This is a genomic window from Rhodoferax sp. LS1R11 (assembly GCF_056521395.1).
The window spans coordinates 115344-173014 of record NZ_JBWMAW010000005.1; the positions used below are offsets into that span (position 1 = coordinate 115344).

General features: G+C 60.3%; 54 protein-coding genes, 1 other RNA gene and 2 pseudogenes (2 of these 57 cut by a window edge). 12 read left to right on the forward strand and 45 right to left on the reverse strand.

What is annotated here, in order from left to right; genetic code table 11:
* The 15 genes from ftsW to AC097N_RS08625 form a co-directional block, all read right to left on the reverse strand.
* Positions 1-919, reverse strand: partial view of a putative lipid II flippase FtsW gene (ftsW, locus tag AC097N_RS08555; RefSeq protein WP_479580482.1) — the 5' portion only. 338 nt of this gene lie to the left of the window's left edge; only the first 919 of its 1257 coding nucleotides appear in the window; it begins with the start codon at positions 917-919; the stop codon falls past the left edge of the window.
* Positions 916-2433: a UDP-N-acetylmuramoyl-L-alanine--D-glutamate ligase gene (gene murD, locus AC097N_RS08560; protein ID WP_479580483.1), complete on the reverse strand. Its 1518-nt coding sequence runs from the start codon at positions 2431-2433 to the stop codon at positions 916-918. The genes ftsW and murD overlap by 4 nt, the downstream gene beginning before the upstream one ends.
* Positions 2434-2435: 2 nt before the next feature.
* Complete coding sequence (mraY, locus tag AC097N_RS08565; protein ID WP_479580485.1) at positions 2436-3614, reverse strand: phospho-N-acetylmuramoyl-pentapeptide-transferase; 1179 nt, start codon at positions 3612-3614, stop codon at positions 2436-2438.
* 21 nt (positions 3615-3635) lie between these two features.
* Positions 3636-5063: a UDP-N-acetylmuramoyl-tripeptide--D-alanyl-D-alanine ligase gene (locus AC097N_RS08570; RefSeq protein WP_479580636.1), complete on the reverse strand. Its 1428-nt coding sequence runs from the start codon at positions 5061-5063 to the stop codon at positions 3636-3638.
* Position 5064: 1 nt separating this feature from the next.
* On the reverse strand, positions 5065-6615 hold the full coding sequence (locus AC097N_RS08575; protein WP_479580486.1) for a UDP-N-acetylmuramoyl-L-alanyl-D-glutamate--2,6-diaminopimelate ligase: 1551 nt from the start codon (positions 6613-6615) through the stop codon (positions 5065-5067).
* Positions 6615-8357 (reverse strand): peptidoglycan D,D-transpeptidase FtsI family protein, encoded by a 1743-nt coding sequence (locus tag AC097N_RS08580; protein ID WP_479580488.1) that lies wholly within the window; start codon positions 8355-8357, stop codon positions 6615-6617. The genes AC097N_RS08575 and AC097N_RS08580 overlap by 1 nt, the downstream gene beginning before the upstream one ends.
* A complete protein-coding gene (ftsL, locus tag AC097N_RS08585; RefSeq protein WP_479580489.1) occupies positions 8354-8695 on the reverse strand; it encodes a cell division protein FtsL in 342 nt (113 codons plus the stop codon). The genes AC097N_RS08580 and ftsL overlap by 4 nt, the downstream gene beginning before the upstream one ends.
* The gene (gene rsmH, locus AC097N_RS08590; protein WP_479580490.1) at positions 8692-9633 is read right to left on the reverse strand and encodes a 16S rRNA (cytosine(1402)-N(4))-methyltransferase RsmH; all 942 of its coding nucleotides are present in this window, start codon (positions 9631-9633) and stop codon (positions 8692-8694) included. The genes ftsL and rsmH overlap by 4 nt, the downstream gene beginning before the upstream one ends.
* A gap of 9 nt (positions 9634-9642) precedes the next feature.
* A complete protein-coding gene (gene mraZ / locus AC097N_RS08595) occupies positions 9643-10071 on the reverse strand; it encodes a division/cell wall cluster transcriptional repressor MraZ (protein WP_479580491.1) in 429 nt (142 codons plus the stop codon).
* A gap of 256 nt (positions 10072-10327) precedes the next feature.
* Entirely contained in the window at positions 10328-11662 is a 1335-nt protein-coding gene (gene hslU / locus AC097N_RS08600; RefSeq protein ID WP_479580492.1) for an ATP-dependent protease ATPase subunit HslU, read from the reverse strand.
* 51 nt (positions 11663-11713) lie between these two features.
* Entirely contained in the window at positions 11714-12259 is a 546-nt protein-coding gene (gene hslV / locus AC097N_RS08605; protein ID WP_479580494.1) for an ATP-dependent protease subunit HslV, read from the reverse strand.
* A 72-nt stretch (positions 12260-12331) separates the two neighbouring features.
* On the reverse strand, positions 12332-14113 hold the full coding sequence (locus tag AC097N_RS08610; RefSeq protein ID WP_479580495.1) for an STAS domain-containing protein: 1782 nt from the start codon (positions 14111-14113) through the stop codon (positions 12332-12334).
* A 41-nt stretch (positions 14114-14154) separates the two neighbouring features.
* Positions 14155-15009: an RNA polymerase-binding protein DksA gene (gene dksA, locus AC097N_RS08615; protein ID WP_479580637.1), complete on the reverse strand. Its 855-nt coding sequence runs from the start codon at positions 15007-15009 to the stop codon at positions 14155-14157.
* 338 nt (positions 15010-15347) lie between these two features.
* On the reverse strand, positions 15348-16406 hold the full coding sequence (locus tag AC097N_RS08620; protein ID WP_479580498.1) for a CobW family GTP-binding protein: 1059 nt from the start codon (positions 16404-16406) through the stop codon (positions 15348-15350).
* Between the two features lie 60 nt (positions 16407-16466).
* A complete protein-coding gene (locus AC097N_RS08625; RefSeq protein ID WP_479580499.1) occupies positions 16467-17648 on the reverse strand; it encodes a class I SAM-dependent rRNA methyltransferase in 1182 nt (393 codons plus the stop codon).
* Between the two features lie 185 nt (positions 17649-17833).
* Here AC097N_RS08625 and AC097N_RS08630 point away from each other — a divergent pair, with 185 nt between their 5' ends.
* Complete coding sequence (locus AC097N_RS08630) at positions 17834-19597, forward strand: methyl-accepting chemotaxis protein (protein ID WP_479580500.1); 1764 nt, start codon at positions 17834-17836, stop codon at positions 19595-19597.
* A gap of 10 nt (positions 19598-19607) precedes the next feature.
* Here AC097N_RS08630 and AC097N_RS08635 read toward each other — a convergent pair whose 3' ends face one another.
* From AC097N_RS08635 to AC097N_RS08675, 9 genes are all read right to left on the reverse strand, one after another.
* Entirely contained in the window at positions 19608-19919 is a 312-nt protein-coding gene (locus tag AC097N_RS08635; RefSeq protein ID WP_479580501.1) for a hypothetical protein, read from the reverse strand.
* A 33-nt stretch (positions 19920-19952) separates the two neighbouring features.
* Positions 19953-20918, reverse strand: coding sequence for a tyrosine recombinase XerC (locus AC097N_RS08640; protein WP_479580502.1), 966 nt, complete (start codon positions 20916-20918; stop codon positions 19953-19955).
* Positions 20919-20920: 2 nt separating this feature from the next.
* Positions 20921-21607 (reverse strand): DUF484 family protein, encoded by a 687-nt coding sequence (locus AC097N_RS08645; protein ID WP_479580504.1) that lies wholly within the window; start codon positions 21605-21607, stop codon positions 20921-20923.
* Complete coding sequence (gene dapF / locus AC097N_RS08650; protein WP_479580507.1) at positions 21604-22479, reverse strand: diaminopimelate epimerase; 876 nt, start codon at positions 22477-22479, stop codon at positions 21604-21606. Before dapF ends, AC097N_RS08645 begins: the two co-directional genes overlap by 4 nt.
* 181 nt (positions 22480-22660) lie before the next feature.
* On the reverse strand, positions 22661-22819 hold the full coding sequence (locus AC097N_RS08655; protein ID WP_479580508.1) for a hypothetical protein: 159 nt from the start codon (positions 22817-22819) through the stop codon (positions 22661-22663).
* Positions 22820-22912: 93 nt separating this feature from the next.
* A complete protein-coding gene (locus AC097N_RS08660) occupies positions 22913-23242 on the reverse strand; it encodes a copper-binding protein (RefSeq protein WP_479580509.1) in 330 nt (109 codons plus the stop codon).
* A 45-nt stretch (positions 23243-23287) separates the two neighbouring features.
* Complete coding sequence (locus tag AC097N_RS08665) at positions 23288-23770, reverse strand: cupredoxin domain-containing protein (protein WP_479580510.1); 483 nt, start codon at positions 23768-23770, stop codon at positions 23288-23290.
* Positions 23771-23809: 39 nt separating this feature from the next.
* The gene (locus tag AC097N_RS08670; protein ID WP_479580638.1) at positions 23810-25213 is read right to left on the reverse strand and encodes a multicopper oxidase family protein; all 1404 of its coding nucleotides are present in this window, start codon (positions 25211-25213) and stop codon (positions 23810-23812) included.
* A 21-nt stretch (positions 25214-25234) separates the two neighbouring features.
* A complete protein-coding gene (locus tag AC097N_RS08675) occupies positions 25235-26356 on the reverse strand; it encodes a hypothetical protein (RefSeq protein ID WP_479580511.1) in 1122 nt (373 codons plus the stop codon).
* Positions 26357-26497: 141 nt separating this feature from the next.
* On the opposite strand from AC097N_RS08675, the gene AC097N_RS08680 reads away from it, so the two are divergent.
* The 3 genes and pseudogenes from AC097N_RS08680 to AC097N_RS08690 all read left to right on the forward strand — a co-directional run.
* Positions 26498-27184, forward strand: coding sequence for a heavy metal response regulator transcription factor (locus AC097N_RS08680; RefSeq protein WP_479580512.1), 687 nt, complete (start codon positions 26498-26500; stop codon positions 27182-27184).
* Positions 27181-28593 carry a heavy metal sensor histidine kinase gene (locus AC097N_RS08685; protein WP_479580513.1) on the forward strand — a complete coding sequence of 471 codons (1413 nt, stop codon included), beginning with the start codon at positions 27181-27183 and terminating at the stop codon, positions 28591-28593. Before AC097N_RS08680 ends, AC097N_RS08685 begins: the two co-directional genes overlap by 4 nt.
* 143 nt (positions 28594-28736) lie before the next feature.
* Positions 28737-29032: pseudogene (locus AC097N_RS08690) on the forward strand (IS4 family transposase); the annotation flags it as partial.
* Between the two features lie 164 nt (positions 29033-29196).
* Here the strand turns inward: AC097N_RS08690 and AC097N_RS08695 are convergent.
* From AC097N_RS08695 to AC097N_RS08715, 5 genes are all read right to left on the reverse strand, one after another.
* The gene (locus tag AC097N_RS08695; protein ID WP_479580514.1) at positions 29197-29550 is read right to left on the reverse strand and encodes a copper-binding protein; all 354 of its coding nucleotides are present in this window, start codon (positions 29548-29550) and stop codon (positions 29197-29199) included.
* Between the two features lie 57 nt (positions 29551-29607).
* Positions 29608-32781 carry an efflux RND transporter permease subunit gene (locus AC097N_RS08700; RefSeq protein ID WP_479580515.1) on the reverse strand — a complete coding sequence of 1058 codons (3174 nt, stop codon included), beginning with the start codon at positions 32779-32781 and terminating at the stop codon, positions 29608-29610.
* Positions 32778-34421, reverse strand: a complete 1644-nt coding sequence (locus AC097N_RS08705) for an efflux RND transporter periplasmic adaptor subunit (protein ID WP_479580516.1) — start codon at positions 34419-34421, stop codon at positions 32778-32780. The genes AC097N_RS08700 and AC097N_RS08705 overlap by 4 nt, the downstream gene beginning before the upstream one ends.
* Positions 34422-34426: 5 nt before the next feature.
* The gene (locus AC097N_RS08710; RefSeq protein WP_479580517.1) at positions 34427-35773 is read right to left on the reverse strand and encodes a TolC family protein; all 1347 of its coding nucleotides are present in this window, start codon (positions 35771-35773) and stop codon (positions 34427-34429) included.
* Between the two features lie 137 nt (positions 35774-35910).
* Positions 35911-36309 carry a hypothetical protein gene (locus tag AC097N_RS08715; protein WP_479580518.1) on the reverse strand — a complete coding sequence of 133 codons (399 nt, stop codon included), beginning with the start codon at positions 36307-36309 and terminating at the stop codon, positions 35911-35913.
* Positions 36310-36763: 454 nt separating this feature from the next.
* Between AC097N_RS08715 and AC097N_RS08720 the strand changes: the two genes are divergently transcribed.
* Complete coding sequence (locus AC097N_RS08720; protein ID WP_479580520.1) at positions 36764-38443, forward strand: MBL fold metallo-hydrolase; 1680 nt, start codon at positions 36764-36766, stop codon at positions 38441-38443.
* Between the two features lie 110 nt (positions 38444-38553).
* Here the strand turns inward: AC097N_RS08720 and AC097N_RS08725 are convergent, their stop codons facing one another.
* The 10 genes from AC097N_RS08725 to AC097N_RS08770 form a co-directional block, all read right to left on the reverse strand.
* Positions 38554-39600 (reverse strand): YVTN family beta-propeller repeat protein, encoded by a 1047-nt coding sequence (locus AC097N_RS08725; protein ID WP_479580522.1) that lies wholly within the window; start codon positions 39598-39600, stop codon positions 38554-38556.
* A gap of 151 nt (positions 39601-39751) precedes the next feature.
* Positions 39752-42088 (reverse strand): heavy metal translocating P-type ATPase, encoded by a 2337-nt coding sequence (locus tag AC097N_RS08730; RefSeq protein ID WP_479580524.1) that lies wholly within the window; start codon positions 42086-42088, stop codon positions 39752-39754.
* 4 nt (positions 42089-42092) lie between these two features.
* Entirely contained in the window at positions 42093-42272 is a 180-nt protein-coding gene (locus AC097N_RS08735) for a DUF2933 domain-containing protein (protein WP_479580525.1), read from the reverse strand.
* 12 nt (positions 42273-42284) lie between these two features.
* Positions 42285-42767 (reverse strand): hypothetical protein, encoded by a 483-nt coding sequence (locus tag AC097N_RS08740; RefSeq protein WP_479580527.1) that lies wholly within the window; start codon positions 42765-42767, stop codon positions 42285-42287.
* A gap of 5 nt (positions 42768-42772) precedes the next feature.
* A complete protein-coding gene (locus AC097N_RS08745; RefSeq protein WP_479580531.1) occupies positions 42773-43066 on the reverse strand; it encodes a heavy-metal-associated domain-containing protein in 294 nt (97 codons plus the stop codon).
* A 51-nt stretch (positions 43067-43117) separates the two neighbouring features.
* Positions 43118-43786, reverse strand: a complete 669-nt coding sequence (locus AC097N_RS08750; protein ID WP_479580534.1) for a methyltransferase family protein — start codon at positions 43784-43786, stop codon at positions 43118-43120.
* Complete coding sequence (locus tag AC097N_RS08755; protein WP_479580537.1) at positions 43783-43896, reverse strand: hypothetical protein; 114 nt, start codon at positions 43894-43896, stop codon at positions 43783-43785. The genes AC097N_RS08750 and AC097N_RS08755 overlap by 4 nt, the downstream gene beginning before the upstream one ends.
* Positions 43897-44007: 111 nt before the next feature.
* Positions 44008-45648 (reverse strand): multicopper oxidase family protein, encoded by a 1641-nt coding sequence (locus AC097N_RS08760; RefSeq protein ID WP_479580540.1) that lies wholly within the window; start codon positions 45646-45648, stop codon positions 44008-44010.
* 233 nt (positions 45649-45881) lie between these two features.
* Positions 45882-46304, reverse strand: coding sequence for a hypothetical protein (locus AC097N_RS08765; RefSeq protein ID WP_479580544.1), 423 nt, complete (start codon positions 46302-46304; stop codon positions 45882-45884).
* Between the two features lie 178 nt (positions 46305-46482).
* The gene (locus AC097N_RS08770; protein ID WP_479580548.1) at positions 46483-46926 is read right to left on the reverse strand and encodes a hypothetical protein; all 444 of its coding nucleotides are present in this window, start codon (positions 46924-46926) and stop codon (positions 46483-46485) included.
* Between the two features lie 95 nt (positions 46927-47021).
* Between AC097N_RS08770 and AC097N_RS08775 the strand changes: the two are divergent.
* From AC097N_RS08775 to AC097N_RS08785, 3 genes and pseudogenes are all read left to right on the forward strand, one after another.
* Positions 47022-47204 (forward strand): annotated as a pseudogene (locus AC097N_RS08775) (IS5/IS1182 family transposase); the annotation flags it as partial.
* A 163-nt stretch (positions 47205-47367) separates the two neighbouring features.
* Positions 47368-48186: a M90 family metallopeptidase gene (locus AC097N_RS08780; RefSeq protein ID WP_479580550.1), complete on the forward strand. Its 819-nt coding sequence runs from the start codon at positions 47368-47370 to the stop codon at positions 48184-48186.
* 27 nt (positions 48187-48213) lie between these two features.
* The gene (locus AC097N_RS08785; protein ID WP_479580552.1) at positions 48214-49002 is read left to right on the forward strand and encodes an RNA pseudouridine synthase; all 789 of its coding nucleotides are present in this window, start codon (positions 48214-48216) and stop codon (positions 49000-49002) included.
* Here AC097N_RS08785 and nhaR read toward each other — a convergent pair.
* Positions 48999-49898, reverse strand: a complete 900-nt coding sequence (gene nhaR, locus AC097N_RS08790; protein WP_479580554.1) for a transcriptional activator NhaR — start codon at positions 49896-49898, stop codon at positions 48999-49001. The two genes, AC097N_RS08785 and nhaR, sit on opposite strands and share 4 nt — an antisense overlap.
* Positions 49899-50016: 118 nt before the next feature.
* Between nhaR and AC097N_RS08795 the strand changes: the two genes are divergently transcribed.
* On the forward strand, positions 50017-50544 hold the full coding sequence (locus AC097N_RS08795; protein ID WP_479580556.1) for an Rrf2 family transcriptional regulator: 528 nt from the start codon (positions 50017-50019) through the stop codon (positions 50542-50544).
* A gap of 18 nt (positions 50545-50562) precedes the next feature.
* Here the strand turns inward: AC097N_RS08795 and rnpB are convergent.
* Positions 50563-50916, reverse strand: an RNA gene (gene rnpB, locus AC097N_RS08800) — RNase P RNA component class A.
* Positions 50917-51025: 109 nt separating this feature from the next.
* Here rnpB and cysK point away from each other — a divergent pair.
* The 3 genes from cysK to AC097N_RS08815 all read left to right on the forward strand — a co-directional run bounded on the left by cysK (position 51026) and on the right by AC097N_RS08815 (position 54668).
* Positions 51026-51943: a cysteine synthase A gene (gene cysK / locus AC097N_RS08805; RefSeq protein ID WP_479580558.1), complete on the forward strand. Its 918-nt coding sequence runs from the start codon at positions 51026-51028 to the stop codon at positions 51941-51943.
* A gap of 77 nt (positions 51944-52020) precedes the next feature.
* Positions 52021-53718: an NAD(P)/FAD-dependent oxidoreductase gene (locus AC097N_RS08810; RefSeq protein WP_479580560.1), complete on the forward strand. Its 1698-nt coding sequence runs from the start codon at positions 52021-52023 to the stop codon at positions 53716-53718.
* A 14-nt stretch (positions 53719-53732) separates the two neighbouring features.
* A complete protein-coding gene (locus AC097N_RS08815; RefSeq protein ID WP_479580562.1) occupies positions 53733-54668 on the forward strand; it encodes a class I SAM-dependent methyltransferase in 936 nt (311 codons plus the stop codon).
* Here the strand turns inward: AC097N_RS08815 and AC097N_RS08820 are convergent.
* The 4 genes from AC097N_RS08820 to AC097N_RS08835 all read right to left on the reverse strand — a co-directional run.
* Positions 54652-55281: a LysE family transporter gene (locus AC097N_RS08820; RefSeq protein ID WP_479580564.1), complete on the reverse strand. Its 630-nt coding sequence runs from the start codon at positions 55279-55281 to the stop codon at positions 54652-54654. The genes AC097N_RS08815 and AC097N_RS08820 overlap by 17 nt on opposite strands.
* A 9-nt stretch (positions 55282-55290) precedes the next feature.
* Complete coding sequence (htpX, locus tag AC097N_RS08825; RefSeq protein WP_479580566.1) at positions 55291-56166, reverse strand: protease HtpX; 876 nt, start codon at positions 56164-56166, stop codon at positions 55291-55293.
* Positions 56167-56290: 124 nt separating this feature from the next.
* Positions 56291-57100, reverse strand: a complete 810-nt coding sequence (locus tag AC097N_RS08830; RefSeq protein ID WP_479580639.1) for a DUF3025 domain-containing protein — start codon at positions 57098-57100, stop codon at positions 56291-56293.
* Positions 57101-57108: 8 nt separating this feature from the next.
* Positions 57109-57671: the 3' portion of an NYN domain-containing protein gene (locus AC097N_RS08835; RefSeq protein ID WP_479580568.1), read on the reverse strand. Its footprint extends 361 nt past the window's final position; only the last 563 of its 924 coding nucleotides appear in the window; the start codon falls outside the window, past its right edge; it ends in the stop codon at positions 57109-57111.

Here is a 57671-nt window from a genome sequence, read left to right on the forward strand (position 1 = left end):
AAAAGTCGGTGTGCGCCTCGGGCAACCAGTGCAGTTTTTCAACGCTGCCACCGAGCCCCACGCCAAAAATCTCACCGCGCCCGATGGCGATCAGGGAGTGGGTGAGCTGGTAGCCTTTGGCCAATGCATTCTTCTCGCTCCAGGGATCGAGGTAGGCAAAAATGCGTTCGCGGCGCCATTCACTGGAAGCGATGATCAAGCTGAAGGCCACCACCAAAATAGTGGCAATCAGAAAGAACATGCGGGCGTTGACGCCGCCCAGAAACAAGATACCCATGGCAATCACGGCAATCACCATGAAGGCCCCCATGTCGGGCTCGGCCAGCAGCAACACCCCGATCACGGCGACAGCCGCCCCCATCGGCAGCACGGCGCGGAAGAAACGCTCCTTGACGTCCATCTTGCGCACCATGTAATCCGCCGCATACAACACCACCGCAAACTTGGCGAGCTCGGAGGGCTGGAAACTCAAAGGCCCCAGGGACACCCAGCGGCGTGCGCCATAGACCACCTTGCCAACATGCGGAATCAACACCGCCGCCAGCATGACCAGTGAGGCCACAAAAATCCAGCGCGCTGATTTCTCCCAGGTTGCCACCGGGATCTGAAACGCGATGAGCGCAGCGACAAACGACATGACCAGCCACATCACATGGCGGTTCAGAAAATAGGTGTGCGTGTATTTGGCGAACCTGGGGTTTTCCGGCATGGCGATCGAGGCCGAATAAACCATCACCAGCCCCCAGGCCAACAGCGCGACGGTGACCCAGACCAGGGCCTGGTCAAAGCCCACTTCACGCGTGGGGGCGCTGCCAGTGGCTGCGCGCCGGGTCGCACCCAGACGCACCGGCAGCACATCACCCGCAGGCGTGGCACGGTTGCCAAACCAGCCGGTGAACAGGGTGCCCAATGAGCTCACGGCGAGCCCTCCATCTGGACGCCTGCGGCACTGGCGATTTCGCCAACCGCCTCGATGAAAACACGCGCGCGGTGTTCATAGTTGTCGAACATGTCAAAGCTCGCGCAGGCGGGCGACATCAGCACCGCATCCCCTGCGTGGGCCAGGCGGTTGGCCTGCACCACGGCCTGCGCCATGGATTCAGCCTCCACCAGCGTGACACCCGTCGCCTCAAGCGCGGCACGAATCAGCGGCGCATCGCGCCCGATCAACACCGCCGCGCGGGCATAGCGGGACACCGGTTCAGCCAGCGGCGCGAAGTCCTGCCCCTTGCCTTCGCCCCCCAGGATGACAATGACCTTGCGGTCCGCACCCAGACCGCAAAGTGCGGCGACCGTGGCGCCCACATTGGTGCCCTTGCTGTCGTCAAAAAATTCCACTTCATTGAAGATGCCAATCGGCTCCACGCGGTGTGGTTCGCCCCGGTATTCACGCAGACCATAGAGCATGGGCCCCAAGGCGCAGTCCGCCGCCGAGGCGAGCGCCAGGGCTGCCAACGCATTGACGGCGTTATGCCGACCCCGGATGCGCAGGGCATCCGCCGGCATCAGACGCTGGATGTGGATTTCTTCCTGTGCTTCATGGCGCTTGCGCCGGGTCTCATCCGCTTCAAGTGCCCGCACCAGCCAGACCATGCCGTTGACCTGCTCAATGCCAAAGTCACCCGGGCGCCGGGGCATGTCGCCACCGAAGGTGACATGGGCACGAACCTGAGGGCGCTGCAACTTGACCCGCGCAGGCTCAGGCAGCATCGCCATCACCAGCGGGTCTTCGCGGTTGAGAATCATCAGGCCCTGCTGGCCAAAGACGTGGGTCTTGGCAGAGGCGTATTGCGCCATGTTGCCGTGCCAGTCCAGGTGGTCCTGCGACATATTCAATACCGTACCGGCCGTGGGTTCAAACGTTTTTTCGCCATCAAGCTGGAAACTCGACAGTTCAATCACCCAGACTTCGGGCAGCGTGTTGGCGTCGATGTGCGCGGATAAGGTGTCCAGCAAAGTGGGGCCGATGTTGCCCGCCACCGCCACTGTTTTGCCCGCGCGGCTGACCAGTTGACCCGTGAGTGAGGTCACCGTGGTCTTGCCATTGGTGCCCGTGATGGCGAGGACCTTGGGCAGGTACGCCGCCGTGGTCTTCAATTTCTCCAGGGCTTCAGAAAATAAGCCTAATTCGCCTGTAGCCCATATATCCATTGCGCTAGCAGCTATTAAAACAATAGCAACTTCCGCAGGCGCCAAACCCGGACTCTTGAACACAGCCCGAATGTCACTGCCTTCCACCAGTGCGGCAGCAAACGGCCCGCCCACAAAACGGGCCGCCGGAACGTCGCGCTGCAGCGCGACCAGTTGAGGCGGGGCAGTTCGGGTGTCCGCCACCGTCACCTGCGCGCCGCAACGCGCGCACCAACGCGCCATGGCCAGACCGGACGCACCAAGGCCCAGAATGAGAACGTGTTGGTCTTTCAGGTAATCCACAATTACCTCAGCTTCAAAGTCGACAAGCCCACCAGGCACAGCAACATGGTGATGATCCAGAAACGAACCACGACCTGGGTTTCTTTCCAGCCGCTTTTCTCAAAATGGTGGTGCAGTGGCGCCATCTTCAGCACGCGACGGCCCTGGCCAAACTTCTTCTTGGTGTATTTGAAGTAGGTGACCTGCAACATGACGGACAAGGCCTCCACCACAAAAATACCGCCCATGATCGACAGCACAATTTCCTGGCGCACGATGACCGCCACGGTGCCCAGGGCCGCGCCCAGGGCAAGCGCCCCGACATCGCCCATGAAGACCTGCGCCGGGTGGGTGTTGAACCACAAAAACGCCAGACCCGCGCCCGCCATGGCTGCGCAGAAAATCAGCAACTCACCCGCACCGGGAATGTGAGGCAGAAAGAGATAGCGGGCATAGACCGAGCTGCCGGTCACGTAGGCAAACAAACCCAGGCACGAACCCACCAGCACCACCGGCATGATGGCCAGGCCATCCAGACCGTCGGTGAGGTTCACCGCATTACTGGAGCCCACGATCACCAGGTAGGTGAGGACGACAAAGCCAAACACACCCAGGGGATAACTGATTTCCTTAAAGAACGGCACCATCAAACCGGCTTTGGGCGGCAGGTTCAAGTCAAAACCCGACTGCACCCATTTGAAAAACAGCTCCAGCACCCGCATGTTGGAACTCTCCGAGATGCTGAACACTAGGTACAAAGCGGCGACCAGGCCGATGACCGATTGCCAGAGGTACTTTTCACCGGAGCGCATGCCTTCGGGATCTTTGTTGACCACTTTGCGCCAGTCATCAGTCCAGCCGATGGCGCCAAAGCCCAGCGTCACCAGCAACACGATCCAGACAAAGCGGTTGCTCAGGTCAAACCACAACAACGTGGAGACCGTGATGCACAGCAGGATCAGCACGCCCCCCATGGTGGGCGTGCCACTTTTGCTCAGGTGGGACTCCATGCCGTAGCCCCGAATGGGCTGACCGATCTTCAATTCAGCGAGACGACGAATGACGTACGGCCCAGCAGCCAGCCCCATCAAGAGCGCGGTCAGCGCCGCCATGACGGCGCGAAACGTCAGGTACTGGAAGACCCGCAGAAACCCGAGTTCAGGCGACAACGACTGCAGCCACTGGGCAAGAATTAGAAGCATTGCATGCTCCGGCAAGACATATCAGGCCACATGGGCTTTTTCCTTTTGTTGTTGTGCATGGGCCGTGATGGCAAGTACCACCCGCTCCATCTTCATGAAACGCGACCCCTTGACCAGCACGCTGCTCAGCATGGGCAAGGCCGCCAGCGTGGCCGCTTGAATCGACTCCATGTCTGCAAAATGCTGACCTGCACCAAAGCTGCTGACCGCAGCCGACGACAGATCACCCAGCGTAAACAAGGTTTCAATACCCAGCTCACGCGCCAGTTGACCGGCCTCTGCGTGAAACTGGGGACCCTGATCACCCACCTCGCCCATGTCTCCCAACACCAGCAGGCGGGGACCGGGGAGCGCGGCCAGCACTTCCATGGCGGCACGCACGGAATCAGGGTTGGCGTTGTAGGTGTCATCCACCAGGGTGATGGGGCGGCCAGCGTGTTCGACCACCAGCGCGCGGGAGCGGCCTTTGACCGGTTCAAACGCGGCGAGACCCTGCGCGATTTGCGCCAGCGGCACACCTGCCGCCAAGGTACAAGCGATGGCTGCCAGCGAATTTTTGACGTTGTGCAGGCCCGCAATGTGCAAGGCATAACTCAACGGGCCCGCAGGCGTCGTGGCGCTCACCTGCCAGGCGTCGCCTGCCCACAGGGCCGCCGTGCATCGAACCTCTGCGGGGCTGGCCACATCGTCCGACACGCAAAACTGGAGCGTCGCACGCTGACCGGCCTTCGCTGCCCAAACACGGCTGTAGAGATCATCCGACGGGAACACCGCGACACCGTTATGGGCCAGCGCATCGATCACCGAGCCGTTTTCCTCGGCGACGGCTTCGACCGTGGACATGAATTCAAGGTGCTCGCGCTGTGCATTGTTGACCAGGGCCACCGCGGGCTGGGCAATGGCGGCCAGTACGGTAATTTCGCCGGGGTGGTTCATGCCCAGCTCCACCACGGCAATTTCGTGATGGCGGCGTAGACCCAGCACGGTGAGCGGCACGCCAATCTCGTTGTTGAGGTTGCCCTGTGTCGCCAGAAATGCCTGCGGTTTGTACGCGCGCAGGATGGCGGCGATCATCTGCGTGACCGTGGTCTTGCCATTGCTGCCGGTCACGGCGATCAGTGGCAAGGCAAATTGCGCCCGCCAGTGAGTCGCCAGCTCCGCCAGCGCCAGCTTGGCATCGGGCACGACCAGACCGGGCAACCCAGCGGCGTGCAGCAGCGCCTGAACCTCGCCCCGGGTATCGTCCTGGCACAGGGCGGCCACGGCGCCCTTGGCTTTGGCTTCAGCCAGAAAATCATTGGCATTGAAGCGCTCACCCCGCAGCGCCACAAACAGGTCGCCGGGTGCCAGGGTACGCGTGTCGGTATGAACGCGGCTGAAAGCAGTCGCACCGTCGCCCACCCGTTGTGCGGCGGCCAGCCACGGCAGGCATTGCTGCAAGGTCATCATTTCATTCATCTTGGCTCCCTGGCGCCTGGGTGGGAGCGGTCCAGTCATTCAAGGCCAGGCGCACCTGCGCCAGATCCGAGAACGGCAAACGCTGGCCGGCCACCTCCTGATAATCTTCGTGACCTTTGCCCGCAATCAACACCACGTCATTGGCGGCCGCGAGCGCCATCGTCTGCGCAATGGCCAGCGCACGGTCAGGTTCAACGGTCACAGGGGCATGGCCCGTCAGGCCCAGCAAAATCTGGCTGATGATGGCTTGGGGTTTTTCGCTACGGGGGTTGTCACTGGTCACCACCACATGGTCAGCGTTACAGCCCGCCATAGCGCCCATGAGTGGACGTTTAACGGCATCACGGTCACCCCCGCAACCAAAGACACACCAGAGTTGGCCGCCGCGCTGATCAGCCAGCGAACGCAGCGCGAGCAAAGCCTTGCCCAAGGCGTCGGGCGTGTGCGCGTAGTCCACCGCGGCCAGCGGCTGGCCTGGCCCGCCAACACACTCCATGCGACCAGGAACGGGCGAGAGGTCGCCGCAGGCCTCAATCACAGCGCCCAGCGGCACCCCAATAGAACGCATGCTGGCCATGACGCACAGCAGGTTGGAAACGTTGTAGGTCCCGATCATCCGGGTGTTCAGCACGTGGCGCTCGTCGCCCTTGGGGCCACGCTCGATCGCGACAAAGCTCAACCCACGTGCGTCATAACTGATGTCTGCGGCACGCAGACGGGCGGGGGAAACGCACGACACGGTCCACAGGTCAAGCGCGCTGCCATCCAGTTCAAGCGCCAGCGCGACGCCTTGCGCGTCGTCAATATTGATCACCGCCGACAGCAGGCCGGGCCACTGAAACAACCGGGCCTTGGACTTCCAGTAGCCGTCCATCGTGCCGTGATAGTCCAAATGGTCCTGCGTGAAATTGGTGAACACCGCGGTACGAATGCAAGTGCCATCCAGACGGTTTTCCTCAATACCAATTGAGGATGCCTCGATGGCGCAAGCCTTGACGCCCACCTCAATAAAATGCCGAAAATTCTGCTGCAACAACACCGGATCAGGCGTGGTCATGCCGGTCGTCACAATGCCACCCGCAACAGGCGAGCCATCCAGCGCTGGCGGTCGACCAATACCCAAAGTACCCACCAGGCCGCACTCAATGGGCGCAACCTGCTTCAAATTTGATAGCGCCTGCGCCAACCACCAGGCAGTGGATGTTTTGCCATTGGTCCCGGTGATGGCGAAGATATCCATCTGCCGTGTGGGGTGGTCGAAATAACTGGCAGCAATCGGCCCGCTGGCCGCCTTGAGCTGACGGTACGCTGCGACCTTGTCGCCCTGGAAGTTGAAAGACGCAACGCCCGCCATTTCCACCAGACAGGCGTTCGCACCACTCGCCAGGGCCGACGCCACGTGATGGCGCGCATCCGTGGCGGCGCCCGGCCAGGCAATAAAGCCGTCACCCGGGCGCACCTGGCGGCTGTCGGTTTGCACGCTGCCGCTCACGCGACTACGCAACCAGTTGGCTGCCTCTTCCGGCGTGAAGAACTCCAGCATCACAGGCTCTCCTCTTCCGCTTGGGCCACAATTTGCGGAACAACAGCCATGTCAGGCTGCACCCCCATCATGCGCAGGGTTTGCTGAGCCACTTCGCTGAACACGGGCGCAGCAACGACACCGCCAAAGTACTGACCGGCGCTGGGTTCATCGAGCATGACCCCGATGATGATGCGCGGTGCATCGATGGGCGCCATGCCAACAAACCAACCCCGGTATTTGCGATTCTTGTCCGTGCCATACCCTTTGCCCACCTGCTTGTAGGCAGTCCCTGATTTACCGCCTACGGAATAACCAATGGTTTGCGCCTTCTGACCGGTACCGCCGGGGCCTGCTGCCATTTGCAACATTTTTCGCACCTGCTGGGCGGTTCGCTCCGAGAGTACCGTCACACCGACAGCCGGCTCGCTGCTTTTGAGCATCGTGGCTGGAATGATCTTCCCGTCGTTGGAAAAAACGGTGTATGAACGAGCCATCTGAAAGAGTGAGGCCGACAGGCCGTAACCGTACGACATGGTTGCCTGCTCAATGGGACGCCAGGTTTTGTAGGGACGCAAGCGCCCGGACACCGCACCGGGGAAGCTGATCTGGGGCTTCTGTCCAAAGCCCGCTTGCGAGAAAAGCTCCCACATCTCGCGCGGCTGCATTTGCATCGCAATCTTGGTCGTGCCGATATTGCTGGACTTTTGAATCACCCCTTCCACCGTCAACAACCCGTTTGCATGCGAATCGGTGATGGTTGAACCTGTCAATGTGTAACGACCAGCGCCTGTGTCAATCAGGGACAGGGGTTTAACACGGCCCGTCTCCAGAGCCAACCCGATCGTGAAGGGTTTCATCACCGATCCTGGCTCAAAAGTATCGGTCAGCGCACGGTTGCGCAACTGTGCACCGCTCAGGTTCTGGCGTTTGCTGGGTGAATAGCTGGGGTAGTTGGCCAAGGCCAGCACTTCGCCGGTCACAGCGTCCAGCACAACTACACTTCCGGCCTTGGCCTTGTGCAGCAACACCGCGTCACGCAGCTTCTGGTAAGCGAAGAATTGCACCTTGCTGTCTACGCTGAGCTGAATATCGCGACCATCTACCGGTGCAATCTGCTCACCAATATCTTCCACCACGCGCCCCATGCGGTCCTTGATGACCCGGCGAGAACCATTGTGACCCGCCAAATCTTTGTTGAACGCCAACTCGATCCCCTCTTGACCCTTGTCTTCGACATTGGTGAAACCGACAACGTGCGCCGCAGCTTCTCCTTCGGGATATTGCCGTTTGTACTCCTTGCGCTGGTAGACGCCTTTGACGCCCAGCGCCATGACCTCTTTGGCCACCGACTCATCGACCTGGCGCTTGAGCCAGACAAAACTCTTGTCTTCGTCCTGCAAGCGCTTGTTCAGATCGGGAAGCGGCATTTCAAGCAACTTGGCCAATTGCTTGAGCTGGGTCGGACTGCCCTCGATGTCCTCAGGAATCGCCCAGATACTGGGCGCCGGCACGCTGGAGGCCAGGATCAGCCCATTGCGGTCCAGAATGCGCCCGCGATTGGAAGGCAACTCCAGCGTACGCGTGAAACGAACAGCGCCCTGCTTCTGAAAAAAGTCATTCGCAATCACCTGGATATAAGCAGCCCGCGCCGCCAGGCCCACGAATCCAAGCGCAATGGCCGCCACAATAAACTTGCTGCGCCAGACCGGCGTCCTGCTGGCCAGCAAGGGGCTGGAGGTGTAGGCAATACTGCGGCTCATTGCACCCGCCCTGCCACCACCGGGCCAGTCGCCGGCAAAGCGTCGTCACCCGACCCCGTCACCACCGGGGCCTCGGCGCGGTAGGTCACATAGTCGGTGATGGCGGGCGTCACCGAGCGCATCTGAAGCTTCTCTTTGGCAATTTTCTCTACGCGAAGTGGCGTTGCCTGGGCCCGCTTCTCGACCTGAAGACGCTCGTTTTCCGCCTCGATCTTTCGAGACTCCGAACGCGCCTTGTCCAGATTGGAAAACAGGCGGCGTGACTCATACTGCACATTCACCAAGTACAACGCACTGGCAAGTACCGCCAGCAACAGGACAAGGTTGAGCCGGATCATGCTGACGTTCGTTGTGCCACACGCATGATCGCGCTGCGCGAGCGGGGATTTGCGGCCACTTCTGCAGCGCCCGGCTTCACGCGGTCAAGTGCCTTGAACTGCATCACCTTGGGTGCCGCAAACGGGTCACGGCGGTCATACGCATCACGCGAGTGCTTGGCGATGAACTGCTTGACGATGCGGTCCTCCAGCGAATGAAAGCTGATGACCACCAGACGTCCACCGGGCTGCAGCACCTCCAGACTGGCTTCTAGCGCCTGTTGCAGCTCTTCAAGCTCGGCGTTGATGAAAATCCGAAAAGCCTGAAATGTGCGCGTTGCAGGATTCTGGCCCGACTCGCGAGTTTTGACCGTGTCAGCCACGAGCTGGGCCAGCTCGGTGGTGGTTGAAATGATGCCCCGTTCCTGTCGGCGAGCAACAATCGCCTTTGCAATGGGCCCAGCAAACCGTTCTTCGCCATAGTCACGTATCACCTCCGCAATTTGAGTTGTTTCTGCTGTTGCCAGCCACTGCGCCACGCTCTCGCCACGCGTGGTGTCCATGCGCATGTCCAGCGGACCTTCAAAACGGAAACTGAATCCCCGCTCCGGATTGTCAATTTGCGGCGAACTGATGCCCAAATCCAGCAGCACACCGGCGGCACTCGCCTTGGGCAATTCACCCAGATGACGAAACCCCTGGTGCCGAATGGAAAATCGCGGATCTTCGATGGTGGCGGCTTCAGCCAGCGCATCAAGGTCCTTGTCAAAAGCAATGAGTCGACCTTCCGGCGCCAACCGGGAAAGAATCAGGCGGCTGTGGCCACCTCGACCGAAAGTGGCGTCGACATAGCTGTGCCGACTGGCCTCTGAGTCGCCCGCTTGCGCGTCCGGATTGTCAAAAAGAGCATCGACTGCTTCGTTCAACAACACGGTGGTGTGTGTCAAGGAGGTATTCACCGACCGCCTTCAGAAAGAAAAGTCCTTGAAGACGTCGGGCATTTCACCCTGCATCGCCTTGGCTTCCTGCGCGTCGTAGGTTGCCTTGTCCCAGAGTTCGAAGTGGTTTCCCATTCCCAACAGCATGGTGTCTTTCGCAATGCCTGCCGCCTCGCGCAGTTCAGGCGAAACGAGTACACGGCCGGTGCCATCCATCTCCACGTCCATCGCATTGCCCAGAAAAATGCGCTTCCACCATTGGGCCGACATGGGCAGGGCGGCAATGCGTTCACGAAACTTCTCCCACTCGGGGCGGGGAAACACCATCAAACAGCCATGCGGGTGCTTGGTGATGGTGAGCTGGCCAGAGGCGGTGGCCGTCAAGACGTCACGATGCCGGGTCGGCACAGACAGCCGACCCTTGGTATCCAGACTCAATGACGAGGCCCCTTGAAACACGACAGTGCACCCTCTTTTGATCGATTTGCAGATAAATGGAAGTGCAAAGACACTTTTCACCACTTAATTGCACTTTTTTGCACTGTACCAGCAAAACAGATCCCTGCAAGCAGGCCTGCAACAATTTTTTTCAATGAAATCAAGGACTTAGGAGTGATTCATGAGACCAAAAAAGCACAAAATCGTTCTAAATTAAGCACTTAGCGCACGTTGTGAAAGTGATGCGTGAAGCCTCCCGCATCACACCGTCAAACCATTACAAGATGTAACGAGACAGATCTTCGTCGCGGCTCAGTTCACCCAGGCGCGCATCCACATAGGCCGCGTCAATTTGAATGGTCTGCCCATCCAGACTGGCGGCCTCGAAGCTCACCTCGTCCAGCAAGCGCTCCATGACGGTTGAGAGCCGTCGGGCGCCGATATTTTCAGTGCGTTCATTCACGTCAAACGCAATGTGGGCCAGGCGGGTGATGCCGGCTTCCTGAAACTCGATCGTGACATTCTCAGTGGCCAGCAAGGCCTGGTACTGCTTGACCAACGAAGCATGGGTTTGCGTCAGGATGGCCACGAAGTCTTGCACCGACAGGGATTGCAACTCGACGCGAATCGGGAACCGGCCTTGCAACTCGGGAATCAGGTCGCTGGGCTTGCTCAGGTGAAAGGCACCGGAGGCGATGAACAATATGTGGTCGGTCTTGACCATACCGTACTTGGTGGACACGGTTGTGCCCTCAACCAGCGGCAACAAATCGCGCTGTACCCCCTGGCGTGACACCTCGGCACCGCTGCCTTCGCTGCGGGAGGTCACCTTGTCAATTTCGTCGATGAACACAATGCCGTTCTGCTCCAGCATGTGCAAGGCTTGCGTCTTGATTTCTTCTTCGTTGACCAGTTTGCCAGCCTCGTCCTCCACCAGAAGCTTCAAGGCTTCTGCGATTTTGAGCTTGCGTGTCTGGCGTTTTTGTTGCCCCATCTGGCCAAACATGCCGCGCAGTTGCTCGGTCATTTCCTCCATGCCCGCCGGGCCCATGATTTCAAGTTGCGGGGCTGACTGCGCCACGTCAATTTCAATTTCGCGATCGGCAAGCTGGCCTTCCCGCAATTTTTTCCGGAACGTCTGGCGCGCCGTGCTCTCCGTGCCCTGCTCGCCGGTAACCACACCAAATTCGCCGCGAGGCGGCGGAATCAGGATGTCCAGCACCCGGTCTTCAGCAGCGTCCTCAGCGCGGGTACGCACCTTCTTCATCTCGGCCACGCGGGTTTGCTTGACCGCAATGTCGGCGAGGTCACGGATGATGGCATCCACATCCTTGCCCACATACCCGACTTCGGTGAATTTGGTGGCTTCTACCTTGATGAACGGCGCATCCGCGAGCCGCGCAAGGCGCCGGGCAATCTCGGTTTTACCGACACCCGTGGGCCCGATCATGAGAATATTCTTGGGCGTGATCTCGGCCCGCAGACCCGGTTCTACCTGCTGACGACGCCAGCGATTGCGCAAGGCAATGGCCACCGCGCGTTTGGCCTGATGCTGGCCAACGATGTGCTTGTCGAGTTCAGAGACAATTTCCTGCGGGGTCATGGATGACATAAATTAAACCAGTTGGGGAAGGAGCTGCGCGTCAAGTTGACACGCACGTTGTCACAAAGTCTCGATGGTGTGGTTCATGTTGGTGTAAATACACAACTCGCCAGCAATCTCCAGAGACCTCTTCACAATATCCTGCGCGGACAACTCGGTATGGTTGAGCAGGGCAATGGCTGCGGCTTGGGCATATGCACCACCGGACCCGATGGTCACAATGCCATTCTCCGGCTCCAGCACATCACCGTTGCCCGTGATGATCAAGGAGGCATCGCTGTCCGCCACCGCCAGCATGGCTTCCAGGCGACGCAACACGCGGTCGGTTCGCCAGTCCTTGGTGAGTTCAATCGCCGCCCGCACCAAATGCCCCTGGTGTTTTTCAAGCTTCGCCTCAAAGCGTTCAAACAAGGTGAATGCATCGGCCGTGGCGCCGGCAAAACCAGCCAGTACTTTCCCGTGATAAAGCTTGCGGACTTTGCGGGCCGTGCCCTTGACAACAATGTTGCCCAAGGTCACCTGCCCGTCTCCGCCAATCGCGACCTGAACGCCGTCGGCCGTCTTGCGCCGCACACTGATGATGGTGGTACCGTGAAATTGTTCCATGTAGGTCTAAGTTAAGGCGCACCGGCACAAAAACAAGCATTCGCCCGGACGCAACTGGCAAAAAATTCGGGCTTAGCTCGTGCGCAGCACGATTTTGGCGTGTTCGTTGATGCCGATCACGTTGAAAAAGGCCGCCACCAGACGGGGAACATCCCGGAACTGCACCTGGCAGCCCTCGGATTCGCGCACGGCGACCCAATTCAGAATGCTGCCCGCCGCCGAAAAGTCGACACGGATGAGCCGTGCACAAGACACCACGAGCCGGTCAGCCCCTGCCAAGCCGATCTGGAAACTGTTCAGGGCTTCGGCGGCATCGCCAAGTACCTCTCCGGCCAACTCCACCACCACGGCAGAAATTGAATCAAGCCCGATGGACGCCGTTGGCGCATGGCTCAAGTCGTCATGCTGGCTTGACGTCAAGTCAGGGTGATGCCCAGAGGCATGCTCCACGACGACACCCCGGTCGTGGATGAATTCACACCGGGCGTCAGCCCAGGCGGGAGGAGAGACTTCAAAAGTCACACAAAAATCGAGTGCCGCCATCTCGAACTCATCCTGTAGCCGCAAGATCCGCAGGGCATCAAGGCGAAGCTGCCACCAAAACAGCTCGACGTGTTTGTCTCCCGATGGCGTGAGCAGACGCAACTTGTTTTCTAGCACCTCGATGCCCCCAAATTGCAGCCTCACATGCTGGCTGCACCACAGGGCAAACAGGTCCGCGAGCTCTTTGCCAGCCTCCGGCGTGATCGTGTCCAGCTGGCGCCAGTTCAAGCGCCAGGGTGCGGGCAACGCGGTCAACCGAAGATGCAAGGCCTGCATGGCGGCCCTATCCAGCACGGCGGGACACTCCCAGGCGCTCTGACCGCTTTGAACGAGGGCTTGCGACGGTGATTTAGGCAATGTCGAGGCAGAATGACCGAGCAGATCCGGCGTTGAAAACCAGGCCGGCGCCGAGCGACCAAATCGCCGGGCATAGTCAATCGCGACGCGGTCAAAGTTGCCTTGCTGCCCCGTGGACCGATAAAAGTCAAACAGCGCCGCAGCCCACCCATCGGCCAATTCAGGGATCACCTTGTCTTGCTGCAGAGCCGCCAACAGACCCGCTTCAGCGCCCTTGTCATCGCCATTGGCGAAACGGATGGCCGCCTCCTCGAGATCGGGGTCGGCCAGGGTACCGCCCAATTCGACAGAGAACAGTCTGAAAGTCGAGAAACCACTCAAGCCCGGCTCGAAGCTCCGGCTGTCGCCGCTTTTCGACTTGAACAAGGATTGCACAGGAGTGGCAAGCACAGCCGCTGCAGAGGGCGTGAAACCCATTTGCGTGACCTGAAATTCGGAACGTTGCGCCAGGTCAGACTCGTGGGCCAAGGCGGAGGATTGCGTCGCCTCAAACGAATCATCAGATTTTTCTGTCGGCCCAGCATCCGCCTGTGTGAGGGGCTTGGCAGGCACTGCCGCAGTGGCGCCCCCCGCAGCCATGTCACCTTGCTTGCTTTTCCACCATTGCTTGGACATCTGGGCTTCGATGTCGTCAATCTTCTTGAGCGTGATGGCCCGCTCATCCGGGTTGGAAGCCGTACTGCTTTGAAAGAAAGATGGACGCCCCGTCAACTCGGGGCTGATCGTGGGCTCATTGCGGCGCAACCGTCGCAATTGGTCAAATTCACGCTTGCGCACAAAGTCGTTTTGGCGCTTGCGTTCGATCATCTCCTTCAGCGCCTGCTTGGTGTACGCGCCATCCTGAACCGGCTCCGGCTCGGGCTTGTCCAGATCAGACCAGTCCTTCGTCGGATGACGGACGAACTTGGCCATCTTGGCCAGCAAACTGGAAGGACTGTTGTCTTTGGTCGCCATGGCGCGGGAACGTCAGGTCAGGAGCTTCGAGCCGCCGGGCATCAATCCCCGAACATCTTCTGTTTGAGTTCCCGGCGCTGCTGGGCTTCGAGCGAGAGGTTGGCGGTCGGGCGAGCCAGCAAACGGCCCACACCAATGGGTTCACCGGTTTCATCGCAATAGCCGTAGTCACCCGAGTCGATGCGTCCGATGGACTGCTCGATTTTCTTCAGCAGCTTGCGCTCCCGGTCACGGGTGCGCAACTCAAGCGCGTGCTCTTCTTCGATGGTGGCGCGATCTGCGGGATCGGGCACCACCACTGTGTCTTCACGCAAATGCTCGGTGGTTTCTCCGGCGTTGTTCAGAATATCCTTCTTGAGGACCAGCAGCTTCAGGCGAAAGAACGCCATCTGCGTGTCGTTCATGTAGTCGTCGTCGGACATGGCGATCACCTCGGCATCCAGGAGCTCGGCAACTGGCTTGGTCTTCCAGTTGTTCGCCAACTTGGGGTCTCTCTTGACCGACGAAGCGAGGGGCGGCACGATCAGCGGTGCTGTCGCCACCTTGGAGTAACTGGCCTTGGCATCGGTTGAAGCCACGGACTGCGCCATGGACGGCACGGTCAACTGGGCCAGACGCGACGAAGGACGACCGGCGCGCGCTGGCACACCGGAGGATGACTCGGCCTGCACCGGCGCCGCCACCACAGGCTTGGATGGAACAGCCGCAGCGGCAATGGAACCCGCCTTCACGGTATGGGTCACTTTGGCTTTCGCAGACACCGCTTCGGGTTTGCTGGTTTTAGCTATCGTCATTTTCACAGGATCCTTTTCTTGAACTTTCGCTGTCGACTTGGCGGCTTTCACCGGCGCGGCCTTGGCCACGGGCTTGGCAGACGCGGTCACCGCAGCTTTCATGACTGATTTCGCCACCGGCTTGACTACGGCTTTGACGGCAGGCTTGGCTTTGGCGGTCGTACCGGTCGTTTTGGCTGCCACTGTCGCTTTCACGGGTTGAGCTTTCACTTCTTGCCTCCTCACAGGATTTGCCTGCGCATGCACATCGCTGACAGACGAGGGCTTTCTGCGTGCCCCCGATCCGAAACCTTTGACCTTATACCCTCATTGCGAGCTTTTAAAGGCTGGCCCTGCTGATTTTCTTCGGCGCGCGAGTGTACCGGTTTACGCAGCGGCACGCCCAAGAGTTGCAAAATAGCGACAAACATGGACTTACGGGGAGTCAAGGCCGTCTGTGGTCAGACCAGCGCCTGCTCCATGCCCTGCAGGAAAATGTCCTTGGGCAGGTCAATACCGATGAAAACCATTTTGCTGGACCGCTGTTCGCCTTCAGCCCACGCGGGACCGAGGTCGCTGCCCATCAACTGGTGCACGCCCTGGAAGATGACCTTGCGGTCCGTGCCCTTCATATAGAGGACGCCCTTGTACCGCAGCATGCGCGGACCATAGATATTGACGATGGCACCCAGAAAGTCCTCCAGCTTGGCCGGATCAAACGGGCGATCCGACTTGAAAACAAAACTCTTGACGTCGTCCTCATGGTGGTGGTGATGGCCGTGGGTGGCGTGGTCATGGACGTGGGACGGGTGGTCGCAGGCCTCGCCTTCGGCATGGTCGTGCCCGGCGTGGTCATGGGCATCGTCCTTGAGGAAGTCGGGATCGATGTCGAGTTTGGCATTGAGGTTGAAGCCGCGCAGGTCAAACACCTCGCTCAAAGCGACTTCACCGAAGTGGACCGCCTTTTGCGGCGCCCGCGGGTTCATGTGTTTGAGGCGGTGCATCAGCGCATCGACTTCCGCTTTGTCCACCAGATCGGTCTTGCTGATGAAGATCTGGTCGGCAAATCCCACTTGACGTCGGGCTTCCTGGCGGTCGTTGAGCTGTGTAGCGGCGTGTTTGGCGTCCACCAGCGTCAGGATCGAGTCCAGCAAAAAGCTCTCGGCAATCTCGTCGTCCATGAAGAAGGTTTGCGCCACGGGGCCGGGGTCGGCCAGGCCAGTCGTCTCAATGACCACGCGGTCAAAGTCCAGCAGGCCCTGGCGCTTCTTGGCAGCCAGCAGTTGCAGCGCTTCGCGCAAGTCTTCGCGAATGGTGCAGCAGATGCAGCCATTGCTCATCTGGATGATCTGCTCTTTGGTCTCGGACACGAGGATGTCGCTGTCGATGTTTTCCTCGCCGAATTCGTTTTCAATCACAGCGATTTTCTGACCGTGCGCTTCCTCCAGAATGCGCTTGAGGAGCGTGGTTTTGCCGGAGCCAAGAAAGCCCGTCAGGATGGTTGCAGGTATGAGACTCATCGTTTTTCTCAGGGTGTTGGGGGGGCAGAAAAGGGAAGTTTAGCGGTCTATCGGGCGGAACTACTTGCGCAGGATCACCAACCCTTTGAGGTACTCGCCTTCAGGGAAGTTGAGGGTCATCGGGTGGTCCGGCGCGCCGCCCAGGCGCTCGGTGATGTAACCATCCACACCCGCATCGGACCCGGCCGAGGCCACAATCTTGTGAAACAGGTCAGGCGGGATTCCGCCCGAGCAGGAGTAGGTGAACAACACGCCGCCCGGGGCCAGCAGCTTGAAGGCCAGCCGGTTGATGTCCTTGTAGGCACGCGCGGCCCGCTCGGCGTGCGTCACGGTGGGCGCGAACTTGGGCGGGTCGAGCACGATGGCGTCGAAGGTTTGGCCCTCGGCACCAAACTTGCGCAAGGACGCGTTCACGTCGGCGTCCATGAAGGTGGCGCGACTCGCGTCAAATCCGTTCAAGGCAACGTTGGCGGCGGCTTGTTCCAGCGCCGGGCCGGACGAATCAATGGACGTCACATGCGAGGCACCGCCCGTCAGGGCCGCCACGGTGAAGCCGCCGGTGTAGCAAAAGCAGTTGAGCACACGCTCAAACTTCAGGCGCGCCGTGTACTCGGCAAATTTCTTGCGGCTGTCGCGCTGGTCCAGGTAGAAGCCGGTTTTGTGGCCTGTGGCGATGTTCACGCCCAACTTCCACTCGTGCTCTTGCAGAATGAGTTCGACCGGTCCGTCTCCCCGCAACCAACCCGTGACTTCGGGCAAGCCCTCCAGCGCGCGGCCACTCGCGTCGGAGCGTTCGTACAGTTTGGTCAGGCCGGTCGCAGCAAGCAAGGCATCAGCCAGCACCTCTTTCCAGCGCTCGGCGCCGCTGGATAGAAACTGGGCGACCAAGGTGTCGCCATACCGGTCCACGATCAGGCCTGGCAACCCGTCGGATTCACCGTGCACCAGTCGCAGGCTGTCACTTTTTATATCAAATCGGGCTCTAGCGCTTACGGAACGTGCGATAGCAGCTATCAAATATGGAGCATCAATGCGCTGAGATTCTTCGAAACTCCAGACCCGCGCCCGAATTTTGGAGGCGGGGCTGAAGGCCGCCCAGCCCAGAAAAGCCCCGTCATGGGACTCGACTCGCACGGTCTCGCCCGCGTCAGCGCTGCCTTTGGCAATGGCGGACTCAAAAATCCATGGATGGCGGCGCAGCAGGGAGCGCTCTTTGCCCGGTCGTAATTGAATCGTTTTCATGGCGCCGATTGTCGGGCATGGACGCAAGGTTCGCCCGGTCTAAGGTCCAAATTGCCGTGGCACTCGGCTAGTCATCTTGAATGGATTCAAGATATATCCACAGCTGCCGATATATAGCCTCATCATTCGCCGTCAAAAAAGGCGATGTCGCAGACCCAGGACAACCAAGCCAACCCGGACACGCCATGTTTAAACTGAACTCCCTCACCATCGCCAAGCGACTCGCGCTGATTATCTGCAGCGCTATTTTTGGGGTAATCGTCATGGCGACGGTCTTCCTGACCTCAGAAAGACAACTGATCATGGAGGAACGGGGGAACGGCGTTCGTCAATCCGTTGAGGTCGCGCATGGCGTGATCTCTTACTTTCATGCCGAGGTGACGCAGGGCAAGATGACCGAGGCCGAAGGCAAGCAACGGGCCTTGGCGTCCATCAAAGCCATGCGCTACTCTGGTTCAGAGTATTTCTGGATCAATGACATGCAGCCCAAAATGGTGATGCATCCGATCAAGCCCGAGCTCGATGGCACAGAGGTCGCTGCCAGCAAAGACGCCGCCGGCAAGCCACTGTTTGTCACGATGGTGGACATGGTCAAGGCCAGCGGTGCGGGCTTTGTCTACTACGCATGGCCCAAACCCGGTAACGACAAGCCAGTGCAAAAGGTCTCCTACGTCAAAGGCTTTGCGCCGTGGGGCTGGGTGATCGGCTCAGGCGTCTACATTGACACGATCGATGCCACCATTGCGGGTCGTGTCCTCTGGTTTTCGCTCGGCACCGCCCTGCTCGCCGCGCTGCTGCTGGTGATTGGCCTGTTGATTGCGCGCAATCTGCTGCGGCAACTCGGCGGGGAGCCGGAATATGCCGTCGGTATCACGCAGCGCATCGCTGGCGGCGACCTGAGCGTTGACGTCGAACTCAAACCCCATGACCAGTCCAGCCTGCTGCATGCCATCAAAACCATGCGGGACAGTTTTGGCAGCATCGTGGGGCATGTACGCCAAGGGTCCGAGTCGGTTGCCACGGCGAGCTCCGAAATTGCCCAAGGCAACCACGATCTGTCGGCCCGCACCGAGAGCCAGGCCAGTGCGCTGGAGGAAACGGCGGCATCCATGGAGGAGCTGAGCTCCACCGTGCGCCAAAACGCCGACAACGCCAAACAGGCCAACCAGTTGGCCCAAAGCGCCTCGACCGTCGCCATTCAGGGCGGTGAAGTGGTCAACCAGGTGGTGACCACCATGAAGGGGATCAATGAGTCGTCCAAGAAAATCTCAGACATCATCAGCGTCATCGACGGCATTGCCTTCCAGACCAACATCCTGGCCCTGAATGCTGCCGTGGAAGCAGCCCGGGCCGGTGAACAGGGTCGTGGTTTCGCCGTCGTTGCCAGCGAAGTGCGAAGCCTGGCAGGCCGCTCGGCCGATGCCGCCAAGGAAATCAAGAGCCTGATTGGCGCCAGTGTGGAACGTGTCGAACACGGCACTGCTCTGGTCGATCAGGCCGGGGCGACGATGACCGAGGTGGTCACCAGCATTCGCCGGGTGACGGACATCATGGCTGAAATCAGCGCCGCCAGCACCGAGCAGAGTCTGGGGGTGTCACAGGTGGGCGAAGCGGTCACGCAAATGGACCAAGTCACGCAGCAGAATGCCGCCTTGGTGGAGCAGATGGCCGCAGCCGCCAGCAGCCTCAAAATGCAGGCTCAGGACCTGGTCAGTACCGTGGCGGTTTTCAAACTGGCGCCCGGCGTTGGTGCCATCCATGCAGCCACGCCCCCCATGCAAACCCGGCGAGTGGCACAAGCGCCGGTCGCGAGCACCCCCGTCCGCAAACCAGTCATCAGCACCGCCCCCACCTACAAATCAGTCGCCCCGCGAAAAATTGCGCAAGTTTCAGCGCCCAAAGCACTGCCAGCAACGAGCGCTGCATCGGACGACTGGGAAACCTTCTGAACCCGTCCGGTCAATAGGTGATGGCCATCGCGGGTACATCCACCCGGATCATGGGTTTGGCCAGTGCAGCCTGCACGGCACTGACGTAGGCGGCGGACCAGTTCTCGTCAGCAAACAGCGCCGGACCGGCGGCCTCGGTGATGCGCAAGATTTTGTCGGCCGTCAGCACCTTGCCGCTGGCGCGCAAGGGCTCGCAATCAAGGTCTGTGAACTGGGTGTCGAGCCATTGGCGAGCATCCTCGCTGGACAGGGGAGCCGCGTCACCTGCGGGAAACCTCAATTCAACGCCCCGATCGAAAACAACCACGATTTGACTGCGCATACACGTCCCTTTCAGTTGAAAAGACAGTGTGCCTTACTTCGGATCGCTTGATTTGATTTTGGCGCGCGGATGGGCCGCGTCATAGGCCTTGGCGAGGTGCTGGAAGTCCAGCCGGGTGTACACCTGCGTGGTGGTGATGTTGGCGTGGCCCAGCAGTTCCTGCACGGCGCGCAGGTCGCTGCTGGACTGCAGCAGGTGGCTGGCAAACGAATGGCGCAGCATGTGCGGGTGCACCGGCGCCGCCAGCCCGGCCTGCAGGCTGCGTTGGCGCAGACGCTGCCAGATGGATTGGGCGGTCAGGCGGGTGCCATTGCGCCCCAAAAACAAGGCCGCCTGCGCGCTGCCGCCCGGCGTGGCCGCTGACGCACTGGCTGGCGCCCGCAGCGCCAGCCAGTGCGTCAGCGCCGCCACGGCCTTGGCGCCGATGGGCACGGTGCGGCGCTTTTCCCCTTTGCCCAGCACGTGCGCCTCGCCCGCCTGCAAGTCCACCCAACCACGCGCGCCTTTGCTGCCCACGGCGTCCAGCCCGGTCAACTCGCCCACACGCAGACCGCCACCGTAGAGCAGCTCGACCATGGCGGCGTCGCGCGCTTCCAGCCAGGGGTCGTTGTCTTCATTCGTAAAACTGGCGAGCTGCACCGAGTCGTCCACGCTCAGGGCCTTGGGCAGGGGCTTGCCCGCCTTGGGCGCGCGCACGCCCTGCACCGGGTTGCAGCCGACCAGGCCTTCACGCCCGAGCCAGACGTAAAACCCGCGCCAGCCCGACAAAATCAGGGCAATGCCGCGGGCACTGCGCCCACCACCGTGCATGTGCGCGACCCAGCGGCGGATGTGGGTGTTTTGAACCTGCAGGAGCTCGACCTGGGCCTCGGCAGCGTACTGCGCCAGTTTTTGCAGGTCCAGTGAATACAGCTCCACCGTGCGCTGGGCCAGGCGTTTTTCAACGCGCACGTGCTCCAGGTAGCGCTCGACCATAGAGGCCCCCACGCTGACCCCCATGTTTACCTCAGGCGTGACAGCGCGGCGCTGGCGAGTTCGGCAATGCGCTCCAGGAAGTCGGTGCCCATGGCGCTGTTAAAGCGCTGCGCGTCAGGCGACGCCAGCACCAGCAACCCAAACGCGGGCGTCGAGCTGCCGACCAGACCGGTGCGCAGGGGCAAAATGGCCAGCGAGATGGCGGCTTGCGGGTCCGGCAGCCAGCTGATTGCCTCAAAGCCGGTGTTCAGGCCGCAGAACGGCTCCATCAGCGAGGACGCAAACAGCTTGGCGTCTTCGCTCACGCCTTGGGTGAAATCTGCGTGCGAGAACTGTGGCGCCACGCCCCACACCTTGATGCCCACCTGCGGCACCATGAACTGCTCCTGGATTTCACCCGCAATCTGGCCCGGCAAGGCCAGCGGGTCGGTCACCAGAAACAGGCTGCGCGCCCATTTCAGGAGCTTGTCTGACAGCAGCACGTTCTCGTTGCCGTTGCGGATCATGTCCATGATGCGGTGCTCCAGCACCTTGATCTTGTCGCGCAGCATGCCCGCCTGGCGCTCCTGCAAACTCACGGCCCGGTTGCTGTGCGGGCTGCTCAGTTGCACGGCCGCCAGCAACTCGGCGTGGCGCTCGAAGAAGTCCGGGGTGTTGGCCAGGTAGTTGGCAATGTCGTCTTCGGTGATGGGATTGGTAAAGGAGGAGGTCATAAGGTGTCGATCAAATCAATTTCGCCGTGGAAAACAGTAGTGGCCGGGCCGGTCATCATCACCGGGGAGGTGCCGCCCGCCCAGGAAATCGTCAGCATGCCGCCGTGGGTCTGCACATCGACCGTCGCGTCCAGCAAGCCCAGCCGGATGCCCGCCACCACGGCTGCACACGCGCCGGAGCCGCAGGCCAGGGTCTCGCCCGCACCGCGCTCGAACACCCGCAGGCGAATCTGGCCGCGGTCGACGACCTGCATGAAGCCCACGTTCACGCCACGCGGGAAGGCTGCGAGACTTTGCACCTGGGGGCCCTGAATCAATACCGGGGCAGTGTCCACATCGTCCACCACCTGCACGGCATGGGGGTTGCCCATGGACACAATTGCTACCAAAATAATAGCTGCATGCGCACGGCTATCAAGGGCTAGAGGCCATTTTTGCCATAAACCCGCGGTTTGCGGCTGCAAGCCGGTGGCATCAAACGGGATGTCGGCCAGCTCGAACACGGGGCTGCCCATGTTCACCGTCACGCGGCCATCAGGCGTGAGTTGCGGCTCGATCACGCCGCCGCGGGTTTGCACCCGGATGGCGTCCTTGGTGGTCAGGCCCTGGTCGCGCACAAAGCGCGCGAAGCAGCGCGCGCCATTGCCGCACTGCTCGACCTCGTTGCCGTCGGCGTTGTGGATCACATACTCGAAGTCGATGCCCGGCGCCGGGGACGGGCGCACCGTCAGGATCTGGTCCGCGCCGACGCCAAAGTGGCGGTCGCCCAGAAAGCGGTACTGCGCTGCGGACAGGCCCAGCGAGCCACGGGTTTCGTCCAGCACAACGAAGTCGTTGCCGGCGCCCTGCATTTTGGTGAATGGAATTCGCATGGGGCTGATTATCGACGCGTCGATACGCCACCGACGCCCACATCTTCACGCGACTTGACTTTGTCGCACCTGATGCGATTCAGGCTTTTTGGCTGCTTTTGCCCTAACACTGGTCATCGGGCGGATGGTCAGTCCAACGCGCATACCGGCTCTGGTTGCCATGTTGACCAGTGCGTCAAGGCTACAGCACACCAGCAGCGATCGGAATCCCCAGCGCGTTGTACAGAAAAGCAAAAATCAGGTTTTGTTTCATGTTGCCTACTGTGGCGTTCGAAAGCGCGAGCGCGATGGAAATGCCACGCACGTCACCTTTCACCAACGTGACCTGAGCGCTGTTCATGGCAACATCCGTGCCCGTGAGCGACCCTGCAGGTTCAGCAATAACACTGATTTCGGGTCATAGGACGCAGTCTCACCTGCGACTCAGGTTGTCTTACCTGACGGTCTGGATATCCGTGACAACCATTTTTCCACTGTCGTTGACGACCGCAAATTTGATCTTGTCACCGGCTTGCACCTTGTCCAACAGCGATTTCTCCTTGGCTGTAAAGACCATGGTCATGCCGGGCATGTCCAGATTCTTGATTTCGCCATGCTTGATGGTGACCTTGCCAGCTTCTTTGTCCACTTTGCGAATTTCACCATCGGTCATCTGGCTCATGTCCATTTTGTTGTCCATCTGTGCGTGGGCAACACCGGGTGCGCTGGCCAAGGTGATCATGGCTGTGGCCATGGCGGCGAGTGTTTTTGTGAATTGGTTCATGCTGAGTTTTCCTGGTTCAATTAAGTTGATGAAATTGAAAGACGCTTATTTTCCTGCGACCTTGACTTGGCCCATCATCCCGGCTTCGTAGTGACCAGGCATGAGGCAAGCAAAGTTGACGGGGCCAGCCTTGGTGAACTGCCAAATGATTTCGCCCTGGGCGCCAGGCGCGACAGTCACTTTACTGGGTTCGTCGTGCTCCATGTCCGGGAACTTCTTCATCTGCTCCAGGTGTTCCAGAAGCTCTTTTGGGGTACCCAGGCTCAATTCGTGTTTCACGTTGCCGGAATTTTTGACCACAAAACGGATGGTCTCACCCTTTTTCACCTGAATGTTGGAGGGCGTGTAACGCATGTTGTCTGCCATATCCACAGCAATCGTGCGATTCACTTTAGCGCTCAGGCCAGCCTTGCCGATAGCCGACTCATCATGACCACCAGCATGACTTCCGTTGGCCAGAGCACCTGTGGAAAGAACCGCAATAGTGAGCGCTGAGAGGATGGTGGTGGCAGTTTTTGTAAATTTCATGGAGGGTTCCTTGATAAAAAATAGAGACGTACGAAAGAATCAGTGCCCGGAATGGGATCTTGGTTTACGTGCATTGAGCACTGTTGCTGGCGGTGTCTTGTCTGCAGCCGACCGCGCAGCGCTGATTTCGGAACGGAAGCGCGCCGGTTCCGAAATCGGGCCCAAGTATTCCTGAGCGACGGTGCCCGGTGGATTTTTAAAGGGACCGGGATCGCTGTAGTCGCCTGGTTTCTGGTCCTTGCGCACTTTGAGCACACTGAACATGCCACCCATCTCGACCGGGCCAAACTGGGCTTGACCCGTCATCATGGGTGCGGTATTTTCCGGAATGGGCATTTCCATCTCGCCCATATCGGCCATACCGCGCTCACCCATCAGCATGTAGTCCGGTGCAATTTTCTGGATTTTCTTGACCAAGCCGCGGTGGTCAACACCAACCATCGTGGGAACCGTGTGGCCCATGGCATTCATGGTGTGGTGACTCTTATGGCAGTGCAGTGCCCAATCACCTTCCTCATCCGCTACAAATTCAATTTGACGCATTTGACCTACGGCGACGTCGGTCGTGACCTCGTACCAACGGGTCGAAGGGGGTGTCGGACCTCCATCGGTACCGGTGACCAGAAACTCATGGCCATGCAAGTGAATCGGATGGTTGGTCATCGTCAAGTTGCCCACGCGAATGCGAACCCGGTCGTTGAGCTTGACGTTCAAAGTGTCGATTCCGGGGAAGACACGGCTGTTCCAACTCCAAATATTGAAATCCAGCATGGTGTTGATCTTGGGGGTCCTGGTTCCGGCCTCCACGTCAAAGGCATTGAGCAGAAAGCAGAAGTCCCGATCAACCTCGCTGATGTGGGGGTGCTTTTCCTTGGGGTGGGTGACCCAGAAGCCCATCATGCCCATGGCCATTTGCGTCATCTCGTCGGCATGCGGGTGGTACATGAAAGTACCTGGGCGGCGGGCCACGAACTCATACATGTAGGTCTTGCCCACAGGAATGGCCTTTTGATTGAGTCCCCCGACGCCGTCCATCCCGTTGGGCAATCGCTGGCCGTGCCAATGAACCGTGGTGTGCTCCGGCAGCTTATTGGTCACAAAGATACGAACACGATCCTCTTCCACCACCTCGATAGTTGGACCCGGACTTTGGCCGTTGTAACCCCACATGTTGACCTTGAAGCCCGGAGACACCTCACGCTCAACAGGCTCGGCCACCAGGTGAAACTCTTTGACACCGTTGTTCATGCGCCAGGGCAAGGTCCAGCCGTTGAGTGTCACCACCGGGTTGTAAGGGCGACCCGTGGTGGGCACCAGCGGCGGCGCCGTGGCTACTGAGGTCTGGATGACCGGCTCAGGCAGAGCCGCCATGGCGGAGCGTGCCAACGCAAAACCGGCAACGGTCGTGGCGGCACCAGCAAAAAATCGGCGACGGGAATTGATGAAGTCCATTGTGTTTCCTGGTTATTTCGCAGTTGCTGCACCGTCGCCACCGGCGCCGCCCAGACTGACAAAGTTGTTGGGTGAGCCGCCTTGCAGCACGAGCTGCAAATCGGTTTCGGCAATCAGCAGGTCACGCCTGGCGTTGATTGCCGTCACATTGGCTTGCAACTGTTCGCTCGTCTGAGCAAGAAGATCCCAAACACTGAGCAGCATGCCGTTGTATCGCAGCACGACTTCATCGTTGATAAGCTGCTGCAACTTCACTTCTTCCTGTGCGTATTGGGCCGCGATATAGCTTGCGTTGTAAATTTCAAACGCCAGTTGTGCTGTTGCTGTGACTTTGCGTCCTTCATAAAGCCCTGGCACTGCCTTTCGAATGGCTGCCAAGCCTTTCTGGAAATTGGCTTCTGTTAGCGCTTTTCCAGGCATGTCGGGCCAAGCATCTGGCAGCCCCACATGGGAAACGGTTCCCCATAAATTAACGGATTTCAACAATGAAATTTGAGATTGCGTGGCCTCCATGCCGGCCTTCAGGGTTTGCACTTTCATTTTCACCAGTTTGGCCTGCCACTGCGCTTGCTCCATCCGACTCCAATTACCGACGCGCGCCATGCGACTGGCAAGTTCGGCGGCAGCGGCTGAGGCTTCTTGCATGTCACGCTGTTGTTTCAATCCGAGGTTCGCCGCCACCGCAGTGAACCAGGCCTTGCGAGCATCCGCAGCAACGTCCATGATGGTGTCAAAGTCATCCACCGTACGACGCTCCATCGGATCGACCTCCAGCCAACGTCCCGTGGCGATACGCTCCTGGTTGTCGTGCCCCAACTTTGACAACGATCTGGAAAGCTCCGGCCGGGCAAGCCAGGAGTTACGCACGGCAGAGTCCGGTGTTTTGATCCAGAGGTCTGACACGACCACTGGCACCGTGTTTTTCATGCTGTCGTTGGCGATTTCCCACTTGAGTACATCGGCATGGCCTCGCTTAAATTGGGAGACATCGTCATTGGCCTTGCGCCAGTCGATAGCGCCTTGCTCAGCCGGGGCTTTTGAGGTTGATTGCGCCAAGGCTGGACCAGCCATTGCAAACAGCACAAACGTCGCCAGCCACAGTGGCGTTTGACGAAGAGTTGGAACACGATGCATGGGTTTTCCCTTTTCGATTACATGAACAGGCTGAACTTTATCGAGACCTCCCCGACATCAACCTGTCATTCAGATTACAAATTTGTTATCTACGTCGCCACACCATGCAATCGATGCACACTTGCGTAAAGGAAATAATTTGTGAAAATATTGATTGTTGAAGATGAGCCCAAAACGGGTGAGTACCTCCGACAGGGACTCAAGGAGGCAAGCTTTGTTGTGGATTTGGCCCACAACGGCACGGATGGGCTCCACGCGGCAATGGAGGACGAGTACGACCTTATCCTTCTGGATGTGATGCTGCCGGGCATCGATGGCTGGGACGTGATGCGGAGTTTGCGTCGCCAGGGTAACAAGGTACCGGTATTGTTTCTGACCGCCAAAGATCAAGTTGAAGATCGGATCAAGGGATTGGAGTTGGGAGCAGATGATTACCTGGTCAAACCGTTTTCTTTTGCCGAACTGCTGGCTCGGGTCCGAACCATATTGCGCCGGGGGAAGTCCGGTGTCGAGGCAACTTCCCTCAAAGTTGCTGATCTGGAACTTGATTTGCTACGCAGGCGTGTGAGCCGTGGAGGCAAAAGGATTGACCTCACGTCCAAAGAGTTTGGATTGCTGGAATTGTTGATGCGGCGTCAGGGCGAGGTTCTGCCTCGGTCGCTGATCGCTTCTCAAGTGTGGGATATGAATTTTGACAGCGATACCAACGTGATTGAAGTCGCCGTTCGTCGACTACGCAGCAAGATCGATGATCCGTATGAACCCAAGTTGCTTCAAACGGTACGGGGTATGGGATATGTGCTGGAAACACCGCTAACATCATCATGAAGCAGCGTTTCTCCCTGACGACAAGACTCACCATTTTCTATACCCTGGCGTCTGCAACGGTCTTGCTGGGCCTTGGATGGGTCACCGCGGCGAGCATGAACCAGCACTTCGAAGATCTGGATCGTGCAACCTTGCAGGACAAAATTCACCTGATTCAGGAAGTTGGTGGCAAGGCTGCTTCCAAGTTGGATTTGCAGGCGCGCCTGAACGATGTATTGCACAGCCATGACGGCTTGTTTATCAGCGTTCAGTCTGCTGGAGCGCCGTTATACGCCACTTCAAACTTGAAGATTCCCACCGAATCTGCTCAGATCATGGGGATGGATCCGCAGGGCCAAGCGATGTTGACCTGGGACGACCAAGGCCAACAATATCGTGCTTTGGGTGCTTTGATGCACACGGGGGATTCCGGCACTTCGCCCTGGACGGTATGGGTGGCCTTAGACACAAAGCACCATGCTCATTTCCTGCGGCACTTCCAGATCACCCTGACGAGTTATGTGATTCTCGCTACCTTGTTCAGCGGTTTTTTCGGCTGGGTCGCCGCTGACCGAGGGCTTGCACCTCTGCGAATTATGAAGAACCGGGCCCAGGCGGTCAGTTCCAACATGATGGGGGCGCGTATGCCGGTTGATGCGGTCCCCATAGAAATGGCCGATCTGGCGAGCACATTGAACGACATGCTTGACCGTTTGCAGGATGACTTCCGTCGTCTATCGGAATTTTCTTCAGATCTGGCACATGAACTCAGAACCCCGATCAGCAACCTCTTGACTGAGACCCAGGTCACGCTGTCTTTGTCACGAACCAATGCTGACTACCAAGATGTATTGGCCTCCAATTCTGAAGAATTGCAACGATTGTCTAGGATGGTCTCTGACATGCTGTTCCTGGCAAAAACTGAACATGGTTTGTCACTCCCCAACCGGGAAAGCGTATTCGTGGCGGATGAGGTTCGGGCACTGTTCGATTTTTATGAAGCTTTGGCATCGGATAAAGGCCTTCGCCTCGAATTGCTCGGTGACGGTGCCATTTGCGGTGATCGATTGATGTTGCGTCGAGCGTTGAGCAACCTGTTGTCCAATGCGCTCCGATATGCGGCCCCGCATTCGGCGGTGTCGATTCAAATCCAGGCCACTTCTGAGATCACCACGGTGCGTGTGATCAACCAAGGGGGCGATATCAGTCCGGAAATGTTGCCACGCTTGTTCGACCGATTTTTCCGCGTGGATAAGTCCAGAGCACATCCTGAAAGCGACGGAGCCGGTTTGGGACTGGCCATTACCCGTGCCATTATGGCGGCCCACAGTGGCAACATTGCTGTGACATCCGAGTGCGGAGTGACGTGCTTTTCATTGGTATTTCCCGCAGCAGAAGCGGCAGGACATGGCACCAACATGGTCTTATAACGAATAGCACTTACTTTGGCCCCACGACGTTGAAGCGACGGGCGTAAGTGATTGAATTTGAAGAAGAAAGAGCTGGGTGCACCAAGGGTTGATGGGATGGTTGTTACGAAGCACCCAAACCATCTCTCCAAAGGCCAGCCACCATGGAACGTAACGCCCGAAACGTTTTGCATCAACGTCAAACCCGCATCGGCCGTCAGGCCAGGGCAACCCAGGCTGTGGAGTTCTTCAACGTGCTGACGAGTCCGGAAATTGCTTGCCACGACAGAAGCGCTGCCGTCCGAGCACCGTGAGCGGCTGTATCCGCCCACGGTGACGCTGTCGATGTTCATGCGCCAAGTGCTGGAGGCCGATGGTTCGTACCGGCGGGTTCTGCCGGGCTCGCCAGCGTCTGCTGCTGGCGATGGTCAGTATGCTTACGTGCGAAACAGGCCGCCTGCAACGCCGGTGTGGATTTCCCTGACACCTGCACCCACCGTTTCCACGGGCTTCCAGTCAGAAGGTTCATGACCTTCCTGCACGCTTCCCAACTGGTGACCCGCTTCTTTTTTGCCTCGCCGGAGAAGTTCTTGACTGCATCAAGACTGTCCTTTGGATTTACGCCTACTTGACTTCTGTTATGACATACCCATTCGCGTCCTGCACGAAATCAAAGTTCACCTTCTTGCCCACGGCCAGTTTGGCTAACAGCATTTTGTCCTTGACCATGAAGCCCATGGTCATCGGAGGCCAGTTCATGCTATTGACCGCTTCATGGGCCAGTGTGACGACACCAGACTTAAGGTCGAGTTTCTTGACAACCCCAACGGCCTTGTGGGTCATCTGGGCCATTTGAGCCTCCGCAGCTGGCTTCTTGGCCGTCTCCATAGGTTTCATGGTGTCCATCTTCTGCTGCGCGAAAGCAGCAGATGCCGACAGCGTGGCGGCCAGGATCAGGGTGGTAGCGATTTTCTTCATGGGATTCTCCGTTTCAGAGTGGTTAAGGGAAATGGTTTCAAGGAAACTTGGCATGGATCACTTGGTCCAGAACGCGAGTCGCCAAGTTTTTGTCTCGCTGCTGGCCTTGGGTTCTCGCGGACGGCGCATCAACAGGTAGGCCGCCGGAATCACGAACATCGACAACAGGGGGGCGGTAATCATTCCGCCGACCATCGGCGCGGCAATGCGCTGCATGACTTCAGAGCCGGTACCGGTGCCCCACATGATCGGAAACAGCCCAGCAAGAATGACCGCCACGGTCATGGCTTTCGGGCGCACCCGCAGTACCGCGCCTTCGCGTATTGCATCGAGCAAGTCGGCTTCGCTGGTCTTACCCTGGTCTAGGCGTTCATGCCAGGCGTTCTTCAGGTACAGCAGCATGATCACGCCGAATTCGGCGGACACGCCGGCCAGGGCGATGAAGCCCACCGCACCGGCAATCGACAAGTTGTAGTTCAGCAGATAGAGCAGCCAAATTCCGCCAACCAGCGCAAATGGCAAAGCCGCCATGATGAGCACCGCTTCGCCAAAGCTGGCAAACGTCAGATACAGCAACACGAAGATGATGAGCAGCGTGAATGGCACCACCACCTTGAGCTTGGCCGTGGCGCGCTCCAGATACTCGAACTGGCCCGACCACGAGACGGAGTAGCCTGGCGGCAGCTTGACCTGCTGCGCCACCGCCTTCTGCATGTCCTGCACCGCCGAGCGCAGGTCGCGTCCGCGTATATCCACATAGACCCAGCCGGACAGGCGGGCGTTCTCGCTGCGCAGCATGGGCGGGCCATCGGTGATGCGGATATCCGCAACGTCCGACAGAACCAGGCGCTGGCCGCGTTCCGTAACGATGGGCAGTACACGCAGCTTTTCCAACGAATCCCGGATTTCACGGGGGTAGCGCAGGTTGATGGGGAAGCGTTGCAAGCCTTCAACGGTCTCTCCGATGTTTTCGCCACCCACTGCAGAAGAGATCACCGACTGCACGTCGGCAATATTCAAGCCGAAGCGCGCAGCGTTCTCCCGGCGGATGTTGATGTCCACATAGCGGCCACCGGTCAAGCGCTCAGCCAAGGCGCTACTCACGCCCGGCAGGTCTTTCACTGCCCGCTCAATCTCGCCAGCGATGCGATCAATCTCGACCAGGTCGGTCCCTGCTACCTTGACCCCCACCGGGCTCTTAATACCGGTGGCCAGCATGTCGATGCGATTGCGAATTGGTGGCACCCAGATATTGGCCAGGCCGGGTACTTTGACGATCCTGTCCAATTCCTCCACCAACTTGTCTTGTGTCATGCCGGGTCGCCACTGCTCTTTCGGCTTGAACTGGATCGTGGTCTCGAACATCTCCATGGGTGCGGAGTCGGTCGCAGTCTCGGCCCGTCCGGCTTTGCCGTAGACACTGGCCACCTCGGGCACGGTCTTGATCAAGCGGTCGGTCTGCTGCAACAGCTCGCTGGCTTTGCCCGTTGATAGCCCCGGCAGAGCGGATGGCATGTAGAGCAAATCGCCTTCATCCAGACGCGGCATGAATTCGCCACCGATGTGCTGTAGGGGCCACAGGCTCAATACCAGCAGCACAGTGGCGACCACCAGGGTCATCTTGGGTGCCCGCAAAACTGCATTGAGCAAGGGGCGGTACACCGCGATCAGGAAACGATTCAGCGGGTTGTTGTTTTCATCGGGGATACGGCCACGAATGAGGTAGCCCATCAGTACCGGGATCAAGGTTACCGACAAGCCTGCCGCTGCCGCCATCGAATAGGTCTTGGTAAACGCCAGGGGCGAGAACAGACGCCCCTCCTGTGCTTCCAGCGTGAACACCGGGATAAACGACAGGGTAATAATCAGCAGCGAGAAGAACAGGGCCGGTCCCACTTCTGCGGCTGAATCGCCGATCACACGCCAGCGGGCTTCTCCGTGCAGTGTTTCCCCTGGATGTGCATGGCCCCATTGCTCCAGATGCTTGTGCGCGTTCTCGATCATCACCACCGCCGCATCCACCATGGCTCCGATGGCGATGGCAATCCCTCCCAGAGACATGATGTTGGCATTCACCCCTTGGTAGTGCATGACGATGAACGCCGCCAGAATGCCCAGTGGCAGTGAAACGATGGCGACCAGGGCTGAGCGCAGGTGGAACAGGAAGACAAAACACACCACCGCAACGACGATGAATTCCTCCAGCAGCTTGTGCGTCAGGTTGTCCACGGCTCGCTCAATCAGATTGGAGCGGTCGTAGACGGGCACGATCTCCACCCCTTTGGGCAGACTGGACTGCAAGGTTTTGAGCTTTTCCTTCACCGCAGCGATGGTCTCCAGCGCATTCTTGCCGGAGCGCATCACAATCACGCCGCCTGCGGCTTCGCCGTCGCCATCCAATTCACCGATGCCACGGCGCATTTCTGGACCAAGCTGGATGCGGGCCACGCCGCCCAGGCGTACCGACACACCGGCAGCGGTGGTCATCAAGGGCACTTTTCGGAAATCGTCCAGGCCTTGTAGATAGCCCGAGGCGCGCACCATGTACTCAGCCTCGCCCAACTCCAGTACCGAGCCACCGGTTTCCTGGTTCGCCTTCTGTATGGCTTCGACCACCCTGGTATGCGGGATGCCATAGGCCGCCAGCTTGTTCGGATCGAGCACGATCTGGTACTGGCGCACCATGCCACCAATAGAAGCCACCTCGGCCACGTTGGGGATGGTTTTCAGCTCAAACTTGAGAAACCAGTCTTGCAGGGCACGCAATTGCGAAGCGTCCTGCGTGCCACTGCGGTCTACCAGTGCGTACTGGTAAATCCAGCCGACACCGGTCGCGTCTGGCCCAATAGACGCTTTGGCGGCAGCAGGTAGGCGTGACTGCACCTGGTTTAGATACTCCAGCACGCGAGAACGTGCCCAGTACAGGTCGGTGCCGTCCTCAAACAGCACGTAGACGAAGCTGTCACCAAAGAACGAGTAGCCACGTACCGTCTTCGCCCCCGGCACCGACAGCATGGTGGTCGTCAGCGGATAGGTAATCTGGTTCTCCACGATGCGTGGAGCCTGGCCAGGATAGGTGGTGCGGATGATGACCTGTACATCGGACAGGTCTGGCAGTGCATCCAACGGCGTGCGAGCGACTGAATAGACACCCCAGGCGCACAACATCACCGTTGCCAGGAGCACCAGAAACCGGTTGGCAATAGACCAGCGGATGAACTTGGCGATCATGGCTTGTTTCCTGTCGCTTTGGCTGGTGCCGCCTGTAAGTCGGGTGCAACAGAGGTGATGCGGGTGAGTTGCGGCAAACCCTCCACGTCCATGTAGAACTCAAAACTCACTTTATCGCCCGGCTCCAGATTGCGTGGCTTGCCGCTGGCAGGCAACTTGAAGTCCATGGTCATGGCACCCCATTTGAGTGATGCAATCGGTTTGTGCGACAGCGTTATGGCATCTTTTCCAATCGCCTCAATCTTGGCTTCACCCTCATGGCGAGGGGCCGTGTTGGCAGCACTGGGTTGGGGTGCATCGTTCAGGCGTGCCTCGATGCCTTTGAGGCTGGCTTCCGAGTCGATCAGGAACTGGGACGACACCACCACGCGCTGCCCGACTTGCAGTCCACGCTTGATCTCGGTCTGTCCATTGCTCTCGATACCGGTTTCCACCTCCACCGGGCGGAACTTGCCCTTGTCTTCGGCCAACATGACCACGACACGCTTGCCGGTCTGGATCACCGCTTCCGTCGGAATCAGCAGCGATTTCTCGGCCCGCATGTCCATGAACTGCATGTTGACGAACATGCCAGGTACCAGCAAGTTGCCGGGGTTGGCCAGCTCCACCCGGGCTTTGAGGGTGCGGGTCGCCATATTCACTTCCGGCAGGAGTGCCTGCACCGTGCCATGCAGGGCGGTGCCGGGTGCGGCGGCACTGTTGGACTGGACCTTGGTGCCAGGGCGGATCAACGCAATTTGGCCTTCCGGTACTTCGGCGTTGACCCAGACAGACGACAAACCATTGATACGAAACAGTGTTGCACCGGGCATAACGGTCATGCCTTCGCGGGCCATCAGTTCCACTACCACCCCTGCGATTGGGGCGACGAGGGTAGTGCGTGGCTGGGTCTTGCCACTGCTTTCCACCAAACGGATCAGCTCGTCGCTCATGCCCACCTGGCGCATGCGCTGGCGCGCACCATCGATCAGGCTTGCCAGATCCGTTCCTTGCATACGGCGCACGGAAAGGAACTCTTCCTGTGCAGCAATCCAGTCCGGCACATAGAGTTCGGCCAGCGGCTGACCCTTGCTGACACGGTCCAGCGTAGCGCGCACGTACAGGCGCTCGATGTAACCCGTGGCACGGGCTTGCACAAAAGCTTGGTCGCGCTCGTTGAAGGAGATATTGCCTACAGCGGATAGTTGGGGTGACAACGCGCCTTGTGTCACTTCCGCAGTCCTTACGCCCAGGTTCTGTTGAATACGTGAACTTACGGTGACTTTGCTGCCGTCACCGTCGCTGTCGGCATAGACGGGCACCAGCATCATGTCCATGAAGGGAGATTTGGCGGGCTTGTCGAACTTGTTCCCCGGCACCATGGGGTCGTGGTAGTAAAGGATTTTATTGCCGGTGGTGGGATCGACATCCCCGGCCTTGATACCCGCTGCGATGTGCCGACGGGTGGCGTCTTCTCCTTGGGCTTCGCTTTGTGGACCAGCATCCGGTGCCGCCTTCGGTACAGCCGCAGCAGGGCCTGAAGACGTGGGCATGGCTGCCGCGCCCATGCCACGGTGCATGCCCATGGCGTAGAGGCCATAGCCTGCGGCCCCGAGTACACCGGCACAGACTAGGCTAATCAGCAAGGGTTTAAGTTTCATCATGGTTATTTCTCCGTTGCTGTCGTGGTGGCTGTTTGCGAGGGCACCTGGCCCTCGGCTGTGGCTGCGTGGTCTGCGGGTAGCAGGTACTCCAGCTGCGCCCATAGACTGGCGGCCTCCATTTCCAGGCGCAGGCGGTCCATGCGGGTGTCAATCTCCATGCGCCGAGCTTCGAGTACGGCTGTGAGCTGGCCGCTTCCGCCCCGGTAGGCTGCAATGGCGGCCCGGGTGCGTTCAGAAGCCAACGGCACCAGCGTGCTGTCGAAGTGGGCGACTCGGTCACGGTCGCTCTGCCATTGCTGGAGCCACATGCGGGTGTCGGCAACATGTTCCCGGGAGGCTTCTTCGCGCTGGGCGCGCATCTGCTCGGCGATGGCCAGCTTGGCGGCCACTTCACGGTCTTGCCGGTTCTTTTGGTTCCATTGCAGTGGGATTGAGACGTTGACCGACACCATGTTGGAGTAAGCAGGTCCACGCTGGCTGAACATCAGCTCCACACTCCAATCGGAGCGTTTGTTGCTTTGTGCGATATCCACGTCCGCCTGTGCAACCGCTTCCTGCTTGGCCATCAGCGCTATCTCTGGATGGTGTGCCAACTGGGAGTTCAGGCTGGTCGGATCGAGATGCACTTGTGCCAAGTTGGGTGGCGGGGCCAGAGATTGACCGGCAGGCTCCCCGATCCAGCGTGCCAGCTTGATCTTGGCACTACCGATCTGGCGCTCGGTTTGCTGAATACGGTCGTCTATCTGGGCCACGCCCGAGCGCGCGGCAAACACATCGGTCTGCGTGCCGCGCCCACCCCGGTAAGCGGCGTCGGAGGCTTCTATCTGCAAACCCGCCTCGGCACGCTGTGTGCGTAAGATGTCCAGCATGCGCTCCTGGTAGTAGCGGTCCAGCCAGGCCATCGCGGTATCCCGTCGCAGATTGGTCAGCGCCACGGCTCGGCTACTTTCTGCGACTTCTGCTTCCCGGTTGAAGCGGACTGAACGGGCTTTGAGCTTGTCGCTGCGGGTGAATTCCTGCATCACGCCGACCGAACGCATGGTCATGAAGTCCTGCGTTAGGCTTAAGCGGTCTTCGCCATTGATAGGTAGGTTGTTGACTCCCGCTTTGAGGAGCGGGTCGGGCAGTTGCCCGGCAGCGACTGCCATGTCGCGGGAAGACCTGGCGACAGCATCTTGGGCGACCAGTTGGCGCGACCGGTCTTGCGCGAGTTGTAGGGCTTGGTCGAGGCTGAGTGCCTGCTGGGCGTGTACTCCTGCACCCAGCATGGACGAACCTAGAAGCAGTATGCAAGCCCAATGGCGTTGCCGCAGGCGTGGGGGCACGCCCTTCAATAGAACAGAAAACATGGAATCTCCAGACAACGAAACGGTGGTTTCATGTCGGCCCGGTACGCTGACGCAGGGGAATCCTGACAGGCGCAGACGAGCACAACAAAAGCACTGCGCCAGCCCGAGAGGCTGTCAGTGCGGTTTCGTCTGGAGGGTCAAATTCGGAAGCAGCAGTGCCGAATGGCTAAGGGCGGTGCCGTGGTGCGCTTCAAGTGGGGCGGTTGCAATGGTGCGCCCAAAAATACTGGAGCAATATTTGGCAGCAAGAAGCTGGCCGGTACTGCGCCTATATCCAACGGTGCGGGCAGTTCGTACTTATCTGCCGTTTGATGCCCCGCCTGACAATGTGCCTGGCACAAATTGGGCTGTGCATCGTCCATGTTAATCGCCATGGATTCCGCGCACGGCATCTTGGCCTCGGCCATGGCGGCAACTTCTGCAACCTTTTGCTGGACACCGGGGCACGCGTAGCCCGCCACTGCCAGCTGCATAAACAGCAGGCTTACCAGTGCGATGAACACTGTGATGCAGCGGGACTGGCGACGGGACGGCATGGAGTGTCTAAAAATATGGTTACGCGAATCGAGATTGGGGATGCTGTGTATCCGACAGATGGCCAGATGGAAAAGTTCCTGCAAACTACAAGCGATATGGTGAGTGTAGTTCCCCTCCGACTACCAAGTAGTTCTTGGCCTTGCCTACATCCCGGCTGAACTGGCGGTTTTAAAGCGTCTGACAGTCAGGTGCAATAGTGACCCGTACGCTTAGGTCACGCTGAATCGCGCGCAAACTGACCCCAAACTCCTCAGTAAGGGCTTGGGGATCAAGCGAATCTCCCTGATTCAGTTTGACCAACATCTTCCACAGCCTGTACACAAGGGTATCGTGGGCGCCAGCAGAACGACTCATGGTTTTTCAATTGTTGAGGTAAGAGTTTCGATTTTGACCACGATTGAACCGTTGGGTCTGTACAGTGAATCCTTTTATTGCCATGTCGAGGAATTTCTCATGCCACGCCCCACCCAACTCCTGCACCCCCCGCGCGAACCCGCGCCCATCCGCCCTGCGGCCACCGTGCTCCTGCTGCGCGACAGCCCGCAGGGTATTGAAGTGCTGATGACGCGCCGCGCCATGACCGCCAGCTTTGCCCCCGGCGCCTATGTGTTCCCCGGCGGCGGCGTTGACGCGCTGGACGCCGCCAGCCACGGCCAGGCGAAACGCCGCGTCACACAAAGCGACTTGCACCTGACGCAGGCTATTGCCGCCATCCGCGAAAGTTTTGAAGAGTTGGGGGTGCTGCTGGCGCGCCGGACCGATGGCACACCTGCCAGCCACCACGACCTGGCGGCACTGGACCGCAGCCAACCCTTCGCCGTCCAATGCCAGGCGCGGGGCCTGACGCTGGCCGCCGACGAGGTGTTTGTGCTGGCGCACTGGGTCACCGACCGCGATTTGCCGCGTCGTTTTGACGTGCCCTTTCTGGTCGCCCGCATGCCCGAGGGCCAAACGCCCGTGGCCGACGAAACCGAGCAGTTTGAGCCGGTGTGGGTGCGCCCGGCCGACGCGCTGGCGCGGCATGCCGCGGGTGGGTTTTTCATCATCTTCCCCACCATCCGCACGTTGGAGCGGCTGCAGACTTACACCGACGTCGCTGCCGTGCTGCACGCCTGCGCCGCCACCGAGCAGCCGCTGTGGACGAGCTGCCCGCGCGCGGGTCTGCTGGCCGGGCGCGAGGCCCGCTACATGGAGCATGAGCATCCGTACGGCGAACTCGCGCTGGTCTGCCCCGACGGGCAAATCGTGCACGCGCTGGACTGGCAGTCCGAACAGCCCGTGCCGCTGCTGAAAAACGTGATGCGCCTCACCGCGCCCAACCCCGGCGCCATGACCGGGCCCGGCACCAACAGTTACCTGGTGGGCGACCCGGCCACCGGCTACTGCGTCATCGACCCCGGTCCGGCCGACCCCGAACACCTGGAAAAATTGTGGCGCGCCGCGGGCGGCGACATCCGCATGATCGTCTGCACCCACTCGCACCCGGACCATTCGCCGGGCGCCCTGCCCTTGCAGGCCTTGTGCGTGCAGCACGGCCAGCCCCGCCCGCCCATTCTGGGCCTGCCCTCCGCCCCCACGGCACGTACCGCCAGCGAATTCACGCCCGACAAGGCGCTATCAAATAATGAGCTACTGACGCTCGTCCTACCTGGGCTAGAGGCTGATTTGTCATATATATCAGGCCACACCCTGAAAGTGATTCACACCCCCGGCCACGCCGCCAACCACCTGTGTCTGGTGCTGCTGGAAGACGGCCTGCTGTTCAGCGGCGACCACATCCTCAACGGCAGCACCACGGTGATTGACCCGCCCGATGGCGAGATGACCGCTTATCTGGACTCGCTGGACGTGTTGCACGCAGCCTGCGCCGAGCACCGCATCGAGTTCATCCTGCCCGCGCATGGCTACGTGCTGGGCGGCTATGACGGTGAGGCCGCGGGCGCCATCGCCCACCTCAAGGCGCACCGCCTGAAACGCGAAGCCAAGATTCTCAAGGTCATGCAGGCGCAGCCCGAGGGCACGCTGGACGACTGGGTGGCGCACGCCTATGACGACGTGCCGCCGCGCATGTGGCCGGTGGCCAAACGCTCACTCATGGCGCATGTGGCACGCATTGAGGCCACACTGTCCTGAGCGCGTGGGCGCCAAGGGCCGGGCAAAACCCTACTCGCCCGCACAATCGACGATAGAGTTTTCCACCGCACGGCTCAGTGTTTTCTCATGGTGCGGCGAAGGACAAGCCATCAAGGCGTCACGCTGATGCCATTGGGTCCCTTGCCGACCGGAACGGTCTTCACAACCTTGCGCTCCTTCACATCAAGCACGGAAACCGAGTTGGCGTAGGTGTTGGTCACGTAGGCGTACCGACCTTCCCGGTCGACGACCACGCCATGGGCACCGGCGCCGGTGCCGACTGTCTGGGCGACCTTGAAACGCTCAAGGTCGATCAGGCTGACGGTGCTGCCCGGCTTCTTGCGCGTACCCTGGTTGGCCACCAGCAGCATGCGCGAGTCCGGCGTGGCGTACAGCTGGATCGGCACCGATCCGACGGCAACCTTGCGAATCACCTTGCGCGTGGCCGGGTCGATCACGGCGACGGCGTTTTCCTCCGACAGCGAAACAAAGGCAAGACGGCCGTCCGGCGTGAAACCGACCTGCGCAGGGCCCTTGCCTGCGGGAATTTTCGCTACCTCCTTTTGGCCTGCGGTATCGATCACCGACACCGTACCGCCCTTGAGGTTGGCCACGTAGACCTCCTTGCCGTCCGGGCTGATCCGAAGACCGTGAGGAAACGGGCCGACGGAAATCGTCGCCAGGAGGCGCTGCGCCGCTGTGTCGATCACGCTGACCGTGTTGTCGCCGCCGTTGGTGACGTAGGCAAGGCGGCCGTCCGGTGACACCACCACATGGGCCGGGTGCATGCCAACCGGTACCTTGGCGATCACTGCGTCAGTGCGGGTGTCGATGACCCAGACGGCACCGGGCTGTGCCATCGCATCGTGGGCGCCTTGGGCCATCCCCTTGTGCGCGGATGCGTCGGCCGCCTGGACGGGCTCGCCGTTGTTGGTCACCCATACGAGCTTGCCGTCGGGCGAAACCTGAACGTTGTGCGGCATCTTGCCGACGCGCACGTTTGCGAGCGTTTTGAACGAAGCTGCATCAAGCACGCTGACCGTGTCAGCACCCTCATTGGCCACATACACCTTGTCGGCGGCCAATGTGGCGCCGGACCATGCCAGCAGACCAATCTGCACTGCTGTCAAAAGCCAGTTATTTTTTCTTGTCATCATGATCACTCTTTGTTGGAAAATAAAAACTTCTATCAGGTCTCAGCCTGCAATGGCGCGTTCCGGACGCCATTGCCGAACACGCCATCTTTCTTGCGCCTTCACATCTCTGGCGATGGCAGTCGTTGCCGGCGATACGGCCAAAACAGCGGAGTCATACGCGTCTGTTTCGCAGACGCAAAGCGTTGCCAATCACCGATACCGAGCTCAAGCTCATGGCCAGCGCGGCAATCAACGGCGACAGCAGCCAGCCGGTCAGCGGGTACAGCACACCAGCCGCAATCGGGATACCCAACGCGTTGTACAAAAAGGCAAACATCAGGTTTTGCTTCATGTTGCCCACGGTCGCTTCCGACAAAGCACGTGCAATCGCAATCCCGCGCAGATCGCCCTTGACCAGTGTGATCTGGGCGCTGTTCATCGCCACGTCGGTCCCGGTGCCCATGGCCACGCCGACATCGGCCTTGGCCAGCGCTGGCGCATCGTTGATGCCGTCTCCGGCCATCGCCACGACGCGGCCTTCCTTCTGCAAGCGCTCGACCAACAGCAGCTTGTCGGCCGGCTTGACCTCGCCATGCACCTCGTCGATGCCCAGGCGGGCTGCGACAGCTTTGGCCGTGGTCAGGCCGTCGCCGGTCGCCATCACGATGCGCAGCCCGGATGCCTTGAGCGTCGCCAGGGCTTCCGGCGTGCTGGCCTTGACCGGATCTGACACGGCCAGCAGGCCCATCAGCTGGCCATCGACTGCCAGATGCATGACGCTGGCGCCTTCCGCCCGCAAGGCCTCGGCCTGCGGCACCAGGGCAGCGACCGAGACACCGATCTGCTCCATCAGCGTGGTGTTGCCCAGCGCCAGCTGACGCCCGGCCACCTGTCCGCGCACGCCGATTCCCGAGCCGGACTCGAAGTTCTCGGGCTTGTCGAGCGCCATGCCGCGCCCACGGGCGGCGCGTACGATGGTTTCGGCCAGCGGGTGTTCGCTGCCCTGGTCCAGGCTGGCGGCCAGGCGCAGCACCTCGTCGGCGTCAAAACCGGGCGCGGGAATGGCGCGCTCGAACGTCGGGCGGCCCTCGGTCAGGGTGCCGGTCTTGTCGATGATGAGGGTGTCGATCTTGCGCAGGTTCTCGATGGCCGCCGCATCGCGGAACAGCACACCCTGCGTCGCGCCGCGCCCGGTGGCGACCATGATGGACATCGGTGTGGCCAGGCCCAGGGCGCAGGGGCAGGCAATGATCAGCACCGACACGGCATTGATCAGGCCAAACACCCAGCTGGGCTCAGGCCCGAAAAATCCCCAAACAAAAAAGGTCAGCAAGGCAATGCCCACCACCGTGACGACAAAGTAGCCCGCCACCACGTCGGCCATGCGCTGCATCGGCGCCCGGGAGCGCTGGGCCTGGGCGACCATCTGCACGATCTGCGACAGCATGGTGGATGCGCCAACGCGCTCCGAACGCATCACCATCGCGCCGCTGGTGTTGAGCGTGGCGCCAATCACCTTGTCGCCTACGCGTTTGGTCACCGGTATCGGCTCGCCCGTGAGCATGGATTCGTCGACCGAGCTGCCGCCTTCCGTCACGACGCCGTCGACCGGCACCTTCTCGCCGGGTCGCACGCGCAGCATATCGCCCACATGTACATGGGTCAGCGGCACGTCCTCTTCGGTGCCATCTTCCCGGATGCGGCGGGCGGTCTTGGACGCCAGGCCCAGCAGCGACTTGATCGCCGCCGAGGTCTGCGACCGGGCCTTGAGTTCGAGCACCTGGCCCAGTAGCGTGAGTGAGATGATCACGGCCGCGGCTTCAAAATACACGGCCACGCGGCCCATGGAGATGAACGAATCGGGGAAAACCTGTGGCGCAAGGGTTGCCACCACGCTGTAAACGAAAGCCGCGCCGGTGCCCAGACCAATCAAGGACCACATGTTGGGGCTGCGGTTCACCACGGATTCCCAGCCGCGCGAGAAGAACGGCCAGCCGGCCCACATGACTATGGGGATCGACAGCACCAGTTCGACCCAGCTCTGCACGGTCATGTCCATCCACTGGAAACGGTGGCCGAACATGGCAAGAACAAAGACCAGGCCTGTCAGGGGCAGCGTCCACCAGAAGCGACGCTGAAAATCACGCAACTCGGGGTTTTCATCATCTTCGAGTTCCGGGATCAGGGGCTCCAGCGTCATGCCGCACTTGGGGCAGTTGCCCGGATGGTCCTGACGTATCTCGGGGTGCATCGGGCAGGTGTAGATCGTGCCGGCGGCCGCTGGAGTGGTCTCCACTGGTGGCGCGGGCGCGAGGTATTGCAGCGGATTCGCCGCGAACTTGCCCTGGCACTTGGCGCTGCAGAAGTAATAGGGCCGGCCCTCGTACGTCAGCCTGTGCGGCGACTGCTCGGTAACGGTCATGCCACAGACCGGATCTTTCAGATCGGTTGGCGAGGCTGACTGGGCAGGAGGGCTGCTGCTGTGATGTTGGTGTGTTTTCATGTCCATCTGCTTATTCCTTGTCGTTGTTGGTGCGCCCCGGCGCTGGCGGGTGCCTGCCATATCCCCCATGGCCGTGTCCGTGCATCAGGTGCATCAGCGGGCAGGCGATCAAGGCGGCCGTTGCCAGCGCCATGCCGCCTAGGCGGCGCCAGAACGATGGCGCATCGGGGTCGTTCTCAAACTGATTCATGGCGTCGCTCCTTCAGAGTTGCCAGCGAAAGGTACGGGGCGCGGATTCGTCCGGCCGGTCGATCCGGAGTTCGATCCCCCTTGGCCGCGGCGCCGGCACATCGAATGCCAGCACGCCTTCACGGTGGTGGCCGCCCGGTGGCCCGCCGAGCCAGCCCGTAGGCTTGAACGTGCGTCCGTCATCGGTCGTCAAGGTGGCGCTTTGGCTCAGGTCATCGCTCAGGTCGGCACTGTGGGTGTCCAGCACGACAGCGAATTCCCACTGGCTGTCCGGCCGTCCGATCGACTTCGCCGTCACCTTGACCGTCACCCCCTGCTCGCTCGACGACTGCGTGGCGGTCAGCTCAAGGCTCGTTTGGGCCCATGCGACCCATGGCGCTGTGGCCATCAAGACCCCGGCCGAAGCCATGGAAGCCGCCAGCCACCAGCGCCGACTCATCACGCAGCCTTTTTCATCAACCATGGTGCTCTCCTTGAGTAAAAAATCATTTCTCATGGCAGTCAGCGGCAACCGCACCCCCCCGTGCCGCCGCTGTGGCAGCCCGAGGCTTTAGGCTGCGAGGTCGCAGAAGATGTTGAAGCGCCTGCGGCCAGCGTCGCGGGGTAGCCCGCATCAATCAAGGCCATCAACAAAGGGGCGCTGCCCTGCGCCAGTTCACCGCTCACCTTGACACGGCCAGACTGAAGATCGACCTCCACCCCGCTGACACCCGGCAGCGGCTGCAACGCCTGAGTGACGTGCTTGACGCATGAGCCACAGCTCATGCCCTCGACTTGCAGATCAATCGTGTTCATGTTTCAAACTCCTTAAAAAATTAAATGCATTTCGCCTGGAAAAAGTCCAGGTCATCTTTTTGACACCGAGTCAGCCGTCGGCCGGGCCTTACCCATGCGAGGGATAAACCGGGGCGTGCGCCGGGCGTAGCGCTCGAACGCTTCGCCAAATTGCGCACGCATTTCAGCCTCTTCAGTGAATGCGAGACGCCCATACATGATCAGCAGAATCGGGAACATGACCAGGGTCAGCAGCGTCGGCCATTGCAGCAGGAAGCCCAACAGGATCAGCACGAAGGCGACGTACTGCGGATGGCGAATCCGCGCATACGCGCCTGTTGTGGCCAGTTCTTCGCGGCGCTGCGCATCGTAAAGAACCTTCCACGCGCTGGACAGCAGATAAAAGCCGACACCCAGGAAGACATAGCTGGCAATGTGCAGCGGGCCGAAGTGGGGGTCGCCTTTTTCGCCCAGCAGCGTGGACCAAAGATGTCCGGCGTCATGGGACAGGAGGTCAAGATTCGGAAACTTCGTCTGCAGCCAGCCTGACATCAGGTAAATCGTCAGCGGAAAACCGTACATCTCGACGAACAGTGCAATGACGAAGGCAGAAAAGGCCCCGAATGTCCGCCAGTCTCGTGTCGTTTGGGGCTTGAAGAAGCTGAACGCGAACATCAGGAAGATGGCCGAATTGAGGATGACGAGCATCCACAATCCATAGGCGGGAGCGTCGTGGCTCATGGCTTTTCTCCGGTCTTGGATGGCTGCTGCGGCGCTGACGTTTCCAGGTGCTGTCGGCCATCGTGGTTGTGACCCTGGCCGCCATGTCCGTGGTGCATGAAGATGTGCATCAGCGGGCAGGCCAACCCCAGAAGGGCTTCGGCCCGGAGTCATGCTGGGAATGGTTGTGGTTCATTTAAAAATCTCCTGTACTGAACTTGCTTAAAGCCTGCGGGCCGCGTTTAGCCTTGCACGCGAAAGTTGATCATCATTCCGGCGTCCTCGTGTTCGAGGTTGTGGCAATGGAGCAGATAGGTCTGATCGCCGGGAAAGTCATGGGTGAAGTCGATCGCAATACGCACCGTTTCGCCCGGCCATACCAGCACGGTGTCCTTCCAGCCCAGGTCGCCCACTATTCGCCCCTTGCCGAAACGCGCTGAAGACGACACCTGGGGTGGGCTGTTGAGCCGCTCAAGCACCTGGAACGAAAAGCCGTGAATGTGCATCGGATGCGGCATGCCCAGCGCCGGGTTGCTGATGCTCCAGACCTCCACCGCGCCGCGTTTGACGTCGAACGCGATTTCGTCCATGACAAAAGTGCGTCCATTGATGAGAAAGCGCATGTTTTCCAGCGACAGTTCAATCTTGCGCTGCGTGGCGCCTTGGGTCGGGAGGGCCCTGACCTTGGACAGCGTGGCCGGCAGCTTGGCAACAATGCGTTCCCCAGCCGTGACGGAGAGCTTGAGCACATTGAACTCGACACCGAGCGGAAGCCGTGACGAGGCCACGCCAGGCGCTGCATGCCCGGCGCCATGCGCCATTCCCACCATGCCCGGCATGTCGCCAGCGGGTCCTTCGTTTTCCATAGGATCGAACGCCAGGCTTTTGAGAAAGATGTCCGTGCCGGGCCGTACCTGTCCGGCATCAAACAGGACATCGAGGCGTTCCCCTGGGGCGAGAAAGGCTTCGGCCACCGTTTCCGGCCGCTCGATCAGCCCGCCATCGGTGCCGATGACGGTGAAATTGAGTTGTTTTTTGCCCGTGACGAAGGCAAGCCGGTAGATGCGTGCGTTGGAGCCATTGAGAAGCCGCAGGCGGTAGGTGCGCGGGGTGACAGTCTGCACGGCGTTGGGCGTCAGGTTGGCGAGCACCACGTCGCCCAGCCAGCCCATCATGGACTCCTGGGCGTTGGGCTGGTAGCGCAGCTTTCCTTGCGCGTCGAACTGCTTGTCCTGTATGACCAGGGGCAGATCGGTCACGCCCAGTCGCAGATCCAGTGCCCTGGCCAAGCGGCGCTGGTCATCGTCGTCCACCAGGAAAAAACTCGCCAGACCGTTGTAAGCCTGTTTCGCGGTCAACCCGTGCGCATGCGTGTGGTACCAGTAGGTGCCGCCGCGGTTTCGCACCGTGAAGTCGTAGTCGTAGCGGCCGCCCGGGGCGATGGTGTTGACCGGATGACCGTCCATGGCTGCTGGCGTATGCAGGCCGTGCCAGTGGATGATGGTCGGCTCAGGCAGCGCGTTGTCCAGGCTAGCCGTAAAGCGCGACCCGCTCTCGATGCGCAGGATGGGGTTCTGGTAGGCCTTGCCCGCGTGTTCGGTCTGGTACAGCAAAAAGGGCGAAGGAATTGGCGCTTTGGGGCCTGGCAGGATCGGAAAGCTCGCCGCCGTGGCGCGTATTTTCAAAGGCCCGACGACATCGAGCACGCCGAAGGGACCACTGCCACCTGGCATGAAAAGCTTTTGCCGGAAGTTGGCAGCGGCTACGGGATCAAGGGGGTAGTGACGAAATGGCACTGCGGCCACTTCTTTGCTGTGACCCGCGCCGGAATACATCCAGGCGGCCGCCCCGGCGAGCTGAAATAACTCTCTTCTTTTCAACATATGACTTTCCTTTTCTAACCTTCAACGCTCCCGCCAGATCGTCAAACCTGGCGGCAAGCAAAACAAAATACGGTGAGGGCCATCAAGCGGACCGTCTTGTGGAATTGCTGCATTTCCGCCTGAATCGAGGGTTGACCAACGCCTCAGGCGGTTGAGCAAGCAGGAGAAAAACACACCGACGGTGATGTCCCGCGCAAGGTCTGCGCAAAGCGGTGTGCATGGCCTGGGCTCCGTTACTTGGCCGGCGCCGCCGGCATCCGGTCCATCATCATTTTCATCATGGTCTGCATCATTTCCATGCGCTTTTCCATCATCTGATGGTGCGCAGCCATGTCGCCCGTCATGCCCGGCATGCCTTTCATTCCGCCCATGCCGGCGCCACCCATGCCCTCCATCATGGCCATGCTGTCCTGCATGGTTTGCATGTGTTCGGCCATCAGCTTGCTGCGTTCTTCCGGGGTTTTGGCGTTCATCATCCTGTCGTGCATGGCCTGCATCGTTTTCATCTGAGCATTCATCTTGCCCATCTGGTCGGGTGTTGCCATGCTGTTGGCAGAGGCGGCGCCCATGGGCATCGTCGGGGCCGTGTTGCAGGCGGTCAATGCGATGGCGGCAGTCAAGGCAACGCCAAGGGGAATGAATCGAAAATGGGTCATGACAGACTCCTGGTTAGGTGACAGAAAAATGGAATGTGGTGTGCTGTGCTGTGGGTAAGCATCACCGTGGGTGCAAGACCCCCCGTCTGCGTTTTTGCGCCTGGGCACAAAACAAACTGGATCGGGATAGGGACGCAGGCCGTAGAGCGCGAGGCTCAGGACCTCAGCGTCGGGGCGGCTAAATGGCCAGTCGCGAGAAGCGGAGGCGGATGGGCAGTTCAGGCGTGGCCGACGGCTCGACATCCATTTGGCGACGCGTTGGAACGACGGGTGCTACGCTGCCCCAGAGAACCTGAACGAGGGGCGCGGGACCGGCATCGTTCTGGGCGACCGTCGAGTCCTGCTTGGTGAAAGAGCGTGTGCCATCGTCGCAAACCTTCAGGCACGCGGCCTTGGCGTGCGGCTCACCAACGCCATCGACAACGGCCCCGGCGTGACCGGGCACTATCGCGAACGCATGCGCAGCAGCTTCGGACGATGCAACGGTAGCGATATGGGCGTGCGTTTGACGCGCTTCCAGCAGGCACGCATTCGCAACCCCTGAAGTCAGCGCAAACAGCCACACCAGCAACACCATGAATACGGTGTTGCGCCTGGCGCGGGTGTTTGAAAAAAGCTTCATGGTGGTTGAGATCACAGAGATTTCATCCTACGCACATAAGGCAAAAAATCATTGATTAACATCAATAAACGGGGTGTCAGCTTACAAGCCTGGCCATGGCAGCCGACCAAACGTTCGAGAACTACCGCAATCCCACGCGTTGTGAGGAGTTTCTGAAGACGATGGAGGCCATGGTTCCATGGGCTGCTTTGTGTGAAGTCATCGAACTGCGCCGCTTCGTGGACATGGACCTGGGGCGTGAGGCGTTGTTTGCACAGGTTGGCCAGGAGCTGCAGGCGCCAGCCCCGCCAGCGATTTCACGCCCGACAAGGCGCTATCAAATAATGAGCTGCTTGCGCTTATCCACGGGGGCTAGAGGTCGAAATTCGCCACCGGACTATTGAAAACGGCTGACACCATGACCAGCTACAGGGCTGCTGAACTTCTGTTGGAAAACCCCCTGTGCCAGCCATCATCCTGTCCTGTCTGGCGTTGCTGCTCATTGCCTGGCTGCTGGGCCAGCCCTACCTGACCGCGCGCCAACGTCAAAAGATCCGCGCCCGCCCTTTTCCCGAGGCTTGGCGCGCCATCCTCAAGCGCAGGGTGCCTTACGTGCGTGCCTTGCCCGCCGACCTGCAACTCCAGCTGAAGCGCCACATCCAGGTGTTTCTGGCCGAGAAAGCGTTCATTGGCTGCAACGGCCTGACCATCACGGATGAAATGCGGGTCACCGTGGCGGCGCAGGCCTGCCTGTTGATTCTCAACCGCCCGTCCGGCTACTACCCCAACCTGCGCCAGATCCTGATCTACCCCGACAGCTTTGTGGTGCGGCGCGGGCATACCGACGGCATCGGGGTCGCGCACAACGGTCACCAGGTGCTGTCGGGCGAGTCCTGGTCGCAGGGGCAGGTGATTCTGTCCTGGCAGGACACCTTGCATGGTGCGGCCACGCCGCACGATGGGCAAAACGTGGTCATTCATGAATTTGCCCACCAGCTGGATCAGGAAACGGGCGCCGCCAATGGCGCCCCGGCGCTGGCACGCCGTGAACACTACGCGCGCTGGTCACAGGTGCTCAGCGCCGAGTTCAATGCTTTGCAGACGCGCACCTCACAGGCCCAGCCGTCCTTGTTCAGCGACTATGGCGCCACCGACCCGGCAGAGTTTTTTGCCGTGATCTCGGAGGTCTTTTTCGAGCAGCCCCAACGCATGGCGGCGGAACACCCGGCCCTGTATGAAGAGCTTGCCCAGCTCTACCGCCTCAATCCACTGAGCTGGTAAAAGGGCGGCGCGGTTAACATCGAACCAATGATTCCCAATAAAAAAACTGCACCCCAAGGCCCCCGTACGGACGAGCGCCTGGCCAAGCGCGTCGCCGAACTGGTGCCCTGCTCACGCCGCGAAGCCGAACAATACATTGAAGGCGGCTGGGTCAGCGTCAACGGACAGGTGGTGGAAGAGCCCATGCACCGGGTCTCCACCCAGAAGATTGAGATTGACCGCAACGCCAGCCTGATGGAGCTGGCCGACGTCACCCTGATTCTGAACAAACCACCGGGTTATGACGCCATGGCGGAACCCGAGGACGCCAATAAAAAGATCAAACCGGCGCACCTGCTGCTCACGCGCGAAACCCACGCGCCAGATGACGCCTCCGGCATTCGCCTGCTCAAGCGGCACTTTGCCAGACTCGACGCCACCGTGCCGCTGGAAACCGGTGCCAGCGGGCTGGTTGTGTTCACCCAGGACTGGCGCGTGTTGCGCAAGCTCGAAGAAGACTCGGGGGTCATTGAGCAGGAAGTGATTGTGGAAGTGACCGGCGAAGTCGCGCCCGAGATTTTGAAACGGCTGAACCAGGGCCTGTCGTCTGACGGCCACCCGCTGCCACCGGTCAAGGTCAGCCTCAACAGCACCAGCGAGACCACCAGCAAACTGCGTTTTGCCCTCAAGGGCGTGCACGAAGGCCTGCTGGCCTACCTGTGCGAGCGCGTGGGCCTGGAGATCGTGAGCATGAAGCGCATGCGCGTCGGGCGCGTGTCCATGATGCAACTGCCGCTCGGCCAGTGGCGCTACCTGCAGCCGCACGAGCGATTTTAATCGGCGCCAAACAGCTGCCCCCGGGCCGCATCCGTGATTGCCACCACACAGGGGTGGGTGATGCGCCGCTCGACCGACACGGCAAAAAACTCCTCGACCAGTTCGTCGCTGCGGCCAATCACCGCCACCCCAAACTGCGCCACCGTCTCGGCTTCCAGCACGGCAGGCGCCATGAAGACGCCCCGCCCCTCGCGCCCAAACGCGGTCATCAGCGCACCGTCGTCAAACTCGCCAATCACGCGGGGGTGAATGTCGTGGCGGGTCAGCCAACCCTCCAGCTGTTGGCGCACAGAGGCGGAGGCGCCCTGAATCAGCATGGGCATGTCGTTCAGGCAGGCGGGGAAATCACCTTTGAGCAGGGGCTTCAGTTGGGGTGCGCAGAAAAAACTCATGGCGGTGCTGCCCAGCGGGTGGTTGAAGGCCTTCACGCTCATGCGCCGCGACATGGGTTCATCCGCAATCACCAAATCCAGGCGGTGCAAGGCCAATTGCGCCAGCAGGTCAGGAAACTTGCCCTCGCTGCAGATCAGGCGCACCGGCTCGGCAACCGACAAGGCGGGTTCCAGCAAGCGATACGCCACTGACTTGGCCACGGAGTCCGCCACCCCCACCCGGAATTCCAGCACCCGCTGGCCGCCTCCCGACTGGCGCAGCGCCGTTTCCATCTCGGCCCCCAGCGTGAAGATTTGATCGGCATACCCCAGCGCCAGCCGGCCATCTTCGGTCAGCTCCAGTTGACGCCCGCTTTTGCGAAACAGCTTGCGGCCCAGCCAGTCCTCCAGCAGCTTGATCTGGCCGGACAGGGTTTGCGGCGTGGTGTGCAGTTGCTCGCCCGCGCGCATGACGCCACCGGCTTTGGCGGTGACCCAAAAGTAGTGCAAGTGTTTGAAGTTCATGTCCTGATTATTCGTATTTTTCGAAGTTTTATTGTTACAAATACGAATTTACACGAAGTAATGAACTCCTTATAGTTAGAAGAGTCACATTCATCGTGACATGACAGGAGATACAGACATGCGATTAAGTACCAAAGGCCGTTTTGCCATTACCGCCATGATTGACGTGGCGCTTCGCGAGGGCTCGGGCCCGGTTCCCTTGTCCGAGATCGCCGCACGCCATCAGATTTCGCTCTCGTACCTGGAACAGATGTTCAGCAAGCTGCGCCAGCATGGTTTGGTGGAAAGCACCCGCGGGCCGGGTGGCGGCTATGCACTGGGGCACCGGTCAGACAGCATCACGGTGGCCGATGTGATTGGCGCGGTGGAAGACAACATCACTGGCCAGACCGACCCGTTGGTGCCCAAAATGGCGCAGGATCTGACTCAGGAGTTGTGGGACAACCTGAACTCGAAAATGGTGGACTACATGCAGTCCATCACCTTGCGCAGCCTGGTGGTGGAGCAACGCGCCAAAGGCATCAGGGTCGAAGCGCCCAAAGTGGCGAACAAGGGCGTGTTCAAGAAGCCGAAGCGGGAAACCGCGCGCTCGACCGTGCCGAACTCGGTGTTCGCGCTCGGCCAGTCCTTGCTGGTGCGGGGCTGAAGCCCGGGTTTGAAAAAAGTGTGAAGCCCACCGATAAGCCGGATTCTGTGCATGGGAGTTGCCCCCCATGTGACTGTCATTAATCTGGGCTGTTGGTCACCCAACAGCTCGGTGCTACCTACCCGCCAACTCCGGGGGCCCCGTCAACGTTGGCCTACTTGGTATTGCTGCGCGTAGAGATTGCCCGTTTCACCCGCACAAAGTTGCCCTTGTGCGACTCGTCTCTGTTGCTCTGATCCTCACCTTATATCCACCGCTTGCGCGGCGGGCTTTCAGTGGACAGCCGTTAGCTGCTACGCTGCCCTATGCAGTCCGGACGTTCCTCCAGTGCCTGGTTTCCCAGATTGCACCAGCGACAGTCTGGCGGGCTTCACCCCCCGATTATCACGGCTATCGATAACCATATATTGAAACCCGTTGATGAAGTAGCTGAAAATAGTCATTCTTGTCCCGTCAGCATCACCACCCACCGGAGCCGCTCATGAAAGTCGACAACATCCTGCAAACCATTGGCAATACGCCTCACGTCCGCATGAACCGCCTGTTTGGCAGCACGCACAAGGTTTACATCAAGTCCGAACGCAGCAACCCGGGCGGCTCCATCAAGGACCGCATTGCGCTGTCCATGGTGGAAGCGGCTGAAAAAAGCGGGGCACTCCAGCCCGGTGCCACCATCATCGAACCGACCTCCGGCAACACCGGCGTCGGTCTGGCCATGGTCGCGGCCGTCAAAGGCTACAAGCTCATTCTGGTCATGCCCGACAGCATGTCGATCGAACGCCGCCGCCTGATGCTGGCCTATGGCGCCTCATTTGACCTGACCCCGCGTGAAAAAGGCATGAAAGGCTCGATTGCCCGCGCCCTGGAGCTGGTGGCCGCGACGCCCAATTCATGGATGCCCCAGCAGTTTGAAAACCCGGCCAACATTGACGCCCATGTGCGCACCACGGCACAGGAGATTCTGGCGGACTTCCCCGAGGGCATCGACGTGCTGATCACCGGCGTGGGCACCGGGGGACACCTGACGGGCTGCGCCCAGGTCCTCAAGGCCCAATGGCCGAACCTGAAAGTTTATGCGGTGGAACCCACGGCGTCGCCCGTGATTTCAGGTGGTGCGCCCTCCCCCCATCCCATTCAGGGCATTGGTGCCGGGTTCATCCCGAAAAACCTGCACACTGATTTGCTCGACGGCGTGATCCAGGTCGATGCCGAACCGGCCCGCGAAATGGCCCGCCGCTGTGCCGCTGAAGAAGGCATTCTGGTGGGCATCTCCAGCGGCGCCACACTGGCCGCCATTGCGCAAAAACTGCCCGACCTGCCTGCGGGAGCGACCGTGCTGGGCTTCAACTACGACACGGGTGAACGCTACTTGTCAATTGAGGGCTTTTTGCCTGTGTAAACTCCACCGCCTTTGAAGCTGCACATCCTGTGCGCGCCACATTTGCTTGATAACCACGAGCCATTGACGTATTTCTCATGATCCGACTGACCGAACTCAAACTCCCGCTCGACCACGCCACAGACGCCCTGCCCCAGCTGATTGCCAAGACCCTGGGCATCGGGGTGGCCGAGTTTTCCAGCCACCGAATTTTCAAGCACAGCTTTGACGCCCGCAAGGCGGCGTTGACGCAGGTCTACATCGTCGATGTGGATCTGAGCCCCGCACTTGAAAACACCTTGCTGGAGAAGTTTACCGGCAGCCTGCACATCTTTGCGTCGCCCGACATGGCCTACCACCCGGTGGGCCAGGCCCCGGCCGATCTGGCCTTGCGCCCCGTGGTGGTCGGTTTTGGTCCTTGCGGCATCTTTGCCGCGCTCGTGCTGGCGCAAATGGGCTTCAAGCCCATCGTGCTGGAGCGCGGCAAAAAAGTGCGTGAACGCACCAAGGACACCTGGGGTTTGTGGCGCAAGCATGTGCTCAACCCCGAGTCCAACGTGCAGTTTGGTGAAGGTGGTGCCGGCACGTTCTCGGACGGCAAGCTCTACAGCCAGATCAAGGACCCGCGCTACCTGGGCCGCAAGGTGATGAACGAGTTCGTCAAGGCCGGGGCGCCCCCCGAAATTCTGGTGGATGCACACCCGCACATTGGCACCTTCAAACTGGTGAAGGTGGTGGAGAACCTGCGCGAACAAATCATGGCACTCGGCGGCGAAATCCGCTTTGAGCAACGCGTGACCGATGTGCTGATTGAGGACAACCAGCAAGGCCGCCATGTGCGTGGACTGACCGTGCTGGACCAGTCCACCGGCCAGCCCTACGAGTTGCGCGCGGACCAGGTCATCATGGCGCTGGGACACAGTTCGCGCGACACCTGCGCCATGCTGTACCAGCGTGGTGTGGCCATGGAGGCCAAGCCATTCTCCATCGGGTTTCGCATTGAGCACCCGCAGGGCGTGATCGACCGCGCCCGCTGGGGCCACCACGCCGGTCACCCGCTGCTCGGCGCGGCAGACTACAAACTGGTGCACCACGCCAACAATGGCCGCTCGGTCTACAGCTTTTGCATGTGCCCCGGGGGCACCGTGGTGGCCGCCACGTCAGAACCCGGCCGCGTGGTGACCAACGGCATGAGCCAGTACTCCCGCAACGAGCGCAATGCCAACGCGGGCATCGTAGTGGGCATTGACCCCAGCGACTACCCGACCGATGCCGCAGCCTTTCACGCGACGCTGGGTGAGCAAGTTGACGCCCAGCCCCACAGCGGCACCACACACCATCCGCTCGCGGGCATCGTGCTGCAGCGCCAGCTGGAGTCGAATGCCTACGTGATGGGCGGCTCCGACTACAACGCGCCGGGCCAGCTGGTGGGCGACTTCATGGCGGGCAAGGCCTCTACCCAGCTTGGTGGCGTTGAGCCCTCGTACAAGCCGGGCGTTCATCTGGTCGATCTGGCGGCCGCCTTGCCCACCTACGCCATTGAAGCCATCCGCGAGGCTCTGCCCGCCTTTGCGCGCAAGATCAAGGGTTTTGACATGCCCGATGCGGTGCTGACCGGGGTGGAAACACGCACATCGTCGCCCTTGAAAATTCCGCGCGGTGACGACTTTCAAAGCACCAATACGCGGGGCTTGTACCCGGCTGGCGAGGGTGCCAGCTACGCCGGTGGCATTTTGTCCGCCGGGGTGGATGGCATCAAGGTGGCGGAGGCGCTCGCGAGAAGCGTGCTGGCGTAGACGAGCGGCACACCATGCAAGCTTTGTTAAACACCATCGGGACGATGGCAATACCCACCGACGCCCAGCGCCTCTTCCACGGTCGGGGCGGACGGTTCCCGGGCTGCGAACACTGGGTGCTCGACGCGTTCCCCCCGGTCTTTGTGCTGACCAGTTTCCAACCGGTGACGGACGAGGCGTTGTCCTCCATCCACGCGGCATTGGCTGAACGCTGGCAGCAACTGGGTTCGCCACAGGCACTCAACTGGGTCTTTCAGTGCCGGCATGAAGGTCGAACCGAATCACGCTTGATGAGCGGAAGCGTGCCAGACCCGCATGTCGTGAGCGAACAAGGATTGAACTTTCGGGTCCATGTGCGCCAGGGCCAGAACCATGGCCTGTTTCTCGACATGGCACAGGGCAGGCGCTGGGTACGGGACCATGCGGCCACCCGCCCCAAGCTCAGAGTACTCAACCTGTTTGCCTACACCTGCGCCTTCTCGGTCGCGGCGCTGCACGCTGGTGCACGGCATGTGGTGAATGTGGATATGAGCAAGGGCGCGCTTGCGGTTGGGCAGCAGAACCACCAGCTCAACGGCCTGACGGCCCGGGCCAGCTTTTTGCCGCACGACATTTTCACGACCTGGGGAAAAATCACGCGTAGCGGCCCCTATGACCTGATCATCCTCGACCCGCCCAGTTATCAGAAAGGCAGCTTTGTCGCCACCAAGGACTACGCACGGCTCATGCGGCGCCTGCCCGACTTGCTGATGCCGGACGGACATGCCCTCCTTTGTCTGAACGCCCCGGAGTTGGATGTGGCTTTTCTCGGCAAACAAATGGCTGAGTTGGCGCCGGACCTGTCGTTTGTCGAACGGGTGGCCAACCCGGCGGTGTTTGCTGATGTGTCAGATCAGCGTTCGCTCAAGGTGCTGGTCTACAAAGCGGCGCCGCTCACACCGAGCGCTTGAACAGCGCCAGCAGGGTGCCCGCCAGCACGAAGAACCCGCCAAACACGCGGTTCATGGCGCGAATGTGTGCGGTCGACTTCAAGGCCCGCAACACGCGCGAGGCCATCAGGGTGTAACCCGCCATGACCACCAGATCGGTGAACGCCAGTGTGCCGGCAATGACCAGGTACTGCGGCAGCATAGGCTGCGACAGGTTCAAAAACTGGGGCACCACCGCCAACAGGAACACCGTGCCCTTGGGGTTGACCGCGTTGATCATCCAGGCCCGCAGAATCATGGAACGGCGGGTGACCACAGCACCCCCGTCAGCGGCAGCCACCAGCGGCGTGGCCGGTGCGCGCCATTGCTGAATGCCCAGCCACACCAGGTATGCCACCCCCAGCCACTTGACCACCAGAAAAGCCGTGCCGGACGTCGCCACCAGCGCGCCCAGGCCCACCCCTACGACGAGGATCTGTGTCCAGATGCCCAGCACGAGCCCAAAGCTGGTGACGTACCCGCGACGAAAGCCGTGGTTCAGGCCGGAACTCATGGCCGCCACTGCACCGGCCCCCGGCGAGATGCTGATGGCCCAGGCCGCGACGAAAAAGGTAAGCCAGGTCGAGAATTCCATCATTCGCTTTCAGGCCGGGGCGTTTTGCAGCGCTGCAATGCGCGCTTCAATTGGTGGATGGGTGGAAAACAACTTGCCAATGCCACCGGCGATACCGAACGCGGCCACACTCTTGGGCAACTCCGCCGTGTGCACACCACCCAGGCGCACCAGGGCGTTGATCATCGGCTGGCGACGGCCCAGCAGTTGGGCCGCGCCCGCGTCAGCGCGAAACTCGCGGTGACGGGAGAACCAGGCCACCACCATCGCGGCAGCAAACCCGAGCACGATGTCCAGCACGATGGTGGTGATCATGTAGCCCATGCCGGGACCGCTGGAGCGCTCGTCGCCTTTGCGCAGAAAGCTGTCCACGGCGTAACCGATCACGCGGCTGAGAAACACCACAAAAGTGTTCATCACGCCCTGAATCAGCGTCATGGTGACCATGTCGCCATTGGCGACGTGGGCGATCTCGTGGCCAATGACGGCCTCGATCTCGTCATGCGTCATGCCCTGCAGCAAACCGGTGCTCACCGCTACCAATGCCGAGTTTTTGAAGGCCCCGGTGGCAAAGGCGTTGGGGTCACCTTCGAAAATGCCGACCTCGGGCATGCCGATGCCCGCCTTGGTGGCGAGCTTTTGCACCGTCTGCACGATCCAAGCCTCGTCGGCGTTTTGCGGCTGGTTGATGATGCGCACGCCCGAGGTCCACTTGGCCATGGGCTTGCTGATCAGGAGCGAAATGATGGCGCCGCCAAAACCCATGATCAGGGCAAAGCCCAGCAGGGAGCCCAGGTTCAGACCGTTGGGCGTGAGGTAGCGGTTGACACCGAGCAAACTGGCCACGATGCCGAGCACGGCGACCACCAGCACATTGGTCAGAACAAACAAAAGAATGCGTTTCATGGTTCTCTTTCAAAAGCGGCCTGCGTCAGCAAGCCGTTGGCACGAATAGTAGGGGCATGCGGCCCGATTGCAAGGCGCCAGGGGGGCCAATGGCACACCAAGTTTACGGTCATTCACCCCCGCTTCAACCGGGCGAGGGGGCGGCTGCTTTGGGCAAACGAAACACCGTGGCATCAGCGTAAAAAGCGGTGTCTTCGTTGGCCGCCCACCAACCGGGCACCCCCAGCACCGGCAAATGTGCAAACGGCTTGCCGGAGAGCTTCTCGGCACTGAGGTCGGTCGCCATCCAGGCATCCAGATCTGCTATTGAATCAGTAGCTGCCTGTGCACGGTAGACGTGGGCTGTGATCGCTTTTCTTGGTGAAACGAGCTTCTCCAGCAAGGCATGACCAAACAGCACCAGATGGGCATCCGCCCACATCGGGCGCAAGTCCACAAAGAGGCGCGGCCAGTCTTTGGCCACCAGCGCGTCCCACAGGGCGTCGGGGGCCTGCAGAAAAGCCGCGTTTTCGTCAAACACCGTCAGGCCATCACGCGCCGGGCCGCGCACGGGCTGGATGCCGGTCTGCGCCATCTGGGCCACATGCAATTGGTTCAAACGCCGTTTGGTCAAGGGAAAATGCAGCCACGCCAATCCGTTGAAAAAGTCATGCAAGCCCTCGCGGGTCGGGCACCTGCCGCTATTGAAAATATAGCGCTCGTAGGCCTCGCCGGGCGGCAGGTCGGATTGAGGGACAAAACGCACCGGGGTGGTCTGGGGCGCCCAGGCCGCACTCAGGGCCTCGGCGCCGGTCGCCCCCGCGGCAAGGGCCGCAGCGGCACCCTTCCCTGTCAGTGCATACGGCGCCAGCCAGGGCGCCCCCCAATCAATGGCCTCGATCCGGGAAGGACAAGACGAGCTGTCTGGCACGCCCGCCTTGGCCGCTTTTGCCATCTGCGCGCTCAAGACGAATCCTGAGCCGGGATGTACGTCACCGTTCTGGGTTTTTCAGAGGGCAACATGGCAAAGTGCTGCGGGAATTTTTTGAGCAACTTGGTGGCTGTCATGTTTTTACCGCGCAGTTTGGCGTCGAGTAACGCTTTGGCCACCGCGGCCAGGGGTTGCGGCTGGCCACTTTGCAGGGCGGGCACCGCCAGCAAAATGGCGGGCACATCCGGGGCCGTCATCGGGTGAGCGGCATGCTCGGCGACCATAGGCCCGGCGGTCGCAGGTCCGGCTGTTTCGACCACCGTGGTGCGGACGGATGTCTTTTTAGGGGCTGCGACTTTGGTGGCCGCTTTTTTGGCCGCTGGTTTTTTTTCAGCCGTTTTAGCCGCCGGGATCTTGGCGGTTGGCACTTTTTTCGCCACGGCTTTCCTGGCGGCCGTGCGCCGCACCACGGGGGCGTCCCGCGCGGGCACGGCGGCGGCGCCTGTCGTGCCGGTCACCCCTTGCGCCTCATGCAGCACCTGCTCCTGCCCCACCAGGATGACCCGGTCGTAGGCCGACACGGCTTCGCGCCCCA

Coding starts and splice junctions, on each gene's coding strand:
- AC097N_RS08675 (WP_479580511.1), bottom strand. CDS start 26,356: ATGCATCGTGTTCCAACTCTTCGTCAAACGCCACTGTGGCTGGCGACG.
- AC097N_RS08630 (WP_479580500.1), top strand. CDS start 17,834: ATGTTTAAACTGAACTCCCTCACCATCGCCAAGCGACTCGCGCTGATT.
- dapF (WP_479580507.1), bottom strand. CDS start 22,479: ATGCGAATTCCATTCACCAAAATGCAGGGCGCCGGCAACGACTTCGTT.
- AC097N_RS08745 (WP_479580531.1), bottom strand. CDS start 43,066: ATGAACACGATTGATCTGCAAGTCGAGGGCATGAGCTGTGGCTCATGC.
- AC097N_RS08700 (WP_479580515.1), bottom strand. CDS start 32,781: ATGATCGCCAAGTTCATCCGCTGGTCTATTGCCAACCGGTTTCTGGTG.
- AC097N_RS08635 (WP_479580501.1), bottom strand. CDS start 19,919: ATGCGCAGTCAAATCGTGGTTGTTTTCGATCGGGGCGTTGAATTGAGG.
- AC097N_RS08740 (WP_479580527.1), bottom strand. CDS start 42,767: ATGAGAAATGATTTTTTACTCAAGGAGAGCACCATGGTTGATGAAAAA.
- AC097N_RS08810 (WP_479580560.1), top strand. CDS start 52,021: ATGATCCGACTGACCGAACTCAAACTCCCGCTCGACCACGCCACAGAC.
- AC097N_RS08695 (WP_479580514.1), bottom strand. CDS start 29,550: ATGAAGAAAATCGCTACCACCCTGATCCTGGCCGCCACGCTGTCGGCA.
- AC097N_RS08705 (WP_479580516.1), bottom strand. CDS start 34,421: ATGAAACTTAAACCCTTGCTGATTAGCCTAGTCTGTGCCGGTGTACTC.
- AC097N_RS08760 (WP_479580540.1), bottom strand. CDS start 45,648: ATGTTGAAAAGAAGAGAGTTATTTCAGCTCGCCGGGGCGGCCGCCTGG.
- AC097N_RS08720 (WP_479580520.1), top strand. CDS start 36,764: ATGCCACGCCCCACCCAACTCCTGCACCCCCCGCGCGAACCCGCGCCC.
- htpX (WP_479580566.1), bottom strand. CDS start 56,166: ATGAAACGCATTCTTTTGTTTGTTCTGACCAATGTGCTGGTGGTCGCC.
- hslU (WP_479580492.1), bottom strand. CDS start 11,662: ATGTCATCCATGACCCCGCAGGAAATTGTCTCTGAACTCGACAAGCAC.
- AC097N_RS08735 (WP_479580525.1), bottom strand. CDS start 42,272: ATGAATCAGTTTGAGAACGACCCCGATGCGCCATCGTTCTGGCGCCGC.
- ftsL (WP_479580489.1), bottom strand. CDS start 8,695: ATGATCCGGCTCAACCTTGTCCTGTTGCTGGCGGTACTTGCCAGTGCG.
- nhaR (WP_479580554.1), bottom strand. CDS start 49,898: ATGAACTTCAAACACTTGCACTACTTTTGGGTCACCGCCAAAGCCGGT.
- AC097N_RS08710 (WP_479580517.1), bottom strand. CDS start 35,773: ATGTTTTCTGTTCTATTGAAGGGCGTGCCCCCACGCCTGCGGCAACGC.
- AC097N_RS08645 (WP_479580504.1), bottom strand. CDS start 21,607: ATGACCTCCTCCTTTACCAATCCCATCACCGAAGACGACATTGCCAAC.
- AC097N_RS08830 (WP_479580639.1), bottom strand. CDS start 57,100: ATGGCAAAAGCGGCCAAGGCGGGCGTGCCAGACAGCTCGTCTTGTCCT.
- hslV (WP_479580494.1), bottom strand. CDS start 12,259: ATGGAACAATTTCACGGTACCACCATCATCAGTGTGCGGCGCAAGACG.
- AC097N_RS08715 (WP_479580518.1), bottom strand. CDS start 36,309: ATGCCGTCCCGTCGCCAGTCCCGCTGCATCACAGTGTTCATCGCACTG.
- AC097N_RS08820 (WP_479580564.1), bottom strand. CDS start 55,281: ATGGAATTCTCGACCTGGCTTACCTTTTTCGTCGCGGCCTGGGCCATC.
- cysK (WP_479580558.1), top strand. CDS start 51,026: ATGAAAGTCGACAACATCCTGCAAACCATTGGCAATACGCCTCACGTC.
- AC097N_RS08815 (WP_479580562.1), top strand. CDS start 53,733: ATGCAAGCTTTGTTAAACACCATCGGGACGATGGCAATACCCACCGAC.
- AC097N_RS08725 (WP_479580522.1), bottom strand. CDS start 39,600: ATGATGACAAGAAAAAATAACTGGCTTTTGACAGCAGTGCAGATTGGT.
- AC097N_RS08770 (WP_479580548.1), bottom strand. CDS start 46,926: ATGAAGCTTTTTTCAAACACCCGCGCCAGGCGCAACACCGTATTCATG.
- AC097N_RS08640 (WP_479580502.1), bottom strand. CDS start 20,918: ATGGGGGTCAGCGTGGGGGCCTCTATGGTCGAGCGCTACCTGGAGCAC.
- AC097N_RS08575 (WP_479580486.1), bottom strand. CDS start 6,615: ATGCTGGAGTTCTTCACGCCGGAAGAGGCAGCCAACTGGTTGCGTAGT.
- AC097N_RS08755 (WP_479580537.1), bottom strand. CDS start 43,896: ATGCACATCTTCATGCACCACGGACATGGCGGCCAGGGTCACAACCAC.
- AC097N_RS08765 (WP_479580544.1), bottom strand. CDS start 46,304: ATGACCCATTTTCGATTCATTCCCCTTGGCGTTGCCTTGACTGCCGCC.
- mraY (WP_479580485.1), bottom strand. CDS start 3,614: ATGCTTCTAATTCTTGCCCAGTGGCTGCAGTCGTTGTCGCCTGAACTC.
- AC097N_RS08655 (WP_479580508.1), bottom strand. CDS start 22,819: ATGAACAGCGCTCAGGTCACGTTGGTGAAAGGTGACGTGCGTGGCATT.
- AC097N_RS08660 (WP_479580509.1), bottom strand. CDS start 23,242: ATGAACCAATTCACAAAAACACTCGCCGCCATGGCCACAGCCATGATC.
- AC097N_RS08620 (WP_479580498.1), bottom strand. CDS start 16,406: ATGAGTCTCATACCTGCAACCATCCTGACGGGCTTTCTTGGCTCCGGC.
- AC097N_RS08580 (WP_479580488.1), bottom strand. CDS start 8,357: ATGAGCCGCAGTATTGCCTACACCTCCAGCCCCTTGCTGGCCAGCAGG.
- dksA (WP_479580637.1), bottom strand. CDS start 15,009: ATGAAAGCTGCGGTGACCGCGTCTGCCAAGCCCGTGGCCAAGGCCGCG.
- AC097N_RS08665 (WP_479580510.1), bottom strand. CDS start 23,770: ATGAAATTTACAAAAACTGCCACCACCATCCTCTCAGCGCTCACTATT.
- AC097N_RS08610 (WP_479580495.1), bottom strand. CDS start 14,113: ATGGCGACCAAAGACAACAGTCCTTCCAGTTTGCTGGCCAAGATGGCC.
- AC097N_RS08570 (WP_479580636.1), bottom strand. CDS start 5,063: ATGATGACCTTGCAGCAATGCCTGCCGTGGCTGGCCGCCGCACAACGG.
- AC097N_RS08795 (WP_479580556.1), top strand. CDS start 50,017: ATGCGATTAAGTACCAAAGGCCGTTTTGCCATTACCGCCATGATTGAC.
- AC097N_RS08785 (WP_479580552.1), top strand. CDS start 48,214: ATGATTCCCAATAAAAAAACTGCACCCCAAGGCCCCCGTACGGACGAG.
- AC097N_RS08750 (WP_479580534.1), bottom strand. CDS start 43,786: ATGAGCCACGACGCTCCCGCCTATGGATTGTGGATGCTCGTCATCCTC.
- AC097N_RS08685 (WP_479580513.1), top strand. CDS start 27,181: ATGAAGCAGCGTTTCTCCCTGACGACAAGACTCACCATTTTCTATACC.
- AC097N_RS08730 (WP_479580524.1), bottom strand. CDS start 42,088: ATGGACATGAAAACACACCAACATCACAGCAGCAGCCCTCCTGCCCAG.
- AC097N_RS08625 (WP_479580499.1), bottom strand. CDS start 17,648: ATGAAAACGATTCAATTACGACCGGGCAAAGAGCGCTCCCTGCTGCGC.